The 57,671-nt window shown below is 32.4% G+C and carries 45 protein-coding genes, 3 tRNA genes and 1 pseudogene (2 of these 49 only partly in view); 23 read left to right on the forward strand and 26 right to left on the reverse strand.

What is annotated here, in order from left to right; genetic code table 11:
* On the forward strand, positions 1–343 hold the 3' portion of the coding sequence (locus ACY2IJ_RS07575; protein ID WP_476723759.1) for a DUF4870 domain-containing protein. It extends 11 nt beyond the left edge of the window; 343 of the gene's 354 nt are visible here — the last part of the coding sequence; its start codon lies off the left edge, out of view; its stop codon occupies positions 341–343.
* On the opposite strand, the gene gldA is transcribed toward ACY2IJ_RS07575, so the two are convergent.
* Entirely contained in the window at positions 336–1,229 is an 894-nt protein-coding gene (gene gldA, locus ACY2IJ_RS07580) for a gliding motility-associated ABC transporter ATP-binding subunit GldA (RefSeq protein ID WP_476723760.1), read from the reverse strand. The genes ACY2IJ_RS07575 and gldA overlap by 8 nt on opposite strands.
* A gap of 71 nt (positions 1,230–1,300) precedes the next feature.
* Here gldA and ACY2IJ_RS07585 point away from each other — a divergent pair, with 71 nt between their 5' ends.
* Both ACY2IJ_RS07585 and lipB read left to right on the forward strand, forming a co-directional pair.
* Positions 1,301–2,035 (forward strand): hypothetical protein, encoded by a 735-nt coding sequence (locus ACY2IJ_RS07585; protein ID WP_476723761.1) that lies wholly within the window; start codon positions 1,301–1,303, stop codon positions 2,033–2,035.
* Positions 2,016–2,729 (forward strand): lipoyl(octanoyl) transferase LipB, encoded by a 714-nt coding sequence (gene lipB, locus ACY2IJ_RS07590; protein ID WP_476723762.1) that lies wholly within the window; start codon positions 2,016–2,018, stop codon positions 2,727–2,729. Before ACY2IJ_RS07585 ends, lipB begins: the two co-directional genes overlap by 20 nt.
* On the opposite strand, the gene ACY2IJ_RS07595 is transcribed toward lipB, so the two are convergent.
* Positions 2,719–3,327 (reverse strand): ribonuclease HII, encoded by a 609-nt coding sequence (locus ACY2IJ_RS07595; RefSeq protein WP_476723763.1) that lies wholly within the window; start codon positions 3,325–3,327, stop codon positions 2,719–2,721. The two genes, lipB and ACY2IJ_RS07595, sit on opposite strands and share 11 nt — an antisense overlap.
* 76 nt (positions 3,328–3,403) lie before the next feature.
* On the opposite strand from ACY2IJ_RS07595, the gene ACY2IJ_RS07600 reads away from it, so the two are divergent.
* On the forward strand, positions 3,404–5,365 hold the full coding sequence (locus ACY2IJ_RS07600) for a putative porin (protein ID WP_476723764.1): 1,962 nt from the start codon (positions 3,404–3,406) through the stop codon (positions 5,363–5,365).
* 83 nt (positions 5,366–5,448) lie between these two features.
* Here ACY2IJ_RS07600 and ACY2IJ_RS07605 read toward each other — a convergent pair whose 3' ends face one another.
* The 8 genes from ACY2IJ_RS07605 to ACY2IJ_RS07640 all read right to left on the reverse strand — a co-directional run bounded on the left by ACY2IJ_RS07605 (position 5,449) and on the right by ACY2IJ_RS07640 (position 12,777).
* Complete coding sequence (locus ACY2IJ_RS07605; protein WP_476723765.1) at positions 5,449–6,981, reverse strand: hypothetical protein; 1,533 nt, start codon at positions 6,979–6,981, stop codon at positions 5,449–5,451.
* A 1-nt stretch (position 6,982) separates the two neighbouring features.
* A complete protein-coding gene (gene dtd, locus ACY2IJ_RS07610) occupies positions 6,983–7,435 on the reverse strand; it encodes a D-aminoacyl-tRNA deacylase (protein WP_476723766.1) in 453 nt (150 codons plus the stop codon).
* Positions 7,435–8,373, reverse strand: a complete 939-nt coding sequence (gene rsgA / locus ACY2IJ_RS07615) for a ribosome small subunit-dependent GTPase A (protein WP_476723767.1) — start codon at positions 8,371–8,373, stop codon at positions 7,435–7,437. The genes dtd and rsgA overlap by 1 nt, the downstream gene beginning before the upstream one ends.
* 119 nt (positions 8,374–8,492) lie before the next feature.
* Positions 8,493–9,575: a chorismate mutase gene (locus tag ACY2IJ_RS07620; protein ID WP_476723768.1), complete on the reverse strand. Its 1,083-nt coding sequence runs from the start codon at positions 9,573–9,575 to the stop codon at positions 8,493–8,495.
* A gap of 19 nt (positions 9,576–9,594) precedes the next feature.
* Entirely contained in the window at positions 9,595–10,443 is an 849-nt protein-coding gene (locus ACY2IJ_RS07625; RefSeq protein WP_476723769.1) for a prephenate dehydrogenase, read from the reverse strand.
* A 28-nt stretch (positions 10,444–10,471) separates the two neighbouring features.
* Positions 10,472–11,620 (reverse strand): pyridoxal phosphate-dependent aminotransferase, encoded by a 1,149-nt coding sequence (locus ACY2IJ_RS07630; protein WP_476726545.1) that lies wholly within the window; start codon positions 11,618–11,620, stop codon positions 10,472–10,474.
* 2 nt (positions 11,621–11,622) lie between these two features.
* Positions 11,623–12,438: a prephenate dehydratase gene (locus ACY2IJ_RS07635; protein ID WP_476723770.1), complete on the reverse strand. Its 816-nt coding sequence runs from the start codon at positions 12,436–12,438 to the stop codon at positions 11,623–11,625.
* A gap of 265 nt (positions 12,439–12,703) precedes the next feature.
* Positions 12,704–12,777 (reverse strand) — tRNA-Asn (locus ACY2IJ_RS07640).
* Between the two features lie 218 nt (positions 12,778–12,995).
* On the opposite strand from ACY2IJ_RS07640, the gene ACY2IJ_RS07645 reads away from it, so the two are divergent.
* Positions 12,996–15,266: a DUF7133 domain-containing protein gene (locus ACY2IJ_RS07645; protein WP_476723771.1), complete on the forward strand. Its 2,271-nt coding sequence runs from the start codon at positions 12,996–12,998 to the stop codon at positions 15,264–15,266.
* 480 nt (positions 15,267–15,746) lie between these two features.
* On the opposite strand, the gene ACY2IJ_RS07650 is transcribed toward ACY2IJ_RS07645, so the two are convergent.
* The 4 genes from ACY2IJ_RS07650 to proS form a co-directional block, all read right to left on the reverse strand.
* A tRNA-Glu gene (locus ACY2IJ_RS07650) sits at positions 15,747–15,818 on the reverse strand.
* Positions 15,819–15,829: 11 nt separating this feature from the next.
* Positions 15,830–16,081 carry a 30S ribosomal protein S20 gene (rpsT, locus tag ACY2IJ_RS07655; protein ID WP_476723772.1) on the reverse strand — a complete coding sequence of 84 codons (252 nt, stop codon included), beginning with the start codon at positions 16,079–16,081 and terminating at the stop codon, positions 15,830–15,832.
* Between the two features lie 38 nt (positions 16,082–16,119).
* A tRNA-Glu gene (locus ACY2IJ_RS07660) sits at positions 16,120–16,191 on the reverse strand.
* 106 nt (positions 16,192–16,297) lie between these two features.
* On the reverse strand, positions 16,298–17,776 hold the full coding sequence (proS, locus tag ACY2IJ_RS07665) for a proline--tRNA ligase (RefSeq protein ID WP_476723773.1): 1,479 nt from the start codon (positions 17,774–17,776) through the stop codon (positions 16,298–16,300).
* Positions 17,777–17,948: 172 nt separating this feature from the next.
* Here proS and ACY2IJ_RS07670 point away from each other — a divergent pair, with 172 nt between their 5' ends.
* From ACY2IJ_RS07670 to porT, 5 genes are all read left to right on the forward strand, one after another.
* The gene (locus tag ACY2IJ_RS07670; RefSeq protein WP_476723774.1) at positions 17,949–18,731 is read left to right on the forward strand and encodes a hypothetical protein; all 783 of its coding nucleotides are present in this window, start codon (positions 17,949–17,951) and stop codon (positions 18,729–18,731) included.
* A gap of 12 nt (positions 18,732–18,743) precedes the next feature.
* Complete coding sequence (locus ACY2IJ_RS07675) at positions 18,744–20,150, forward strand: OmpP1/FadL family transporter (protein WP_476723775.1); 1,407 nt, start codon at positions 18,744–18,746, stop codon at positions 20,148–20,150.
* Positions 20,151–20,245: 95 nt separating this feature from the next.
* Positions 20,246–21,139 carry a NifU family protein gene (locus ACY2IJ_RS07680; RefSeq protein WP_476723776.1) on the forward strand — a complete coding sequence of 298 codons (894 nt, stop codon included), beginning with the start codon at positions 20,246–20,248 and terminating at the stop codon, positions 21,137–21,139.
* Between the two features lie 9 nt (positions 21,140–21,148).
* Positions 21,149–21,880 carry a bifunctional demethylmenaquinone methyltransferase/2-methoxy-6-polyprenyl-1,4-benzoquinol methylase UbiE gene (ubiE, locus tag ACY2IJ_RS07685; protein WP_476723777.1) on the forward strand — a complete coding sequence of 244 codons (732 nt, stop codon included), beginning with the start codon at positions 21,149–21,151 and terminating at the stop codon, positions 21,878–21,880.
* Positions 21,880–22,527 (forward strand): type IX secretion/gliding motility protein PorT/SprT, encoded by a 648-nt coding sequence (porT, locus tag ACY2IJ_RS07690; protein WP_476723778.1) that lies wholly within the window; start codon positions 21,880–21,882, stop codon positions 22,525–22,527. Before ubiE ends, porT begins: the two co-directional genes overlap by 1 nt.
* Here porT and ACY2IJ_RS07695 read toward each other — a convergent pair.
* Complete coding sequence (locus tag ACY2IJ_RS07695; RefSeq protein ID WP_476723779.1) at positions 22,508–23,251, reverse strand: TrmH family RNA methyltransferase; 744 nt, start codon at positions 23,249–23,251, stop codon at positions 22,508–22,510. The two genes, porT and ACY2IJ_RS07695, sit on opposite strands and share 20 nt — an antisense overlap.
* Positions 23,252–23,351: 100 nt before the next feature.
* Here ACY2IJ_RS07695 and tamL point away from each other — a divergent pair, with 100 nt between their 5' ends.
* The 3 genes from tamL to accD all read left to right on the forward strand — a co-directional run bounded on the left by tamL (position 23,352) and on the right by accD (position 27,977).
* A complete protein-coding gene (gene tamL, locus ACY2IJ_RS07700) occupies positions 23,352–25,841 on the forward strand; it encodes a translocation and assembly module lipoprotein TamL (RefSeq protein ID WP_476723780.1) in 2,490 nt (829 codons plus the stop codon).
* A gap of 99 nt (positions 25,842–25,940) precedes the next feature.
* Positions 25,941–27,008: a class II fructose-bisphosphate aldolase gene (gene fbaA, locus ACY2IJ_RS07705; protein WP_476723781.1), complete on the forward strand. Its 1,068-nt coding sequence runs from the start codon at positions 25,941–25,943 to the stop codon at positions 27,006–27,008.
* A 102-nt stretch (positions 27,009–27,110) separates the two neighbouring features.
* A complete protein-coding gene (gene accD, locus ACY2IJ_RS07710) occupies positions 27,111–27,977 on the forward strand; it encodes an acetyl-CoA carboxylase, carboxyltransferase subunit beta (protein ID WP_476723782.1) in 867 nt (288 codons plus the stop codon).
* Positions 27,978–28,052: 75 nt separating this feature from the next.
* Here accD and ACY2IJ_RS07715 read toward each other — a convergent pair whose 3' ends face one another.
* The 3 genes from ACY2IJ_RS07715 to ACY2IJ_RS07725 all read right to left on the reverse strand — a co-directional run bounded on the left by ACY2IJ_RS07715 (position 28,053) and on the right by ACY2IJ_RS07725 (position 30,816).
* Entirely contained in the window at positions 28,053–28,889 is an 837-nt protein-coding gene (locus ACY2IJ_RS07715; RefSeq protein ID WP_476726546.1) for an IS3 family transposase, read from the reverse strand.
* Positions 28,886–29,395 (reverse strand): transposase, encoded by a 510-nt coding sequence (locus tag ACY2IJ_RS07720; RefSeq protein ID WP_476723783.1) that lies wholly within the window; start codon positions 29,393–29,395, stop codon positions 28,886–28,888. Before ACY2IJ_RS07720 ends, ACY2IJ_RS07715 begins: the two co-directional genes overlap by 4 nt.
* 131 nt (positions 29,396–29,526) lie before the next feature.
* Positions 29,527–30,816, reverse strand: a complete 1,290-nt coding sequence (locus tag ACY2IJ_RS07725; protein ID WP_476723784.1) for a citrate synthase — start codon at positions 30,814–30,816, stop codon at positions 29,527–29,529.
* A 353-nt stretch (positions 30,817–31,169) separates the two neighbouring features.
* On the opposite strand from ACY2IJ_RS07725, the gene ilvD reads away from it, so the two are divergent.
* The 5 genes from ilvD to ilvA all read left to right on the forward strand — a co-directional run bounded on the left by ilvD (position 31,170) and on the right by ilvA (position 38,080).
* Positions 31,170–32,849, forward strand: coding sequence for a dihydroxy-acid dehydratase (ilvD, locus tag ACY2IJ_RS07730; RefSeq protein ID WP_476723785.1), 1,680 nt, complete (start codon positions 31,170–31,172; stop codon positions 32,847–32,849).
* Positions 32,850–32,929: 80 nt separating this feature from the next.
* Positions 32,930–34,627 carry a biosynthetic-type acetolactate synthase large subunit gene (ilvB, locus tag ACY2IJ_RS07735; RefSeq protein ID WP_476723786.1) on the forward strand — a complete coding sequence of 566 codons (1,698 nt, stop codon included), beginning with the start codon at positions 32,930–32,932 and terminating at the stop codon, positions 34,625–34,627.
* Between the two features lie 14 nt (positions 34,628–34,641).
* Positions 34,642–35,166 carry an acetolactate synthase small subunit gene (gene ilvN / locus ACY2IJ_RS07740; protein ID WP_476723787.1) on the forward strand — a complete coding sequence of 175 codons (525 nt, stop codon included), beginning with the start codon at positions 34,642–34,644 and terminating at the stop codon, positions 35,164–35,166.
* A 117-nt stretch (positions 35,167–35,283) separates the two neighbouring features.
* The gene (ilvC, locus tag ACY2IJ_RS07745; RefSeq protein WP_476723788.1) at positions 35,284–36,759 is read left to right on the forward strand and encodes a ketol-acid reductoisomerase; all 1,476 of its coding nucleotides are present in this window, start codon (positions 35,284–35,286) and stop codon (positions 36,757–36,759) included.
* A 79-nt stretch (positions 36,760–36,838) separates the two neighbouring features.
* On the forward strand, positions 36,839–38,080 hold the full coding sequence (ilvA, locus tag ACY2IJ_RS07750; RefSeq protein ID WP_476723789.1) for a threonine ammonia-lyase IlvA: 1,242 nt from the start codon (positions 36,839–36,841) through the stop codon (positions 38,078–38,080).
* Between the two features lie 60 nt (positions 38,081–38,140).
* Here the strand turns inward: ilvA and ACY2IJ_RS07755 are convergent, their stop codons facing one another.
* The gene (locus ACY2IJ_RS07755) at positions 38,141–40,708 is read right to left on the reverse strand and encodes a T9SS type A sorting domain-containing protein (protein WP_476723790.1); all 2,568 of its coding nucleotides are present in this window, start codon (positions 40,706–40,708) and stop codon (positions 38,141–38,143) included.
* Between the two features lie 405 nt (positions 40,709–41,113).
* On the opposite strand from ACY2IJ_RS07755, the gene ACY2IJ_RS07760 reads away from it, so the two are divergent.
* Positions 41,114–41,308: a hypothetical protein gene (locus ACY2IJ_RS07760; RefSeq protein ID WP_476723791.1), complete on the forward strand. Its 195-nt coding sequence runs from the start codon at positions 41,114–41,116 to the stop codon at positions 41,306–41,308.
* A gap of 179 nt (positions 41,309–41,487) precedes the next feature.
* Here ACY2IJ_RS07760 and ACY2IJ_RS07765 read toward each other — a convergent pair whose 3' ends face one another.
* The 7 genes and pseudogenes from ACY2IJ_RS07765 to ACY2IJ_RS07795 form a co-directional block, all read right to left on the reverse strand.
* Complete coding sequence (locus ACY2IJ_RS07765; RefSeq protein ID WP_476723792.1) at positions 41,488–43,104, reverse strand: sulfatase; 1,617 nt, start codon at positions 43,102–43,104, stop codon at positions 41,488–41,490.
* Positions 43,105–43,299: 195 nt separating this feature from the next.
* A complete protein-coding gene (locus tag ACY2IJ_RS07770) occupies positions 43,300–43,614 on the reverse strand; it encodes a DUF4286 family protein (protein WP_476723793.1) in 315 nt (104 codons plus the stop codon).
* Between the two features lie 62 nt (positions 43,615–43,676).
* On the reverse strand, positions 43,677–44,447 hold the full coding sequence (locus tag ACY2IJ_RS07775) for an enoyl-CoA hydratase/isomerase family protein (protein WP_476723794.1): 771 nt from the start codon (positions 44,445–44,447) through the stop codon (positions 43,677–43,679).
* A 67-nt stretch (positions 44,448–44,514) separates the two neighbouring features.
* Complete coding sequence (locus tag ACY2IJ_RS07780) at positions 44,515–46,050, reverse strand: ThuA domain-containing protein (protein WP_476723795.1); 1,536 nt, start codon at positions 46,048–46,050, stop codon at positions 44,515–44,517.
* A gap of 73 nt (positions 46,051–46,123) precedes the next feature.
* Positions 46,124–47,560 (reverse strand): sensor histidine kinase, encoded by a 1,437-nt coding sequence (locus ACY2IJ_RS07785; protein WP_476723796.1) that lies wholly within the window; start codon positions 47,558–47,560, stop codon positions 46,124–46,126.
* Positions 47,561–47,689: 129 nt separating this feature from the next.
* The gene (gene leuS, locus ACY2IJ_RS07790; protein WP_476723797.1) at positions 47,690–50,581 is read right to left on the reverse strand and encodes a leucine--tRNA ligase; all 2,892 of its coding nucleotides are present in this window, start codon (positions 50,579–50,581) and stop codon (positions 47,690–47,692) included.
* Positions 50,582–50,760: 179 nt separating this feature from the next.
* Positions 50,761–51,282, reverse strand: a pseudogene (locus ACY2IJ_RS07795) (DUF2911 domain-containing protein).
* Positions 51,283–51,420: 138 nt separating this feature from the next.
* Here ACY2IJ_RS07795 and lepA point away from each other — a divergent pair.
* The 4 genes from lepA to glgB form a co-directional block, all read left to right on the forward strand.
* Positions 51,421–53,217 (forward strand): translation elongation factor 4, encoded by a 1,797-nt coding sequence (gene lepA / locus ACY2IJ_RS07800; protein WP_476723798.1) that lies wholly within the window; start codon positions 51,421–51,423, stop codon positions 53,215–53,217.
* A 169-nt stretch (positions 53,218–53,386) separates the two neighbouring features.
* Positions 53,387–54,805: a glycogen synthase gene (locus ACY2IJ_RS07805; RefSeq protein WP_476723799.1), complete on the forward strand. Its 1,419-nt coding sequence runs from the start codon at positions 53,387–53,389 to the stop codon at positions 54,803–54,805.
* A 5-nt stretch (positions 54,806–54,810) separates the two neighbouring features.
* Positions 54,811–56,082, forward strand: a complete 1,272-nt coding sequence (locus tag ACY2IJ_RS07810) for a glucose-1-phosphate adenylyltransferase (RefSeq protein WP_476723800.1) — start codon at positions 54,811–54,813, stop codon at positions 56,080–56,082.
* A gap of 73 nt (positions 56,083–56,155) precedes the next feature.
* A protein-coding gene (gene glgB / locus ACY2IJ_RS07815; RefSeq protein ID WP_476723801.1) for a 1,4-alpha-glucan branching protein GlgB crosses the window boundary here: on the forward strand, positions 56,156–57,671 show its 5' portion. It continues 395 nt past the right edge of the window; 1,516 of the gene's 1,911 nt are visible here — the first part of the coding sequence; the start codon lies at positions 56,156–56,158; its stop codon lies off the right edge, out of view.

A 57,671-nucleotide genomic window follows, 5' to 3' on the forward strand; every position in this document is an offset into this window, starting at 1 on the left:
CACTAAAACAGAAAGAGCTTTGGCTATGGTTTTACACTTATCGGGGTTTCTAAACGGTGTACTTCCCTTAGTAGTTCCTTTAATTATTTGGCTTTTAAAAAAAGAAGAAAGTTTTTTTATTAAAGAACACGGTAGAGCAGCTATCAACTTTCAATTATCTGTAATTATACTAGGAATTGGAGTAGCACTGTTTATTTTTCTTACAATTGGAATTGGAGCTTTTTTAGTTGCTCCATTAGCTCTTATTTTTGGTTTGCTTTATATATATTTTATTGTAATGGCTACCATAACCGCTAGCAAAGGGCAATTGTATAAATACCCTATTAGTTGGGAAATTATTTAGTAAACTCTGTAAACAAAGATTCTAACGTTTTGTTTTTGGTATTCATTTGTAATATTTTTAACCCTTGCTCTTGTGCAAAATCAAAAATAACAGAACGCATGTCTTTTTCAGTATTAAAAACAAACTCCCATTCGTTGTCATGGTAGTTATTGTAAGATTTTAAACTCGGAATTCTTTTTACAAACTGTTCTTCTATTTTAAAATCAAACTCTACTTGAATAATTTGTTCTTGTCCAGATTTTAATTCCAATAAGTTGGCATCTACCTTTAAATCCCCTTTGTTTATAATAATTACCCTATCGCAAACAGCCTCTACTTCTTGCATTATATGAGTAGAAAACAAAACAGTTTTGTCTTTTCCTAACTCTTTTATCAATGCTCTTATTTCTATAATTTGATTCGGATCTAATCCTGTGGTAGGTTCGTCTAAAATTAATACCGATGGATTGTGAATAATAGCCGCTGCAATTCCAACTCTTTGCTGATACCCTTTAGACAATTGATTTATTTTTTTGGAAGCTTCGGGAGTTAAACCTGTTTGATGGATAACCCCATCAATTTTAGAAGTAGAAACATTATGAATATTAGCTATAAAACTTAAATATTCTTTTACATACATTTCTTTATATAAAGGGTTGTGTTCTGGTAAATAACCAATGTTTTTATTCGTTGATTTTTTATTAGGCACAACCAATTTACCACAAACATAAAGCGCTCCTTTAGTAGGAGTTACATACCCTGTTAACATTTTTATTAAAGTAGATTTACCTGCTCCATTAGGTCCTAAAAAACCAACAATCTCTCCTTTTTTAAGTTCAAAACTCAAAGAATTTACTGCTACTTGATTTTGATATTTTTTAGAAACTTTAACTACTTTAATAGACATCTATAGGTATTTTAAAACAAAAATAAACATTCTTTCACTACTTTTAGCAAAAAGAAAAATTGCTTATAAACATGAAAAAAATTATCCTACTTATTACCCTTTGTACTTTGTGTATTGGTTGCGAAATTAAAGAAGAATTGCATATTTCTAAAAGAGGAAAAGGCCAACTTGATTTTAGTGTAGATTTGAGTCGTATGCTTTCTTTTGTAAACAGTATGCCTAAAAACAAAGCAACCCCTACAAAAACAGCTAAAAAAATAGATACCATTTTTCACTTTAACGAATTATTTGAAAAAATGAAAGATTCTATATCTAAACTAAGCAAAGAAGATCAACAATTGATAGAAACCATGAAAGAATACAGCATGAAAATGACTGTTGATTTTGACAATAGCAAAGGAGCATTTGCACTCTCTACCAATTTTAATGATGTAAATGAAATTAATAATTTGCCCAAAGTTTTAAACAAAGCTAGTTCTTTTAATAAAAAAACTGAAAAGATGGTAAGTCCAGAAAAATATGGATTTAGATATGAACTAAACCGAAAAAAATTTAAGAGATTTGTAACCGAAAAAAAATTATCTGAAGCAGAAGAACTAAAATACCAGAACCAACTAAAATCTAGTAAAATGATTTTAGCAGGTTCTAATTACACCATTTTATATCATTTTGATAAAAAAATTAAGACTGTTAGCAATGCAGATGCTGTTCTTAGTAATGATAAAAAAACATTAGAAATTACATATCCTATGGATACGTTAATTTTAAACCCTTACTTATTAGATTTTGAAGTTACCTTTAAATAAAAAAGTTATATACCAAAACATTGGTAAAAAAGGCTACAAAGAAACCTGGGATTATCAAGATCAATTGTTTCAGGAAATTATTCAAACAAAAATGGATAATAGGAAAAACGAAACAACCGTTGAAACTAAAAACCATTTCTTATTTGTAGAACATCCGCATGTATACACTTTAGGTAAAAGTGGTGATATTTCTAACTTGTTGTTAAACGAAGCTCAACTACAAGCTAAAGGAGCTACGTTTTATAAAAGCAACAGAGGTGGAGATATTACCTATCATGGCCCTGGTCAAATTGTAGGCTATCCTATTATTGATTTAGATAATTTTTTTACAGACATTCATAAATACTTACGCTTTTTAGAAGAGGCCATTATTCTTACTTTGGCAGAATATGGTTTACCATCGGAACGAAGCAAAGGAGAAACCGGAGTTTGGCTAGGAGTAGGAACTCCATTTGCTAGAAAAATATGTGCTCTAGGTGTTCGTAGTAGTCGCTGGGTTACCATGCATGGATTTGCCTTAAATGTAAATGTAGACTTAGGATATTTTGACAATATTATTCCTTGCGGAATAAAAGGTAAAGCTGTTACCTCTATGGAAGCAGAATTGGGTAAAAAAATAGATATAAACCAAGTACAACAAAAAATATTAAAACACCTTTCTACTCTTTTTGAATGGGAGTTAGTTACTTTGTAAACAATTCTAACTGTTCATCTGGCAATAATTTAAAAGTCTGCCTATGGTATAGGCAACTTCCTGTTTTTCTAATAGCCTGTCTATGTTCTTTGGTAGGATATCCTTTGTTTTTTTTCCAATTGTATTGAGGAAATTCATCGTGAATTTTTTCCATATAAAAATCCCTATATGTTTTTGCTAAAACAGATGCTGCTGCAATAGACAAGTATTTTCCATCCCCTTTTACAATGGTTTCACTAGGAATGTTTTTATAGGGTCTAAATTTATTTCCATCAACAATAATAAATTCGGGCTCTACACTTAATGCATCAATAGAGCGATGCATGGCTGTAATAGATGCTTGTAAAATATTAATTTCATCTATTTCTTGCTGATCTACAAAGGCAACTCCAAAAGCAATAGCTTCTTTTTCTATAATAGGCAACAACAATTTTCGTTGCTTTTCCGATAATTTTTTAGAATCATTTAACAAAGAATGTTCAAAATTACTAGGTAAAATAACAGCTGCTGCTACTACAGGTCCAGACAAACAACCTCTACCAGCTTCATCTGTACCAGCTTCTAACTTATTTCCCGAAAAATTAATGGCTAATGGCATATTATTCGTAGTGTAGCCCAATATTAATCAAACTAATTCGTTTAAAAAAATTACCTTTGCTTTGCAATTACTGAATATGAAAAAAAGTTTATTCCTTTGGATGATTTTTAGTGTCTTTAGCAGCCTATTTTCTCAGGAAAAAGTAGCCGTTGTAGAACGTAATATTGTCACTAATAAAAAACAGGACAAAGAAAACATCCCATTAGATAGTGTAAAAAACATGTATGGTGGTAGGTATGTAGATTACAAAATTATAACTCAAAGTTATGATACAATTCAGATTGATACCACCTTAAACATTAACAAATATTTTAGGCACAACTACACACAAAAGGATGATTTTGAATGGGTAGGATTTGCCAATCAGGGTCAAACTTATAACAAATTAGGTTATGATTTAATTGACAATCAAATCACACCAAAATTAGGAGTTACAGCCAAGCTTTTTAATTATTATGAAATAGAAGATATGGAATATTACCACGTTCCTACTCCATCTACTATTTTATACTATAGATCGGGGTTTGACGGCCAAGTTCTAAACAGCACCTTTACTACTAACTTTGGGAAGTTTCAAAATTTTTCTATTGGTTACAAAGGCTTAAGATCTATTGGAGATTACCAAGAATCTAGAGCTAGTCATGTAAACTTTAGAGTTGCTTATACCTATTACAATCCTAAAAAAAGATATCAATTTAGATTGCACATTATTACACAAAAAATAGACAACCAAGAAAACGGCGGGTTGACAGATAGTTCTATTACAGAATTTAAAAACGACAATCCTGATTTTAGCTCTAGAGGAAGAGTAGATGTTAATTTATATGATTCTGAAAGTTTTTTTAAAACCTCTCGTTATTATTATGAACATGAGTTAAGAATTTTAAACGCTAAAGATTCAACACAACAAAATTTAACCAATTTAAAACTAGGGCATTTTATTAGTTTAGAGAATAGAAAGTATGAATTTAAGTCTACAGATGTAGATCATTTTGAAAAAAAGCCCTCTATATTTGGAACTTTAGCTGATGACACAACCAATGACAAAACAGAATTTAACACCACCAAAAATCAGGTATACTTAAAGTTTAATTCGCCATGGGTGTTTGGAAACTTTAAAGTCTTTGGAACACTTTACAATACAGCTCACCTATATGATGCCATTAAAACAGTAAACACAAAAACTATTTCCAAAGAAAACAATGTAGACTATACTAGTTTTGGGGCTACTTGGAACAGTAAATATAAAGGAGTGTTTTTAAACGCTTATGGAGAACAGGTGATTAATGGAGGAAACCTAGGTAGTAATTTTCATGCTAACGCTGGTTTTAAACTAAAAAACAACACATTGGCTCAGGCAGGTTTACAATTAAAAACAGCTGCTCCTAATAGCAACACCATGTTGTTCCAATCTAATTTTAGTAATTTGAACTGGGACAATGTAACTAATTTTAAAAATGAAATTTTTAGAATTTTATACGGTAACATTAAAACCAAGTGGGTCAATGCCGATGTATACTTACATCAAATAAAAAACTATACCTACTTTAATACAAATAGCGTAGCATCACAATACAATCAAACTATTGATTATTTAAAAGTAAAACTAAGTAACGAATTTCAAGTAGGTAAATTCCACTTAAACAACACACTAATGTACCAGAAAGTAACACAAGGACAAGAAGTCTTTAGAGTTCCAGATTTTGTAACAAGAAATGTATTGTATTACCAAGATTATTTTTTTAAAGGAAAACCTTTATTAGCACAAATAGGAGTCTCTTTTAACTACTTTACCAAATTTTATGCAAACGAATTAAACCCCGTTTTAAATGAGTTTTACATACAAAACACAACTAAAATAGGTGGGTTCCCAACATTTGGTGCATTCGTAAACGGACAAGTAAGACGAACTAGAATTTATTTTAAAGTAGAAAATATATCTGCCAGTATTACTGGTAGAAACTACTTTGCTAGCCCCAGCCAACCCACCAATGATTTAACCATGAGACTAGGCTTGGTTTGGAATTTTTGGAATTAATAAGCTCTACAAAGTAAAGTCTGAGTTCACAGATAATGAAAGACATTTATTAAGAATTAGGATGAATAAATTTTCACACAACACTAATTCTTAACCAATTGACCTATATTTAACTTTACACCTATGTCAAAAAAAATAGGTGTAAAGTTTCCTTTTAGTGGTACAACTTGACCTGCATTTACCATCAAATCAAATAATTTATTTATTTTGTGAGTAGCTCCTGCTCCATATTGAAACAAGACTCCCTCTCCCATATCTAAAGCTCCTCCTCCTGCAGCTCCAGACATTAATTTTATATTTAAAGAATGTAATGGTGTAAGTGTTTTCCTAAGCTTTATTCCCAACCAACCTTCTCCATAAGCTCCATAACTTCCTTGATATGCCCATATGGTAGCAGCTAACAAGCTTATTGTTTTATTGATTTCTTTTTCAGCTTCAAAACCAATCAAATTAAAAAACTTATCATAGGTTATACCTGTTATTCCTTTAGCTCTTGGGGGTATGTACGTTCTGTTAAACACACTAAACGTTAGAGGGTCTAAAAACACATTTTTAACCACCACATTACCATGACTAGGTCCGTTATACAAAGAAAAACGCTTGCTTAATTGCAAATCAAAATGTTGTGTATTGAGCGTACCCCACGGACCAAATGTTTTTCCTCCTAACAATTTAAGTTCGTAATCTTTAAACAATACAATCCCTAACCCCGCTTCTAATTGGCAAGAAGCACCACCTCCTACATCAACACCACCTCCTCCACTAGGACCTGCTAATGCCCTTGCTTCTAAAAACAACTTGTTTTTTAGAATAGGAACATCTGTACCTATCCCTAAAAAATAAGACATATACCCATCTACTCCTCCGCTTATAGCTCCATTCATTTCTAATATTACAAAAGAATTGTTACTTATAAAACGTTCAAAAGACATTCCTATCAAACCTATTTTATCTCCTGGTCTCCATTCTACTAAACGGTCTTCAATTTCTACTGGAATTCCTGTAAAAGAGCTATACAAAGTAGAAACCAGACTAATTCTCATCTTTTTTTCGTTAAAAAAAGAAACATCTTTTGCTGTTTTTACTTTCTCTGAAATTGATTGTGTAAAATATGAATCTGCACGAATTGTGAGTCCAAAGTTTACATTGGTACTGCTTATTTCTCCTGTTAAAAAATTAAGATGTGCAATACCTGTAAATACAGAAACTGCTTCAGACAGCTTTCTTTCAATTTCTAAATGCGGTCTAATTATTAATCCTCCTCCATCGGCAGCACCACCACCACCTCCTCCTCCAACAAAAAAACCAGTGTCTATAGCCCACGATTTAGAGATGGATTTATTGTAACCTGATGCAACACCGAAAGAAAAAACTCCTGATCGATCTCCTGATAAAGCTGAATAGGAATTGACTCCAAAATAAATATTTGGTTGTTGTGGTATTAACCCAAAAACATCATAACCAATACCTATAACCCCAATATGAGGTTCTTTTTCCATTAAAATATTATCACCAGAAAAACGATATCTTGAAGTATATTTTTCTATAGAAAACTTTTCTTGGGCATCTGCAAAAACAAATCTAAAAAGCAACAAAATCAAGAGTACTTTTTTCATACTATTCTCTGTTTTTTGAGTCAATAATTATGGTTATAGGTCCATCATTAACCAAAGCCACTTCCATATAAGCACCAAATTCACCTGATTGTATTTCTTTTTGTATTAACTCTTCTAATTTTGCTTTAAAACTATTGTAAAGAGGAATGGCAACTTCTGGTTTTGCTGCTTTTATAAAACTAGGTCTGTTTCCTCTTTTGGTTAAGGCATGTAAGGTAAATTGGCTTACAACAATAATGTCTCCCTCTATTTCTTGCAACGATAAATTCATCAAACCTTCATCGTCTCCAAAAATTCTTAATTTGATTATTTTCTGACAAAGCCAATCAATATCTTCTTGAGTATCTTCAGGAACAATTCCCACCAAAATTAACATCCCTTTGTTTATTTCAGCAACATTTTGTTCTGCTATAGAAACAGATGCTTGACTTACTCTTTGTATTACAACTTTCATTATTTAAATATATCTTGTCTATAGTGCTCTTCATCTTCATTTAACAGCTGAAGATAACTTTCATATCTTGTTTCTGAAATTTCTCCGTTTTCTAAAGCTTCTTTTACAGCACATTTGGGTTCGTCTACATGTATGCAATTATTAAACTTACATTCTGATTTTAAAGCAAATAATTCTGGAAAATAATCTGTTACTTGGTATTTATCAAAATCAACAACTCCAAATCCTCTAATTCCAGGAGTATCTATAATATACCCACCAAAAGACAAGGGATGCATTTCTGCAAACGTAGTTGTGTGCTGTCCTTGTTGGTGTTGTTCAGAAATTTCTTTTGTTTTTAAGTTTAAACTAGGCTCTAAAGCATTAACCAAAGTAGATTTACCCACACCAGAATGTCCTGCAAACAAACTAACTTTGTTTTGCATGGTTTGTTTTACTTTGTCTAGATTATATTTTTCTTTGGCAGACACATCTATACATTCATATCCAATGCTAGTATATATGTATTGAAAAGCCTGTCTATAGTCATCCATTTCGTCATCATGCGTATCTACTTTATTGAACAATAGAATTGTTTGAATGCTGTAGGCCTCCGCAGTGGCTAAAAATCGATCTATAAATGTAGTGGTGGTTTCTGGATTATGAAGGGTAACTACCAAAAAAGCTATATCTATATTAGAAGCTATAACATGGGTTTGTTTAGATAGATTTACTGACTTACGAACAATAAAATTCTTTCTTTCTTTAATTTCCTTTATAACTCCAGTATCTTTATTTGGTTCTAGTTCAAAAACCACTTCATCTCCTACCGCAATAGGGTTGGTACTTTTAATTCCTTTCATTCGGAATTTACCGGGAATTCTACATTGATAAATTTCTTTATCTTCTGTTCTTACCGAATACCAACTTCCTGTAGACTTTATAACAATTCCATTCATAGGGTAAAAATAGTTGATAACAAATACTTATGCTATAACAATACTAAAAAAGTTAATTCATAAAAAAAAGAGAACAAGTTAACCTGTTCTCTTTTTTCTTATAATTGTTGCATTTCTAATTACTTAGAAGTTACAATTGCTTCTTGTTTGTTAATAGATTCTTGGTGAATTGCTTTAAAAACAGCTTCTACAAAATCTTCACTTAAACCAGCTTTTTCTCCTGTTGCAATTACTGTTTTTAAGATTTCTCCCCAACGAGCATCTTGCAATATAGAAATGTTTTTAGATTTTTTTACTTGTCCAATTTGCTCAGCAACTTTCATACGCTCAGCCAAAGTATCAATAATATGATTGTCTATCACATCTATTTCTGCTCTTAATTGTTGTAATTGATCTAAAGCTTCTCCTTCTGCCTTTGGTTTACGAACTTTTAAATCGTTCATAATTTCCACCAAACGAGCTGGAGTAATTTGTTGTGCTGCATCAGACCAAGCATCATCTGGAGTAATGTGAGTTTCAATCATTAATCCCTCAAAGTTTAAATCTAAAGCAATTTGAGAAATTTCTTGAATCCCTGTTCTGTTTCCACAAATATGAGAAGGATCGTTGATGATTGGTAAATCTGGATACTGACGTTTTAACTCAATTGGTAATTGCCATTGAGGAACGTTTCTGTAACGAGTTTTTTTGTAAGAAGAGAATCCTCTGTGAATAACTCCTAAGTTTTTAATATTTGCTTTGTACAAACGCTCAACTCCACCTAACCATAAAGCTAAATCTGGGTTGATTGGGTTTTTAATCAAAACAATTTTATCTGTACCTTCTAAAGCATCAGCAACTTCTTGAACAGCAAATGGGTTTACTGTTGTACGAGCTCCTAACCATAAGATATCAACATCAGCCTCTAAAGCTAATTTTACGTGTGCTACATTAGCAACTTCTACCGCTGTTAATAATCCAGTTTGTTCTTTTACTTTTTTTAACCAAGGTAAAGCTACCGCTCCAACACCTTCAAAACCTCCTGGTCTAGTTCTTGGTTTCCATACACCTGCTCTAAATACAGTTGCATCTGTATTCTTTAATTCATGAGCAATTTTTAACACTTGCTCTTCAGTTTCTGCACTACATGGTCCAGCAATTACTAAAGGATGATCTAATTTCATATCATCCAACCACGTTCTAAATTCTTTGTTATTTTCCATCTTAGTGATTATATACTTTTTATTTTTGAATTCCTTTTAATACTTCCTTAATATGGTTTGTCTCTTTCATTGTTTGCTGCAAACCTGAGCTATTTTCTTGAATGATTAAATTCTTAAATGTTATTAAATTATCAATATATTCATTTAAAGAACTTAATATATTCTCTTTATTTTCTATAAAAATTGGAGTCCACATATTGGGAGAACTTTTTGCCAATCGTACGGTAGATTCAAAACCTGACCCTGCCATGTCAAAAATATTCTTCTCATTTTTTTCTTTCTCCAATACCGTTTTTCCCAACATAAAAGAACTAATATGTGATAGGTGAGAAACATAAGCAATGTGCTTATCGTGCTCTACACTGTTCATAAAAATTGTTCTCATTTGCAAAGCTTCAAAAATGGTTAAAACTTTTGCAATAGCATCGGGACTACTTAACTCCTTGTCACAGATAATATTCACCTTATGATCAAACAAATTATAGATTGCTGCCTCTGGTCCAGAATATTCTGTACCCGCTATGGGATGAACGGCCACAAAATTACTCCTTTTTTCGTGATTTTCAACTGTTTTGCACAGTTTCTCTTTTGTAGAGCCCATATCAAACACGATTGCATCGTTTTTAATAAAATTTAACACTTGGTTTGCTAAATTGGGCAAGTAATTAACAGGAACTGCCAAAACAACTACGTCACTTTTATGCACTTCTTCTAGAGTAATTAACTTATCTACAATTCCCAACTCTAATGCTTTCTGAGCATTTTCAAGATTTGCATCTACACCATGAACAGTATACCCTAATCGTTTCTTTAACTCTAATGCTAAAGAACCTCCTATCAAACCTAAACCAATAACTGTTACTAACATACTCTTTACTACTCTATCTATACTTTATCTATACTTGAACTCTACTTAAAACTTTCTCTAAATTGTCTTCTGAAACACATAGCGATAATCTTATGTATCCTTCTCCGTTACTACCAAAAACGGTTCCTGGTGTAATAAAAACATCTTTTTCGTACAGCATTTTATCTGTCATTTGTTCTGATGTAATTCCAGAGGGTAATTTAGCCCAAACAAACATTCCTACATGTGTGGTATCATATACACAATTTAGACTGTCTAATATTTTGTACACAATGGCTCTTCTTCTTGTATAATGTTCGTTAATACTTTGGAACCATTCTTTTGATAAATGAAGCGCTTCTATAGCTCCTTTTTGAATTCCGTAAAACATTCCAGAATCCATATTGCTTTTTACTTTTAATATTTGTGTTAGGTATTCTTGTGCTCCCACAAACATTCCTACTCGCCAACCTGCCATGTTAAAACTCTTGCTTAACGAGTTTAATTCCAAAGCCACTTCTTTTGCTCCCTCGTAGTTTAAAATACTCTCAGGATTATTATTTAAAACAAAACTATACGGATTATCGTTTACCAAAAGGATGTTGTTTCTTTTTGCAAAAGCAATTAAATCTGTATACATATTATTTTTAGCAATGGCTCCTGTTGGCATATGCGGATAATTTACCCACATGATTTTTACTTTTGATAAGTCTTGACTTTCTAAAGCGTTAAAATTAGGCAGCCAGTTGTTTTCTTCTAACAAGTCATAAAAAACAGGAGTAGCACCTACCAGCTTTGTTACCGATGTGTAGGTTGGGTATCCTGGATTTGGAATTAAAACTTCATCTCCTGGATTTAAGAAAGCCATAGACACATGCATAATTCCCTCTTTAGACCCCATTAAAGGCAAAATTTCTGTATTAGGATTTAGCTCTACCTTAAAATTAGATTGATAAAAAGAAGCCATTGCGTTTCTTAATTCTGGAACCCCTTGGTATCCTTGATACGCATGAGCCATTGGCTCTTCCATTGCTTTTGTTAAAGCTACTTTTACTTCTTCATCTGGATCTAAATCTGGACTTCCTATTCCCAAACTTATAATTGGTTTCCCCGATGCTTTAAGGCTTGCTACCTCTCTTAATTTTTTTGAGAAATAGTATTCTTTAACCTCGTCTAACCTATTTGCTACTGAAACAATCATTACTTGTTGTCTTTATATTCTCCTAATATTTTTAAACTAGATACTTTTGTTCTAATATCTACCATTGCGTTTTTGTATTCTTGATAATCATCAAAAACTAAATCTGCAAAAAAAGCATACTCCCAAGGTCTTTCTATAATGGGTAAAGACTGTATTTTTGACAAGTTTACTTTATGGTTTGCCAACAATACCAACACCTCTCCTAAAGTTCCGCTTTCGTGTTTTAACACAAATTTTAACGATGCTTTTGTAGCTTTTGTATTATTTAAACGCTCTTTACTTTGAACAATTACAAACCTTGTAAAATTCTTTTTTATGGTTTGTATTTCTCTGGCAATTAAATCTAAACTATAAATCTCGGCTGCTTTTTCACTTGCAATTGCTCCTACTTTTTTTAACTGCTGTTCTTGTATTCTTTTTGCTACATCTGCCGTATCTACATCCTCTATTAATTTAATGTGTGGATAGTTTTTAAAAAAACTTCTACACTGTAACAATGCCATTGGGTGTGAGTGCACTTTTTTAATATCTGCTATTTTTTGTCCTCTCAACCCCATTAAATTATGGTTAATTTCTAAGTAATATTCGCCTACAATAGCCAAATCTGCCTCATCTATTAAGGTGTAATTTGGTAAAATTGCACCTGCTATAGAGTTTTCAATAGCCATTACTGCAAAATCTACCTCACCTGTTAACACTCTATCTGGCATTTCTGCAAATGTCATACATTCTACCAATTCTATAGTTTCTCCAAAATAATTTTCGGCTACAATATGATGGTATGATCCTTTAATTCCCTGAATGGCTATTTTCATAATTTCTTAGGCAAAAAAAAAGCCTCGATATATCGAGACTTTCTGAAATGCTATTTTATATAATATTAACACACGAAAAGTCTCTCTTCTTTTGTAAAAAAGAAAAAATAATAAAATCCGTTTGTGTTAAATAAATTCATAATTCTTATTAATACAGCAAATGTATAAATTATATCTATAATTGCAAGAATATTTTTACTTTTTTAAAATCTTAATTTTTAAATCTAAAAAAAAAGACTTTACAATTAAATTGTAAAGTCTTTTGCTCCCCCTCTAGGACTCGAACCTAGGACCCTCTGATTAACAGTCAGATGCTCTAACCAACTGAGCTAAGGAGGAAGTTGCATATAGCTACAAAACCTCGTTTTGCGGTTGCAAATATAATTATATTTTTAACTAATGCAACATTAAAAAAAATATTTTTTTCATTTATTTGTATTGTTTTTGCATTGATAAAAACATCTCTATTTTATAACATTAGTAAAACTCTAATCGTCAACATTTTAAAAACACTTTAAAACAAATGACAGCGCAGGGTTCAAAAAAATAATTTTTCTATGTTTTATTTATTTCACAAGCATAAAACTGTTTCAGTACTAACTTGCTGTTTGTTTTTTGTAATCATTAGTTGTCAAACTAAAAATTATGAAGAACCTTTTGTTAATTTAGACAACTACTATATTCAAGATGGGTTTTCATTAAAAGCCATCGCATCAGAACCACTAATAGAAGCTCCTGTTGCTATTGATTTTGACAACAAAGGAAGAATGTGGGTTGTAGAAATGACTAGCTACATGACCAATCTCGATGGAAAAGGTGAGAATACTCCTAATGGAAGAATTACAATTCTTGAAGACTACGACAAAGATGGCATTATTGATCATCGTAAAGTTTTTTTAGATAGTTTAATTTTACCAAGAGCCATTGCTCATGTTTATGGAGGTTTATTATACGCAGAACCTCCCAACTTATGGTTTGTAGAAATTAAAGATGACAAACCTATAAATAAGGTTTTAGTTGATGCAAATTATGCCAAAGGAGGAAATGTAGAGCACAAATCTAATGGTTTAATGATGAACATAGACAACTGGATTTACAACACAAAATCATCATTTCGTTACCATAGAAAAAATGGAACTTGGATAAAAGAAAAAACTTATTTTAGAGGACAATGGGGAATTAGCAAAGACAATTTTGGAAGAATTTATCACAACAACAATTCCGTACTACTAAAAGGAGATTTGGTATTACCCAATACAAGTTCTAAAAACTCATTTTACTCTCCTGAAAACTCTATTGGCAAAACACTAACCGCTAACCAAAGAGTATATCCATTACACCCAACCTCTATTAACAGAGGCTATATAAAAGGTAGATTAGACAAAGACAGTATTTTAATAAATACTACAGCTGCTTGTGGACCTTTAATTTATAGAGGAAGTCAATTTAGCAAAGAATATCAAGAAAATGCTTTTATATGTGTTCCTGAAGGAAATTTAATTAAAAGAACTATTCTATCTATAAATCCTACAAATATTACAGCAAAACAAGCCATTGCTAAAAAAGAGTTTATTTCATCTACTGATGAAGGCTTTAGACCAGTAAACATATTTAATGGCCCCGATGGATCTATTTATATTGTTGATATGCACAGAGGAATATTACAAGATATTGCTTATTTAACCCCTTATTTAAGGAACCACTACGCACAAAAAAAATTAGACACAGTTATAGGAATGGGTAGAATTTTAAAAATAGAACAAAAAAACCGAGTACAATCTACCTCAAAGATCAACAACCTTAACTCTTTAAAAACATCAGAACTTGTAGAACTGCTAGAACATGCTAATGGTTGGCACAGAGATAGAGCACAACAATTATTGATTCACAGAAAAGATTACAATGCTGTTCCTCTGCTTAAAACACTTTTTAATACTACACAGAACTCAATTACACAACTTCATGTTCTACACACATTAAATGGTTTAGATGCATTAACTTTTAAATATTTAAATACTATTTTAAACCAAAACCTCAACAGCAATGTAACAAGTCATGCTTTAGTACTTATAGAATCATTTGCCAACAACATATATGTTAATAAAATAGCAAACACAATTCAAAACCTAAAAAGCAAAAACAATTTAGAAATAGATGTTTACCTAACTAATTCACTTGGTGAATGGGCACAATTAAATTCTAATATTTTTTTCCCTTTCTTAATAGATTTATCTAACAAACACTTTAACAACATTATTTATCAGGAAGCTATTATGAGTAGCTTAAGAGGGTTAGAAAATGATTTTTTAGTTTTTATAGAAAAGAACATTCGTTATAATTTAAAATCAACTATTCTAAAAAAACTACTTGACGAAACAATTCAAAACAAACAACTGGCTTTGTTAAAACAGAAAGAAAAAACAAAAAAAGGAACCAACAAAGCCATTAAAGCAGGCCAACAAATATTCAAAAACACATGCTCTGCATGTCATGGCAATAAAGGTCAAGGAATTGCTGGCCTTGCTCCTCCTCTAATAAATTCTGAATACATATCGCAATCACTAGAAAGGCTTGCATTAGTATTGCTTCACGGATTGTCTGGGCCTATACATGTAAACGGAAAGCAATACAATTTAAGCGGAACAATGCCAGGCTTAGGCGACAATCCTGATGTTACAAATCAAAATATTCAAAACATTATATATTATCTACAAAATACTTTTACTAACAAAGAGAAAAGCATTAGTGTAAACAAAATAAACAATCTTAGAAACCTTAAACCAATCAATGGAGTTTATAGTGAAAAAGAACTTCTAAAATACAAATAACACACGTTTACATATATATATTTCTAAAGAAGCCCTAGGACAATTTATATAAATTTTTAGGGCTTTATTGTTACATGAACAGAGCTTTCTTATTTTTTGATTGCAGAAAAACAAACTCTTAAACCTACTCTGTATTTTTTGCTTATTTGGAAAAGCAAAGCAACACATCAATCTAAAAAGGAGTAAATCTTAATTCAACGTTCTTATTAAAGATTCAAAGAATCATGCCTAATTGTTGTTTGTAAAGCACAAACATTAGTATACTTAACAAATCGAAGTTGTCGATTAAGAATTCAGGAAGTATATGTTTTAAAAGATCTAAAGTAAGTTCCAATACGAATAAATTTAAATCTCAAAACTAAAACTATCCTAATTCACACACAACTTTTAGGTATGATCCGGAATGATCCTACAAAATTAATATACTTTTAATTTTATGAAACGCGAAAAAAGCCTTACTGATTATCAGTAAGGCTTCTGTAGTCCGTAGGGGAATCGAACCCCTGTTACCAGGATGAAAACCTGGCGTCCTAACCCCTAGACGAACGGACCGTTATTTTTTCTTATAAAGAAGCTACGTGCTTAGTCAATTTTGACTGTATGTTAGCTGCTTTATTCTTGTGAATAATATTATTCTTAGCTAACTTCTGTAACATAGAAACTACTTTAGACAATTGTCCTTCTGCTTCTGTTTTATCTGTCATGTTACGTAAAGCTTTCACAGCGTTTCTTGTTGTTTTGTGCTGGTATTTATTTCTTACCTGCTTAGCGCTGTTACTTCTTATTCTTTTTAATGCTGACTTATGATTTGCCATCTTATGTATCTATTATATCTTAATTTTATAAAAAATTGTAGTCCGTAGGGGAATCGAACCCCTGTTACCAGGATGAAAACCTGGCGTCCTAACCCCTAGACGAACGGACCTTTTTGCTTTGCTTTAACCTATATAGGTTTTTGCTTTAGCGGTTGCAAATATACACACGTTTTGTAATTCTGCAAACTTTTTTCAAAACTTTTTTAAGTTTTTTTTCTAATATGCTTTTGCAAACAAAACACGCTTGCTTGATGGCTTACCTGTAAACACACAAACACCTGCTTCTTCTTTAAAATCTAAAGGAATACAACGTATGGTTGCCTTTGTTAACTCTTTAATCTTATCCTCTGTTTCTTCTGTCCCATCCCAGTGAGCAGCCACAAAACCTCCTTTATTTTCAATTACATTCTTGAACTCATCAAAAGTATCTACTACAGTAGTGTGTTCTTTTCTATAATCTAGGGCTTTTGTCAATAAATTCTCTTGAATTTCAACCAACAAATTCTCTATCACTTCAACAGCCTCTTGTTGCTGGTAACTTTTTTTCTCTAAAGTATCTCTTCTTGCAATCTCTAAAGTTCCGTTTTCTATATCTCTAGCACCTATAGCAACTCGTACAGGAATTCCTTTTAACTCATATTCTGCAAACTTCCAACCTGGCTTGTGTGTATCTCTGTCATCAAACTTAACAGATATTCCTTTGGCCTTTAATTCCGATGAAATTAAATTTACTTTTTCACGAATTGCTTCTAATTGCTCTTCTGTTTTATATATAGGTACAATAGCTACTTGAATTGGTGCCAATTTTGGAGGTAACACCAAACCATGATCATCTGAATGAGTCATAATTAAACCACCAATTAAACGAGTAGACACTCCCCATGAGGTAGACCAAACATGTTCCTGTTTTCCTTCTTTAGACGTATATTTCACATCAAAAGCTTTGGCAAAATTTTGTCCTAAGAAATGAGAGGTACCTGCTTGTAATGCTTTTCCATCTTGCATTAGTGCTTCAATTGTAAATGTATCATCTGCACCTGCAAATCTTTCACTTTCAGATTTGACTCCTTTTATTACTGGCATTGCCATAAAATTTTCTGCAAAATCTGCATAAACTTGTTGCATTTGTAACGTTTCTTCTAATGCTTCTTGTTTAGTTGCATGAGCTGTGTGCCCTTCTTGCCATAAAAACTCTGCAGTTCTTAAAAACAACCTTGTTCTCATTTCCCAACGGACTACGTTTGCCCATTGATTTACTTTTATAGGCAAATCTCTATAAGATTGTACCCATCCTCTGTAAGTATTCCATATAATAGCCTCACTAGTAGGGCGAACCACTAATTCTTCTTCCAATTTTGCATTTGGGTCTACTATTAATTTACCTGGATTTTCTGGATCTGTTTTTAATCTGTAATGAGTAACCACAGCACATTCTTTAGCAAATCCTTCTGCATTTTTTTCTTCTGCTTCAAACAAACTTTTAGGAACAAATAATGGAAAATAAGCATTTTCATGCCCTGTTTCTTTAAACATTCTATCTAATTCATTCTGCATTTTTTCCCAAATAGCATAACCATAGGGTTTGATAACCATACACCCTCTAACGGCAGAGTTTTCGGCCAAATCAGCCTTTACTACCAACTCATTATACCACTTTGAGTAATCTGTACTCCTGCTAGTTAATTTTGATCCCATATATTTTTCTTTGGCACAAAAATTGTAAATTTAATATTATCCTAAAGCTCTTAAAGCTTAGTTGGCAAAACTACTATTTTTTGCATTGTTCAACAATAAAATAATAAGTATTATGAAGACTCCTAACTTTCTACATATCCGCACCTGTTTGTATTTATTTATCGGAGTATTTATGTTCTTATTTTCTTCTTGTACCTTTTATCAAAATTATGCATATACAGATGGTATTTACGAAACTCCTAAACACGTTCCTAATACTGTTTTTAGTGATGAAATGAATCGTGTTAACGGCCTTTCTTCTATTGTTTTAGAAAATGACGAATCTACCATTCAATCTAAAAATCCCAACAAGAAGAATTATTATACAGAATCTAACCCTCAGAATGTAAATGTATATGTAAACTCTTATGACCCTTATTGGGGTTATAATGGGTGGAATGATCCTTTTTGGCCGCACAGAAACAGATGGAATACATGGGGTTGGAATTCTTGGGGCTGGAACAATTATTACGGATACAACGATTGGCATTGGGGATTTGGCTACAATTCTTACTGGAATCATCCATTTTATGGTTATGCAAATCCTTATTATTATAGACCTCATTATAACAATCGTTATCAACAGCCACAAAAGAAAAGAAGTAATAGCAATCAATACAGATCATCTAACAACAGCAGATACTACAACAATTCACAAAACTCATCTAGAAACAGCAGATATTACAACAACAATAGCAGTAATCAACCTACAAAAAGTTATAGAAGATCTTCTTCAAGCAGTCGTTCATCTACACAAGGCTCTTACAACAACGCTTCTAGTAACAATACTAAAAGCAGTAATTCTTCTAGTACTCGTTACTACAACAATTCAAGTTCATCATCTAATTCTTCTAGCGCTAATCAAAGAAGTTCATCATCTTACAGATCTAACAGCAACAGCTACAGAAGAAGATAAAACATATCAAACATGAAACACATTGCATCATTTTTAATATTGAGCCTTGTAACTTTTGTAAGTTCTAAAGCTCAGACCTTAAACTACACCGATTTGGGTATTTTATTTTCTGAAGAAAAAACTATGGGAACCGCTAGATTTACCGGATTGAACGGTTCTATGGGAGCTGTTGGAGGAGATATTAGTGCGGTTCAAAAAAACCCAGCTGGTGCAGCCATTTTCAACCACAATGAATTTAACATAACCGGAGGAAAACACAATTACAACAATACAAACAACTATTATGGCCAACAAACAACAAACGAGGCTACTCGTTTTACTTTAGACCAAGTGGGAGGAGTTTTTGTTTTTAACGATCTTTACTCTTATAGCGATTGGAAAAAAATTGCTTTAACAGTAAACTACCAACGTACCAATGATTTTTACACTAGAGATTTGTTTGAGGGGAATAGTGGCTATGCTACATTTTATAGACACCCTAAAGCTCCTGGCTACGATGATGACGAAGATTTAGATACGTCTGAACATTTTGAAAACGCACAAAGCCAAACCTTTTTCAATTCTATAGACGGAAAAACATCTAAGCTTAGTTTTAGTTTTGCAGGACAATATAACGATGACCTATATTTAGGTTTTGGATTAAATTTTCACAGTTTAAGTTTTTTTCAAACAGCAGAACTTAACGAATTAAATCAAGATAACTCTGGTTATGTTTTAGATGGGCTATCTATTCAAAACAACTCTCAGACAGCAGATGGTTTTTCTATCAATGCAGGTATTATAGTAAAACCTATTCACGAACTTAGACTTGGTTTTTCTGTAGAATCTCCTACTTGGTATTATAATGTATTAGAAGAGTATGATATTACTGAATTAATTGCCAACATTCCTAATAAAGGAATAGATGCTGCAAAACCTTTTGTTGACAATTCTTATTTAGAGTACAACTTAAGAACCCCTACCAAACTAACCGCAAGTGCTGCCGTTGTTTTAGGAAAAATAGGGTTTATAAATATTGATTACACCTACAAAGGCTACAAATCTTTAACTTTAGAGGGATTGCCTGAATTTAGAGATGACAATCAATATTTTACAAACGCTTTGCAAAACACCAACAATATTAGTATTGGAACTGAAATTCGTTTAGGGAATTTAAATTTAAGAGGAGGAGCTGGTTACGAACAAAGTCCTTACAAAAAGAATTTAGACCGTGATTACATTGACATTCTAAAATTAGGTAATAAATACTCAGGCTCTTTGGGAATCGGATATCGTTTTGGAAACTCTAAACTAGATTTAAGTTACAGAAAAACAATTCAAGACAATGAATATGATATTTACGATGGAGATCTTGTAAACGCAGCAAGTATAGACAACAACAATAGTAATTATGTTATGACTTATACTTATATTTTTTAAATCTATAATTTAGAGTAATTATCTCTAAGAGCAACTCATAAATTTAGAAGGTAATTTAATTTAAATACCCTACTTTTGTACAAATTTTTTGAGAAATGAGTACACATACAATAAGCATAGAAGGAACTAACAATCCTTCCATTATTAAGTTTGTTAGCAACAATCAAATTACCCAAGGAGGTAGCTATCAATTTAACAACATTGATGAAGCTAAGGAATCGCCTATTTCTCAAGAGTTATTCAAGCTTCCTTTTGTTGCCAAGGTTTTTATTAGTGCAAATTTTATTGCTATAGAAAAATATGATATTGTAGAATGGAGCGATATTCAAAACGATATTAGAGAATTAATTGAGATTTATCTAAACGAAGGAAACACAATAGTTACAGACAAAGCAGAAACCAAAAAAGTTGCGATTGAGGTGTACGCAGAAAGCACCCCAAACCCAATGGTTATGAAATTTGGATGTAACAAAATGTTAACCCCAGATGACAATGAATATAAATCTGTAGAAGAGACAAAAAACTCTCCATTAGCACAAGTTTTATTCGAATTCCCTTTTGTTCAAGAAGTTTACATTTCCGAAAACTATGTTTCCATTACCAAAAACAACATGGTAGAATGGGGAGAAGTTAACACACAATTAAGAAGCTTTTTAAAAGAGTACATTCAATCTGGAAAAACTATTATTGATACCTCTATAGAAAAACCAAAAGTAGAAGTTCAAGCAACTCCTATAGAAAATTTAGAGGGGACTTCTTTAGACATTGCCAATATTTTGGAAGAGCATGTAAAACCTGCTGTAGCTAACGATGGAGGAAACATTGTTTTTCAAAACTACGATGAAAACACCAAAGATGTATATGTTATTTTACAAGGTGCTTGTAGCGGATGTCCATCATCAACAATTACGCTAAAAAACGGAATTGAAACCATGTTAAAAGAAATGTTACCTAACAAAATAAACAGTGTTATTGCTGTAAACGGTTAATCGCTACATATGTCTAAAATCATTAAACCTTACAAAAACTCAAACGCTACTAAAAAAGACCAAGTAGCCAACATGTTTGATAATATTTCTAAAAACTATGACGGTTTAAATAGAGTCATTACTTTTGGAATTGATGTAAAATGGAGAGAAAAAGTTGTAGAACTTGTAAAAGCATCTTCACCTCAAAAAATTTTAGACATAGCCACTGGTACTGGAGATTTAGCTATTATGCAAAGTAAAGCCATTCCTTCTGCACAAATTATTGGTTTGGATATATCTGCAGGAATGTTAGAGGTAGGAAAAGAAAAAATTAAAACTCTAGGTATAGAAAACTCTGTTGAATTGGTTTTAGGTGATTCTGAAAACATTCCCTACGAAGACAATTTTTTTGATGCTATTACCGTTTCTTATGGAGTAAGAAATTTCGAAGATCTAAATAAAGGTTTAAAAGAAATATACAGAGTATTAAAACCCGGAGGAATTTTTGTTGTTTTAGAAACATCTGTACCTACCAAATTCCCTTTTAAACAGGGATATCAATTTCATAGTAAAGTTATTTTACCTTTGGTAGGAAAATTATTTTCTAAAGACAAAACCGCATATTCTTATCTTTCAGAATCTGCCAATTCTTTTCCTCACGGAGAAGCTTTTAATACTATTTTAAAACATAATGGATTTAACAATGTAACCGATATACCGGTTACATTTGGAGTATCAACCATATACAAAGCCACAAAATAATGAAACGTTTTATTGTCTTTTTTCTTTTACTAAATTGTGCATTTGCTAATGCGCAAAAAGAGAAAATTAAACAATTAGAACATTTTGACAAAACTCCAATTAGATACGGATATTACCTTGGCTTGCACTACAAAGGTTATGCTTTAGAAGGAAACAATGCATCTGTAACTCCTGGAGTTGGTTTTCAATTAGGAGTTTTAGCAGATTTGTACATTAACAAATATGTGAGTGTTATTGCAGAACCAGGTGTACTTAGCAGTACCAATAAACTTACACTGGCCAACGAAAGTATTCAAATGCCTACCACTCATTTCCACTTACCCATTTCGTTAAAATTTACAACTCAAAGAATTAACAACATTAGTGCTTATTTTTCTACAGGGGTTTCTTACAATTATAATTTTACTGCAGAAAAAAACATAGGAGATGGAGGTGCTAAACCAAACGATTTTACACTAACCAAACACACTTTTATGGGAGAAGTGGTGTTAGGAACAAATTTTTACTTTCCTTACTTTAAATTTTCTCCTTCTATTAGAGGAATTTATGGTTTTAATAATGAATACAAAGGATTAGGAGTTACAGCCAAAAACAGTTTAAGCAGTTTAAAATCTAGAGCTATTTTACTTACTTTAACATTCCAGTAGCTCTCCTAAACTCATTCAAAATAATTGCAGCTGCTGTGGCTACATTTAAACTTTCTGTTTCTTGAATATCACCATACCTTGGAATGGTAATTTTTTGACGAATTAAAGACTTAATTTCTGAACTTACACCATTAGCTTCATTCCCCATAATTACAATTCCGTTACTAGGCAGTTTGGCTGTATACACACTTTCCCCTTCCATATCTGTAACATAAAAGGGTTGTTCTGTCGTTTTTACATAATCAACCAAATTCACATATTTTATAACAACACGAGTTAAAGACCCCATGGTAGATTGCACTACTTTGGTGTTGTAACAATCTACAGTTGTTTTACTACATATTAGTTCTTTTACTCCAAACCAATCACATAAACGAATAATAGTACCTAAATTTCCCGGGTCATTTATACCATCTAACACAACCTTTAATCCAGAATTATTCACAGGTAATTCTTCAGGAATTTTAAAAAGAGCAACCACTTTGTTAGGAGATTTTAAAACACTTATTTTTTTCAACTCCAATTCTGTTATTAAATCAGGACAATATTTACTATAATGCTCCAAAACATCTGATGTACAAAACAACTTATCCAACTCAAATTTAGAGGTTAAAAACTCCTCTACAACCTTTATTCCTTCAACCACAAAAAGTCCTTCTTTTGTTCTATACTTTTTTTGCTGTAAACTCGTTATTAATTTGATTTGATTTTTTGAAATTGCCATGTCATTACTCAGTTTAAACATCAAATTTACTACTAAAAATCAATAAGCATTACTCAGTAATCTATTTAATGCTTATTTTTGATAAAAAATTCCTTATTTTTTGAAATCACATTTTTTTAATTCTATTCTTTTTTTATTGCTCAGTATTTTATTTACTGCTTGTAATTCTACTAAATATGTTAAAAAAAACGAATACCTATTAGAAAACAATATCATTAAAATTGATGGTAAAAAAACTTCTGATTTAGAAATTACCTCTTATCTGATTCAGAGACCCAACAACACCGTTTTAGGAATTCCTTTAGGACTGCATTTATACAATATTGGAAATGTAAATTACGACTCCATTCATCAACAAAAAATGCAAAATTTTGTAAAAAGAAATAATTTTTGGGATCAATTTTTATCAAAAAAACAAACACTAAAACTGTTAAACAAAAGAAAAAGCGTTAACAATTGGTTTTTAACCAAAGGAGAAGCTCCTGTTATAGTTAATCTTGCAAAAACACTTCAAACAGAACAAAATTTAAGAACTCACTTTTTTAACAATGGTTATTTTAACGCTACTGTTAAAACAACGCTTATAAACGATATTGAGAAAGCTAATGTTATTTACAACATTACCAAAAACAAACCTTTTTACATTGGAGACATTCATTACCACATTAGTTCTCCTGAAATAGAACAAAGTTTACAAAAGCATTTAAACAAACTCCCTTTAGAAACAGGACAACAATACAAGTTAGAAAACTTTAAAAATGCTGTTTCTAAAATCACATCTACTTTAAGAAACAATGGTTATTATCATTTTAACGAAGGACTTATTAGTTTTAGACAAATAGACACTTTAGCACAAAACAACATTACTCCAGTAGATATTTATATTGAAAACAGAAAAATCAAAAAAGGAGATCAAATTATTGAATTGCCAAGTAAAATTCAGACCATTCACAAAATAAATGTCTATACCGACTATAGTTATCAAACAAGAAACAGACCTTACAACATAAAAAAACCTTACAACGCTATAGATTTTTATGCGCATCAAAAACTAAAACATAAAACCAAAACTCTAGCCAATTCTATATTTATAGAACCTAATCAAATTTACAATGATGAAAGTGTTGAATTAACCCGAAATCACTTAAGGTCTTTAAACAACTTTAAATCCATTAAAATATCTCACAAAGAACTAGCCAATAACAAACTAACAACAACCATAGTTTTAACACCTCAAAAAAAATACGGGGTAGGAATTAACACCGAAATTATTCATTCTAACATTAAGCAACTGGGGTTATCCGGTGGATTTAGTTTTATTAACAGAAACTTATTTAGAGGGGCAGAAATATTCCAACTTTCTTTACAAGGAAGTATTTTTGATACTGCTACAAAAGTTAGCGGAGAAGACTCTACTAGTTTTAATGCTTATGAAGTGGGAGTTGATGCTTCTTTAGAATTTCCTAGGTTTATTTTTCCTCTGTTAAGTAATATTATTCCACGTACCATGACCCCAAAAACAAAAATTACAATTGGTACTAGTTTTCAGAAAAACATAGGTTTAGACAAACAAAAAGTAAGTGGGGTTGTTAATTATTCTTGGAAATCATCAAGTAAAAACACTCATAACATAGAACTCTTAAACCTACAGTTTATTAACAACTTAAACCCTGAATCTTACTTTAATATATATAGTTCAGAATATCAGAAAATAACCGATATTAAACCCCTTATAAATCCAGACTACAACTTAACTACTAGCAATGCTTCTAGCTTTATTAATAACATTCCTAATAGTTTTGCCAATAGCAATCCTGTAGAATACACTACATTAAAAAACATTGCAAAAAGAGAAGAAATTATTACCAGTAACAATATTATTCCTGCAACTTCTTATTCTTTTGAACACAATAGCAGAAGAGGTTTATCGGACACGAACTACAATTTCTTTAAAACCAAAATAAGTTCCGCTGGTAATTTGAACAGCTTTTTCTTAAAAGAAGAAGAAAATCAAAAAGTTTTTCAAAAAATTCCCATCTCAGAATTTGTAAAAATAGATGTTGATTATAGAAAATTCTGGAGTAAATCCCCCAACAACTCCCTTGCTTTTAGAGCATTTATTGGTATTGCTATTCCTACAGGTAAAAACAAAGACATTCCGTTTATTACCAGTTATTTTGCAGGAGGCTCTAACGATATTAGAGCTTGGAAAACATACGAATTAGGACCTGGTAGCTCTAATTCTGGATTAGAATTTAACATTGGAAATCTTAAGTTACTTTCTAGTTTAGAATATCGTTTTAAAGTTATTAACAGCATACACGCTGCTATTTTTGCAGATGCCGGAAACATTTGGAACCTTCCTAGCTCATCTGCAGCCTCTAACGACGAAATATTTCACGGCTTTAAATCCTTAGAAAATATTGCATTAGGTACTGGCTTTGGAATTCGATATGATTTTAACTTTTTAGTTCTAAGGTTAGATTTGGCATTTAAAACATTTGAGCCATATTTAGCCCAAAACAAATGGCTATCTAGTTACAGATTAAATGAGTCTGTACTTAACATTGGTATCAACTACCCATTCTAGTACGATATCGTTTTCGTATAAAGAAGTACACATCAGACCCTTATTTCCTATAAAAATAACTATTTTTGTTGTGATTAATTCAATTAAACTAATTATATAATGAGTTACAATATTAAACCAGGAGTTGCTACAGGAGATGCAGTTCAAGAGATTTTCAAATTAGCGAAAGAAAAACAATTTGCATTACCTGCTGTTAACGTAACAGGTAATAATACAATTAACACAGTTTTAGAAACCGCTAAAGAATTAAACTCACCAGTAATTATCCAATTCTCTAACGGAGGAGCCGTATTTAATGCAGGAAAAGGATTAGATAACACTGACCAAAAAGCAGCCATTGCTGGAGCTGTTGCTGGAGCAAAACACGTACATGAATTAGCAGTTGCTTATGGAGTACCTGTAATTTTACATACAGACCACGCTGCAAAAAAATTATTACCTTGGATTGATGGTTTATTAGATGCTTCTGAAAAACATTTTGAAGAAACAGGTGCACCTTTATTCTCTTCTCATATGATTGATTTATCTGAAGAGCCATTAGAAGAAAACATTGCTATTTGTAAAGAGTACTTAGCTCGTATGGACAAAATGGGAATGACATTAGAAATTGAATTAGGTATCACTGGAGGTGAAGAAGATGGTGTAGACAATTCTGATGTAGATGAATCTAAATTATACACGCAACCAGAAGAAGTAAACTACTCTTACGAAGAACTATCTCAAGTTTCTTCAAGATTTACAGTTGCTGCTGCATTTGGTAACGTTCACGGTGTATACAAGCCAGGAAACGTAAAATTAACTCCAAAAATCTTAGATAACTCTCAAAAATTCATCGAGAAAAAACACGGATTAGGACACAATCCTATTGATTTTGTTTTCCACGGTGGTTCTGGTTCTTCTGTAGAAGAAATTAGAGAAGCTATTTCTTATGGAGCTATTAAAATGAACATTGATACTGATTTACAATATGCATTCATGGAAGGAATCAGAGATTATTTTGCTTCTAACGCAGATTATTTACAGTCTCAAATAGGAAACCCAACAGGAGCAGATGCACCTAACAAGAAATACTACGACCCAAGAGTTTGGTTACGTAAAGGTGAAGAGACTTTAAAAACTCGTTTAAAACAAGCTTTTACAGACTTAAACAACGTAAACACTTTATAATCAACAAGATTATAACTTTAACACAAGTAACAATAGAGAAACTGTTTTTATACAGTTTCTCTATTTTTTTTAGTAAATTGCCCTACTTTAAAACGAATAATTATGACAGCTTGGTTTAAAAGAAGTGATAAAGGAATTCAAACCCCTACAGAAGCAAAAAAAGATGTACCTAAAGGTTTGTGGTACAAAACTCCTAGTGGAAAAATTATTGACACAGATGAATTAAAAGTTAATTTATATGTAAGCCCAGAAGATGGATACCACGTAAGAATTGGGAGTAACGAATATTTTGAAATACTTTTTGATGACAATAAATACACAGAATTAAACGAAAACTTAAGCTCTGTAGATTCATTAGAATTTGAAGACACCAAACCTTACCCAGTAAGAATAAAAGAAGCTCAAGAAAAAACAAAACTAAAAGATGCCGTTAGAACTGCCGTAGGTAATTCATACGGAAAACCTTTGGTTATAGCCGCTATGGATTTTGCTTTTATTGGAGGTTCTATGGGATCTGTAGTTGGTGAAAAAATTGCAAGAGCCATTGATTATGCTAGAGAAAATAAAGTTCCTTTCTTAATGATCTCTAAATCTGGAGGTGCTCGTATGCAAGAAGCTCCTTTATCATTAATGCAATTGGTAAAAACATCTGCAAAATTAACTCAGTTAGCAGAAGCTAAAATTCCTTACATATCCTTATGTACAGACCCTACTACAGGTGGAACAACAGCTTCTTACGCAATGCTAGGAGATATTAACATAGCAGAACCTAATGCCTTAGTTGCTTTTGCAGGTCCAAGAGTTGTAAGAGACACTACAGGACAAGACTTACCAGAAGGTTTCCAACGTTCTGAATTTTTATTAGAACATGGTTTCTTAGATGCTATTTACGAACGTAAAAACCTAAAAAAACAAATCAACTTATACCTTGATTTAATTTTAAACAACCAAATTAGAACAGAAGCTTAAACACTTTTACAACCTAATAAATAACAAAAAAGGATTATTATTGGACAGCCCCCAAAAAGTTGGACGGTTAAAAAATTAATTATTGATATGAGCTCGATATTTTATCGGGCTCATTCCATTTAAAGCTAATGATATTCTATCATTATTATAATAGCAAATATATTCATTAATTTCCTTTTCTAATTGCTCAATCGAGTTCCATTGTTTTAGATAAAACAGCTCAGATTTTAAAGTTCCAAAGAAATTTTCAATAATAGCATTATCTAAACAATTCCCTTTTCTAGACATACTTTGAATCATCTTGTTCTTTTTTAAGATATTCTGATATTTTTCCATTTGATATTGCCATCCTTGATCCGAATGTAATAACACATTTGCTGCTTTATACTTTTTAAAAGCTTTCCCCAGCATTTGAGTTATTTGTCTAAAATTAGGACTCCTAGAAATTTGATAACTAATGATTTCTCTACTACATAAATCAATAATTGGAGACAAATAAAGTTTTTGACCTTTAACTTTAAACTCTGTAATATCTGTAGCCCATTTTTGATTGGTTTTAGAAGCCTTAAAATTCCGTTTAAGTATATTGGGAGCTATTTTACCTTGACTTCCTCTGTAAGAACGATACTTTTTAACTCTAATCAAAGATTTTAACCCTATGGACTTCATTAGTCTTAATACTGTTTTATGATTGATGATAATCCCTCTGTTGTTTAGTACTAAAGTGATTCTTCTATAACCATATCTACCTTTGTGTTGATGGTAGATTTGAGTAATAAACCTTTTTATAAATTCATATTTATCAGGCTCTTTACTTTTTTGTAAATGATAATAAAAACTACTTCTAGCCATCTTTGCATGATGTAACAATACCGACAAATCATGCTTATGCCTTAACTCATTTATGACTATTGCTTTTTCTCTCTGGCTTGAGCTAAGGCTTGTAACTTTTTTAGCAAATCAAGTTCTGCTTTTAAAGATTGATTCTCTTTTAAAAGTTTTTCTTCTCTAGTTAATGGTATAGATTTATTTTTTCTAGACTTGGGTTTCATTCCGATAGGTCTTCCTTTAGGTTGATTTTTAAGACCTTTCAAACCTAAGGATTTATATCTTCTTTGCCAATTAATAATACTAGCACCACTTCCAATATCAAATAGAATACATGCTTGCTCTAAAGAAAGATGTTCTTTTTCTATTCGTTGTAAAATATCAAGTTTAAATGATGATGTATATTGTTTATTTATCTTTGGTAACAAACCTTGAACTCCTTTGTGTTCATATTGCCTACACCAAAGAGAAAGAAGAGAACTATCAAAACCTAGCTCTTTACTCAAACTAGTTATAGAGCGTTCTCCTTTAAGAACTAACTTCACACATTCTTGTTTAAAGCCTAATGTGTATTTTACTTTTCTAGACATAAAAATACCCCCAAATTGTGTCTAACATTTTGGGGGCACTCTATATTTTACAATAATCCTTTTTTTTGAAACATAAAAAAACCTTTACTATAATAGTAAAGGTTTTTGTTTTATGTATAATAAAAATAGAATTACTTTCTATCCTTAATTTCTGTATAAGGTCTTAAAGGCTCACCAACATACAACTGACGTGGACGACCAATAGGCTCTTTATTCTCTCTCATTTCTTTCCATTGAGCAATCCAACCTGGTAAACGTCCCATAGCAAACAACACTGTAAACATTTCTACAGGTATCCCTAAAGCACGGTATATAATTCCTGAATAAAAATCTACGTTAGGATATAAATTTCTAGATTTAAAATACTCATCATTTAAAGCCGCCTCAGACAACCCTCTTGCAACATCTAACACCGGATCCTCAATTCCTAAATCAGCCAACACTTCTTCTGCAGCCACTTTAATAATTTTTGCTCTAGGATCAAAGTTTTTATATACTCTATGACCAAATCCCATCAAACGGAAAGGATCTGATTTATCTTTTGCTTTGGTAATGTATTTCTCAAAATCTCCACCGTCATTTTTAATAGCTTCCAACATTTCAATCACCGCTTGGTTAGCTCCACCATGTAAAGGCCCCCATAAAGCAGAAATTCCTGCCGAAATTGATGCAAATAATCCTGCATGAGAAGAACCTACAATTCTAACTGTAGATGTAGAGCAGTTTTGTTCATGATCTGCATGTAAAATTAACAACTTATCTAAAGCATTGATAATTGTTTTGTTACATTTATATTCTTGATTAGGTCTTTTGAACATCATTTTTGCAAAACTCTCTTCATACCCTAAATCAATATCCCCATAATCTAAAGGCTCTCCTTTCATTTTACGCATACACCACGAAACTAAAACAGGAAATTTCCCCATAAGCATCGTAATTGCACGGTACATATCTTCTTTAGATGTAATTTCTACAGATTTTGGATTAAAAGCTGTTAATGCACTTGTTAAAGAAGATAAAACCCCCATTGGATGAGCGTTCTTTGGAAAAGCATCTAAAATTTTATGAATATCTTCATCTACTAAAGATTCATTTTTAATGTCTTGTTCAAATTTATCTAACTCAACTTGAGTAGGTAATTCTCCAAAAATCAACAAATAAGAAACTTCCAAAAAAGAAGCTTTTTCAGCTAAATCTTCAATTGCATAGCCTCTATAGCGTAAAATACCTTTCTCTCCGTCTAAGAAAGTTATAGCACTCTTACAAGAACCTGTGTTCTTAAAACCTGGATCAATTGTAGTTACACCACCAGTCAATCCTCTTAACTGTTTGATATCAATTGCCAATTCGTTTTCCGAACCTTTTTCAATCGGAAACTCATACTTTTTTCCTTCTATTTCTAATATTGCTGTGTTTGACATATATAAATGTTATTTCCTTTTTTTTTGAATTTCACAAATCTACAAATAATTAAGTATTAATAAAAGAAATAGATACTTAATTAAACTACGTATTAATACTTAGTTTAACAACAAACTTCATTTCTGTTAGAATCCACAACATTTCACTTCTTGTTAAATCTATTGTTTAACATCAAAAAAACAAGATTAACATCATCAAACAATAAACACAAATAACTAAAAAACAACTAGTTAATAAAAAAACAAACCATTGAACAACGTAACTTTTTTAGGTTCTTTTTTTAAACCCAAATTACTATTCTAATTTTGTGTATTATATTAAGCAAAACTAAGACAATAAAGACCTTTTTAAGATGGCATTAAATAAACACAGTAAAAGACTAACACAGGATCCTTCTCAACCAGCATCACAAGCAATGTTATATGCTGTTGGATTAACAGATGAAGACATGAAAAAGCCTCAAATTGGTATTGCAAGTACCGGTTATGATGGTAATCCATGTAATATGCACTTAAACAACTTAGCGCAAGAAATAAAAAAATACACGAATCTTAACGAACAAGTAGGTTTAACCTTTAATACTATTGGTGTTTCAGATGGAATTTCTATGGGAACATCTGGAATGAACTACTCTTTAGCTTCTAGAGATATTATTGCAGATTCTATGGAAACTGTAGTAAACGCGCAAAGTTACGATGGTTTAATAGGTGTTGTTGGATGTGATAAAAACATGCCTGGTGCTGTAATTGCAATGTTGCGCTTAAATCGTCCATCTATTATGGTATATGGTGGGTCTATTGCCTCAGGAAAATACAAAGGACGTAAGTTAAATATTGTGTCTGCTTTTGAAGCCCTAGGTCAAAAAGTAGCAGGTGAAATAGATGAAACAGAATATAGAGAAATCATCAAAGCTTCTATTCCAGGAGCTGGTGCTTGTGGAGGTATGTATACCGCAAACACCATGGCTTCTTCTATTGAATGTATGGGATTAGCTTTACCTTACAACTCTTCTATACCAGCAGAAAACCCAAACAAGTTATCAGAAGCTGAGCGCACTGCAAAAGCTATGAAAAACTTATTGGAATTAGATTTAAAACCTAAAGATATTGTTACTAAAAAATCTATAGAAAATGCAATAACTGTAGTAAATGCGTTAGGTGGTTCTACCAATGCAGTATTACATTACTTAGCTATTGCCTATGCTGCTGATGTTGAATTTACTATGGAAGATTTCCAAAGAGTTTCTGATAAAACTCCTTTAATTGGGGATTTAAAACCTTCTGGAAAATATTTAATGGAAGATGTACATAGCATTGGAGGAACTCCTGCTATTTTAAAATACTTGTTAGATAATGGATTTTTACACGGAGATTGTATGACTGTTACTGGTAAAACCTTAGCAGAAAACCTAGCCGATGTTGAACCTATGGAATTTGAAGAACAAGATTTATTATACCCAAAAGATAAAGCTTTAAAGTCTTCTGGAAATATTCAAATTTTATACGGAAACTTAGCCGAACAAGGTGCTGTTGCAAAAATATCAGGAAACGAAGGATTAAAGTTTGAAGGAAAAGCAGTTGTTTATAACAGTGAACAAGATGCAAATGACGGAATTTCTAAAGGTGAAGTGGAAAGAGGTGATGTTGTTGTTATTCGTTATGTAGGACCTAAAGGAGGACCTGGAATGCCAGAAATGTTAAAACCTACTTCTTTAATTATGGGAGCTGGTTTAGGAAAATCAGTTGCATTAATTACTGACGGTCGTTTCTCTGGAGGAACTCACGGTTTTGTAGTAGGTCACGTAACTCCAGAAGCACAAGTTGGTGGGTTAATTGGATTGGTAGAAACAGGAGACACCATTTCTATTAGTGCAGAAGACAACTCTATTACACTACAAGTTTCTGAAGAAGAAATTGCAAAACGTAAAAAACTTTGGAAAGAACCTGCTTTAAAACACAATAAAGGAATCTTATTCAAATATGCCAAATCGGTAGCATCAGCATCAGAAGGATGTGTAACTGACAAATATTAAATTTTAGTACAAAGTACTAAGTACAGAGTAATTAGTTTACACTTTGTTCTTACTACTTTGTATTTTATACGATACGAAGTATGAAAAAAACAGAAAGAATCATAGGAGCTGAAGCCGTTGTAAAAAGTTTACTTGCAGAAGGTGTAGACATTGCATACGGTTACCCCGGTGGTGCTATTATGCCCATTTATGACGAACTATATAAATATCAAGACCAATTACACCATGTGTTAACTAGACACGAACAAGGTGCTGCACATGCTGCACAAGGTTATGCTAGAACATCAGGTAAAGTTGGTGTAGCTTTAGCTACTTCGGGACCTGGTGCAACAAACTTAATTACAGGAATTGCTGATGCTCAAATAGACTCAACTCCAATGGTATGTATTACCGGGCAAGTTGCATCACATTTATTAGGTACAGATGCTTTTCAAGAAACAGATGTTATTAGCATTTCATCACCTATTACCAAATGGAACTGTCAGGTAACAAAAGCAGAAGATATTCCTGCGGCTATAGCCAAAGCATTTTACATTGCTAAATCAGGAAGACCTGGACCTGTATTAATTGACATTACTAAAGATGCTCAATTATCGGAATTAGATTTTAGCTACGAAAAATGCAATCATGTAAGAAGCTACAAACCTGTACCAGAAACAGACATCCAAAAGGTACAAGAAGCAGCTACTTTAATTAATGCTGCACAAAAACCTATGATTGTTTTTGGACAAGGTGTAATATTAGGTGAAGCAGAAAAAGAATTTAAAGCTTTTGTAGAAAAAACTGGAATTCCAGCTGCATGGACTGTTTTAGGTTTATCTGCCTTAGAAACAAATCACCCATTAAATGTTGGTATGGTTGGTATGCACGGACATTATGGACCTAACAAATTAACCAATGAATGCGACCTATTAATAGCTATAGGTATGCGTTTTGATGATCGTGTTACAGGAGACTTAAGCAAATATGCAAAACAAGCCAAAGTAATTCACTTTGATATTGATCCTGCAGAAATAGACAAAAATGTAAAAACAGATGTAGCTGTTTTAGGTGATTCTAAAGACACATTGGCTAAAATTTTAGAATTTGTAGATCCAAAAGAACACACATCTTGGTTACAAGAATTTAGAGATTACGACAAAGTAGAATTTGAAAAAGTAATCAATGGTCAGTTAAACCCAACCAAAGAAGGTTTAACCATGGGAGAGGTTTTACAAGGAATTAACAAAGCAACTAATAATGATGCCGTTATTGTTTCTGATGTAGGACAACACCAAATGATGGCTGTTAGATATGCTAACTTTACACACACCAGAAGCAACGTAACCTCTGGAGGATTAGGAACTATGGGGTTTGCCTTACCAGCTTCTATAGGAGCTAAAATGGGTGCACCCAACAGACATGTAGTTGCTATTATTGGTGATGGTGGTTATCAAATGACTTGTCAAGAATTAGGAACTATTTTACAAACAGGTACCGCTGTAAAAATTGTAGTCTTAAACAACGAATTTTTAGGAATGGTACGTCAGTGGCAACAATTATTTTTTGATAAAAGATATGCATCTACAGAAATGATCAACCCTGATTTTGTAAAATTAGCAGAAGCTTATAGCATTCCTGCCAAAAGAGTTAACAAACGAGATGACTTACAAGGAGCTATTGATGAAATGATTGCTTGCGAGACTTCATACTTCTTAGAAGTTATGGTAGAAAAAGAAGACAATGTATTCCCAATGGTACCTACAGGAGCTAGTGTATCTGATGTAAGATTAAGCTAAAAGAAAAACAAGACATGGAAGAAAAATTATATACCATATCCGTTTATTCAGAAAACAATTTAGGATTGTTAAACCGAATTTCAACCATCTTTGTAAAAAGACACATTAATATAGAAAGTTTAACTGTTTCTGCATCAGAAATTAAGAACGTATCTAGGTTTATTGTGGTGGTTAAAATGACGGAAACTGCTGTAAAAAAAATAATTGGTCAACTAGAAAAACAGGTAGAAGTTATTAAAGCCTACTACCACACAGATGATGAAATTATTTTTACAGAAAATGCAATGTTCAAATTTAAATCTGATTTGTTATTTGAAAACCCTCAAATACAAAACATTATTAAGGAGCACAGCATGAATATTATTACCGTAAATAGAACTTTTTTTGTTGTAGAAAAAACAGGAAGAAGACCAGAAATAGATGCTATTTACAAAGCTTTTGAACCTTTTGGAATTGCACAATTTGTAAGATCTGGTAGAATTTCCATTTCAAAAGAAGCTATGAATATTCGTAAAATTTTAGGAGAGATAGTTCAATAGAATTCCCTAAATTTGGCAACGCAATAAAATAAATTTTGAGCTTGAATGATTTTTTATCCATCAAGCTCATTTTTAGCAAAATAACAAGTAAACAATTAGAATAAAAATAAAAGCAAAATGGCAAATTATTTTAACACACTTTCTTTAAGAGAGCAATTAGAGCAATTAGGACAGTGTGAATTTATGGACAGAAGCGAATTCAGCAATGGAGTTGAAGCTTTAAAAGGTAAGAAAATTGTAATCATCGGATGTGGAGCTCAAGGATTGAACCAAGGGTTAAACATGCGTGACTCTGGATTAGATGTTTCTTACACATTAAGAGCAGCTGCTATTGAAGAAAAAAGACAATCTTTTTTAAACGCTACTGAAAATAACTTTGCTGTAGGAACTTACGAAGAAATGATTCCTACTGCTGATTTATTAATCAACTTAACTCCAGACAAACAACACACGGCTGTTGTAACTGCAGTTATGCCATTAATGAAAAAAGGATCTTGTTTATCTTACTCTCACGGTTTCAACATCGTAGAAGAAGGAATGCAAATCCGTAAAGATATTACAGTAATCATGGTAGCTCCAAAATCTCCAGGATCTGAAGTACGTGAAGAATTTAAAAGAGGGTTTGGAGTACCTACTTTAATTGCTGTACACCCAGAAAACGATCCAGAAGGAAAAGGATGGGATTACGCTAAAGCATATGCTGTTGGTACAGGAGGACACACTGCAGGAGTTTTAAAATCTTCTTTTGTTGCAGAAGTTAAATCTGACTTAATGGGAGAACAAACAATCTTATGTGGATTGTTACAAACTGGATCTATCTTATGTTTTGACAAAATGGTAGCTGAAGGAATAGATGCAGGATATGCTTCTAAATTAATCCAATATGGATGGGAAACAATTACCGAAGCATTAAAGTACGGTGGTGTTACCAACATGATGGACAGATTATCTAATCCAGCTAAAATTGAAGCTTTTAAAGTTTCTGAAGAATTAAAGGACATTATGAGACCTTTATTCCAAAAGCACATGGATGATATTATTTCTGGTCACTTCTCTAAAACAATGATGGAAGACTGGGCTAACGATGATGTTAACTTATTAACTTGGAGAGCTGCAACTGGTGAAACAAACTTTGAAAAAACTCCAGCAAGTGACGTTGAAATTTCTGAGCAAGAATACTTTGACAACGGTACTTTAATGGTAGCGATGGTAAAAGCAGGTGTTGAATTGGCTTTTGAAGCTATGGTAGACTCTGGAATTATTGACGAATCTGCTTACTATGAATCTTTACATGAGACTCCGTTAATTGCAAATACAATTGCACGTAAGAAATTATTTGAAATGAACCGTGTCATTTCTGATACTGCTGAATACGGATGTTACTTATTTGATCACGCATGTAAACCTTTAATTGCTGATTATGTTAAAAATGCACCTATCAATTTAATTGGTAAGCCATTTGGAGCAGCTAGCAACAGTGTAGACAATGCTGAGTTAATTGCTGTAAACAAAGCAATACGTGAACACGATGTAGAAATTATTGGTGAAGAATTACGTGGAGCAATGACTGCAATGAAAAAAATTGTTTCTTAAAACGAATTTGAATACTTTCTAAAAGCCGTTGCCAATGCAACGGCTTTTTTTATTTTTATACACAATACAAATCTATCTTATGGTAACCTTAGAATCTATCTTAAAAGCACAAATAAACATTAGAGGAACTGTACAAACAACTCCGCTTAATTTTATAGACAACTATTCTAAAGAATTTGATGCGAACATTTATTTCAAAAGAGAAGACTTGCAACAGGTTAGATCTTATAAAATTAGAGGTGCCTATAATAGAATTAAAAACTTATCTAAAGAAGAATTAAACAATGGTGTGGTATGTGCTAGTGCAGGAAATCATGCCCAAGGAGTCGCTTTTGCTTGTAACAATTTAAAAGTAAATGCAACTATATTTATGCCTACCACCACTCCCAAACAAAAAATATCACAAGTAAAAATGTTTGGAGGAGAATACACAACTATACAATTAATTGGAGATACTTTTGATGAAAGTTCTAAGGCTGCAGAGCAATATCAACAAGAAAACAACGCAATATATGTACATCCGTTTAACGACTGGGATGTAATGTCTGGTCAAGGTACTATTGGTTTAGAAATTCTAGACAACATAAACACTCCTATTGATTATTTATTTTTACCCGTTGGTGGTGGTGGTTTAGCTTCTGGAATTATAACTGTTTTTAAAAACCTAAGCCCAAAAACTAAAATTATTGCACTAGAACCTAAAGGAGCCCCATCTTTAAAAACATCTTTAGAAAAAGGAATAAATACAAAAATTGAAAACATAGATAAATTTGTAGATGGTGCTGCTGTTCAAAAAATGGGTGACAATACATTTCCTATTTGCAAAAATTATTTAACCGAGGTAACCTTAATTGATGAAGGTCACATTTGTAAAACAATACTAAAACTTTACAATGAAAATGCAATTGTAGCAGAACCTGCGGGAGCGTTGGCTGTTTCTGCCTTGGATCATTACAAAGAAGCTATTAAAGGTAAAACGGTTGTTTGCATTTTAAGTGGTGGAAATAATGACATTACTAGAATGGAAGAAATGAAAGAAAGAGCTATGTTATACGATGGACTTAAGCATTATTTTATTGTTCGTTTTCCACAACGTGCTGGAGCTTTAAAAGAATTTGTTGGAAATGTACTTTCTGACACTGATGACATTGTTCATTTTGAATATACGAAAAAGAATAGCCGTAGCACAGCTTCTGCTGTAGTAGGTATTGAACTAAGCAAGCCTGAAGATTTTTCTCCACTGCTTGAGCGTATGAAAGCCAAAGGTTTTTTTGGAGAATATTTAAACGAAAAACCTGAATTATTTCAACATATCATTTAATCATAAAAAAGCCCTTGTTTATATCTATAACAAGGGCTTTTTTATTGAATTAAAATTTATTTATGCTTTTATGTATTTTATGTACTGAATTTTGTTCCCCATTTTTAACTTTAACAAATACATTCCCTTTGCTAATTTTGTATGTTGATTGTATTCAAATGTTTTAACATTCTTAAATTCACTTTGACTTATTAAGCCTCCATCCATATTGTACATCTCAACAGTTAATTGAGTTTGAAACTCATTCAACTCAACAGTAATTGGTCCGTGAGAAGGGTTTGGATATATTGTGGCTATTTTATCCTTTTTTAATTCTTCTTTGCTCGCTAAATCACTTCCTTTTTCATCTAATAATTCAATCAAATAAACATCGTAGGGTTTTAAAACTAATTGAGAAGGTAACTTTAATCCGTTTAATAAATCCTTAGCAACAGTTCCGTTCTTAGCTTGTTTTAGTTGCACATTTAAAGTAGCCTCCGCTTTTCCTAAGTTTACAATAGACAATACATAATTTCCTTGTTCATTTTTTACACATCTCCAAGTACATCCTTTGTATCCCTCAGCATTCGTTTCTGTAACTGTTACCTTTGGTAAATGATTTTTTGTCTCTAAAATTTGTAAAGCTTCTATTTTAGCTTGCGCTACTGTATTGGCTAAAATTAACTTCCCATTGGTTTGTTTTAATCCCTCTAAAGGCAATCCATATTCATTCTTTTTTAAGCTTATTGCATCCGTAATTACGGTTCCTCCATTATCTATGTAATCCTGTAAGGTATTTAATTCCCCTAGCGTTACTTGTTCTGTTTTGTGAACAACAATCACATCCCATAAACTTGAGTCTTGTTTTGAGATAATGTTTTTAGTAGCAAAACCTAAAGGAATTCCTTCAAAATTCAACCCCTCGTACATTTCGAACACTCCTTCCATATAGCTTCCTTTATTAGCTGCTGCAGCTTTAGAATAAAAAACTCTTATAGGTTTACGCTCTCTTTGCATTTTCATAATTAACTCACTATGCGTATTTAAATCCATCATCGTTGCGTGCAAAGCATTTGTTACACGAGGCTGCTGGTTGTTAGAACCCGCATAAGCACCTGTGATTCCAGATTTAAGAGAACCATCTTCTTTTCTAGGCCAATACCAAGTTTGAGAAGCATTTAACCCTAAGGTATGCGCAGCCCAATAGACAGCTCTAGGATATTTTGGATCCATATATAAGTCTCTTGCATTGTTGGTACTTAACAAGTGACTTTCTGAATTAAAAATTAATTGGTTGGGCTGTACCGATTTTAAAAAGTCATAACCCATATATAATTCTTTCCAGCCAAAGGCATATTTTTCATCTTTAACAATCTCCCCTTTTATCATGTAGTTGTAATTTGCAGCTACATCATTTCCATTGATCTCACTCAACTCTGTTAAAGCCTCTAAATCTATTCCTGTAGCCGGATCATTTTCTGTAAAGAACGAAGGCATTATTTTTAACTGAGCTTTGGCAGTAGAATCATATTTTCTTAATTCTGATTTCATCCAGGTAAACCAATCTGTCACTCTATCTTCATTAAACGTTACCCAATCGTACCATTTTGGAGTTCCCATTAAAGAAATATCAATTGGAATTTCTATGGCTACTTCCTCAAAATCAGAAAAATTGGAATGCCATAAAGCATTTAACTGAGCTATGTTCTGGTGTTTGTTTTGTAACCAACCTTTAAACTTATCTAAGGTATAAGTACTTACACCACTTGTATACCATACTTTTTTTGTACCATCTTTATAGGTTATCCATCTAGGCTCATTACACAACATATAACCTAAATCTGTATAATGCTTCCCTTTCATTTTAGTTACCGTTCCTTTTAACAAATGCGACATCATCACTTTTGCCCCAGGATGGTCAATGTCATAATCTAAAAAAGGAGCTCCTTGAAACTTGGTAAAATCCGCTCCATAACTATCTATAGCCCATTGAGGTACATTCTTATTATTGATGAATACAAAACCAGGAGTTCCACTCGCTTTGGTATTTAAATTATTTATTACATTTTGATTTATTTTTCCAGAAGCATTAGTCACATAGTATGGAGAGATATAAAAACCGTTTAACTCTCCATAAAATTCGGTTAACTCAGGCGTGTCAGGTTTCCAAGTATAATCGGCCAAGAAAACAGGCTTGTTATTATCCATTGTAATTTCATCCTGCCCCACAGTCACTTTTGACCAATCTACTTTGGGAATAGGAGTTCTAAAAACCTCTTCTTTTTTGATTTTTTTGATGTATGCTATAGACTCATCTAACATTTTTAAAATGTCATTTCTCTCAAAATCTGGTAATTCTTGAGCCATTTGAGTCGCTACATTTTTGTACAACCAATATTTTTCGAAGTGACTTTTATTTTCTTCGATGTTATTTTCGTCCCAATTTGCAAATTTTAAGAAAACTTCTGCAGTACGAGCTGCCAACTTTTCTTTTAAAGCATCTTTCCCTAAAGACTCAACCTCAGCGATGAATCCATTTAAACTATCTATTTTAATTCTAGCTTTTTGCTCTAATGTTTGCGAAAAACTAGTATAGCTTAACATCAATACAAAGACCAATAAGTATTTACCTAACTGCTTATTTATCATCTATTCAATTTTACGATTTCTTACATGTAGTTGTGTAAGTTAATAACAAGTAAAATATTTATTAAACACTATATATACATATACAAGTATTTTCCAGCCTTTAAAAAATGATATTTAGAGGTGCTATTTCACAAAAAAACAAAATATCCAAAAACCTAAAGAAACACTAGGCATACCGTCTATTTAGTGAGTAAAGACACTATCTACATGTCTAACCAAACCTCGACAAACGCCAGTTAAACGATACTAAAAAACAATTCATCGACAAAAAAACACATTTCATCTTTGATAATTACTTTTATTTTGTATCTTTACAATATCAAAAGAAAAAAGTTCTATGAAAATTTTAAAAATTGCTATGAAAGTTTTTAAAGAACAAATGTTAATTATTAAATCTAAAATGCTATGAAAAATTTATTAAAAGGGTTTTTAGCTGCCGTTGTTGTGTCGGTTAGTCTAACCTCTTGTACAGAGGATGTCCTACTAGAGTTTGATGACATGACCGCAGAAGAAGTTACAAAAAAGTATGAAGAGAATATGAAAGCTACATACGAAGCAGATGCTGCAAAACAAACGAATACAGAAAACACAAAAGAATAACTTGTCTTATGAAAATTGAAAAATAACAAAGGTTACATTCTACTTATAGTATGTAACCTTTTTTTATTGCCTTTAATTCAACACTTTGGTATACGAAAAAACTAACTCTTTTACTAAATATTAGTTAAACCTTCCAAAATACAGTGTTTTATTAAAATACTATTCTCAAACACCACAGCTTACTTACCTTGCCATCCAGCAGCTTGTAGTTGCTTTACTAACTGTTTTACCTTTACAGGGTTATCTTGAGCTATATTTATTGATTCATTAGGATCGTTTTGATGATCGTACAATTCTACAAACAAAGGATCTTCTTGGGGTTTTCTTCTATCTTTCCATACAACCAATCTATATCTATCCGTACGCATTGCATACCCCATTACAAAGTCTTCAAATGTTTTTCTATTCCATTTATCTCCCATTTGATTAGCTATTCTTGTTTCTATTTTTTGAATTAATGGTTGAAAGAATGTTTTTCTAAAAGGAGGTGTAAAAGGAATAGCTGCCCACTCTCTTAATGCTGGTGATGGAAATAAACTGTAAGCAACTTCATTCCATTTTTTATTTGGCTTTTTTAACAACGGAACTAAAGATGTTCCTTCCAAATGATTTGGTTTATCTAAATCTGCCAAATCACATAATGTAGGAAAAACATCTACCAACTCTACCAAGGCATCCGAAGTTTGTCCCTTTACTTTGCTAGAAACATGTGGTGCAGAAATAATAAAAGGAACTCTTGTAGAAACTTCGTAATTATTAGCTTTTCCCCAATATCCCATTTCACCTAGATTAAAACCATGATCAGACCAAAAAACAATGATTGTATTGTCATATGCTCCAGAAGCTTTTAATGCTTCAATCATTCTTCCTAATTGCGCATCTATATAACTAACACACGCATAATATCCGTGACGTAAATGACGTTGTAACTTAGGAGAAAAATTTTCTGTTTTATTTATATTGGAACGTACTCTTACTTCTAATGATTCAGACAATCCCATAGATGCTCCATCTTTTGGTGGATTTATTTGCGTAGCAATAGGTATATTATTCTCATCATACATATCCCAATATTTTTTGGGTGCTAACCAACTTAAATGAGGTTTTTTAAACCCTAAACCTAAAAACCAAGGCTTGTCTTTTTGAACTAATTGTTCTAAAGTAGCTATTGCAGAGTTTGTATTATGACCGTCTTCATAAGTATCATCAGGAACGTCTGCACATTCTGTTATAGGACCTTTTGATAAAAAGGTTTCTTTAATAAGCTTAGCTCCGTACTTTTTTTCTAGTTCTTTTTTATTTTTTAACCAAGCTAATTGATTTTCTTTTAAAGCGTATCCTCCTTTTACTTCGGGAGTATTTACACCTTTCTCAACCTTTACAGCTTTTTTACTCCAAGACATTTCTTCATCGGAATATATACCGTGAAATATTTTACCTACGTAAACTGTTTCGTACCCGTTTTCTCTAAAATGTTGTGGAATAGTTTTAATACTAGGTACGTTAGCTCTAAAGTCTTGAAATAAATCGATAACATTTATTGTTTCTGGTCTAGAACCTGTCATGATACTAGCTCTAGATGGCCCACAAATAGCTTGTTGACAATAAGCCCTATTAAATAAAATACCTTCTTTTGCTAACTTATCAATGTTAGGTGATTTTACTACTTTAGATCCATAACAACCCAATTCTGTTTTTAAATCATCTACTGCAATAAATAATACATTTGGTTTTTTATTCTGAGCATTAATGGTCATAGAAACACAGGTCAGAATCAAATAAATTACTTTTTTCATGTTTTACTTTTTTATGATAATTCAACTTAAATTTAAATGATAATTTAAAGTATATGCCGAACTAACAAATTAAAAAGAAATTACCTATAAATACTTGACCTAGATGTACTAAAACAAACTCTATTTTTTCGTTTTTTTAAGTTTTAACTTAAAAAAAATTATTTTGAATAATTTTAAGACTTGTTATATTGGACTTTAATAAAAATCTCCAATAACCTCCAACTCAGTTTGAAAAGAAACGTATTGACCTTTGAATTTTTTATCTATACGTGTATTCATATCTGCAGCATATGCCACATAATATCCTTTAAAAGTTTCTTTATCGCTTACTGCGTATTGTATAGAAAAAGTTTTACCTCCCATTTCCTCTTGCACCATTACTCTAGTTAGTTTTGCTCCAGTAAAACATCCTGTACCTATCATAGCTGGAATATGATTGTTTTTCATATAATCTAACCACTCTTGTTCAATTTCCAATGCGATATTGGTTGTTACATTGTATATATACATATTTTTATTTTTGTGCAAAAATAAGGGTTTGAATGAATCTGCTTACAATTCGTAAGCAACAATTAAAAATTAGGTTTTCTTTTTTCTAAAAATGCTTGAGTCCCTTCTTTAAACTCATCCGTACCAAAACATTGTCCAAAAAGCTCTACTTCATTTTGCAATCCTATGTTTCCAAAAACGGCATTAATAGCTTTTATGCTTTTCTTAATGGCTCCTGGTGAATTTTCAATTGTTTTATGGGCTATTTCTACGGCTTTTGGAATTAATTCTTCTAAAGCAACTACATAGTTTACCAATCCTAAATCCAAAGCTTCACTAGCAGTAATCATTTGTCCTGTTAAAATCATTTCAAAAGCCTTTCCTTTTCCAACTAACTGTGTTAATCTTTGAGTTCCTCCATAGCCAGGAATTAATCCTAAACTAACCTCTGGTTGTCCAAGCTTTGCATGATTAGCAGCAATTCGCATATGACATGCCATTGCCAACTCCAGCCCTCCTCCTAAAGCATAACCATTTACTGCTGCAATTACGGGTTTCGAGAAATTCGCTATTTTGTTAAACAATAAATCGTGTCCAGATTGCGCTAATTCTTGTCCTTCTTTTTTAGAAAACGAAGCAAATTCTTTAATATCTGCACCTGCAACAAAAGCTTTTTCTCCTGCTCCTGTAATAATTACAACTCTCACATTTGGATCGTATTTTACATCGTACAAACAATCATGAATTTCCTTAATTATTTTTCTATTTAAAGCATTTAGTGTTTTAGGAGCGTTAATGGTGATAAATGCTATTTTATCTTTAATACTAATACTCACTTCTTTACTATCTGACATAACGGTTATATTTATATTTATTAAGATAAAAAAAAGCAACCTAAATTTAGGTTGCTTTTCTACATTTCTATTTATTTAAATATTTATTGTACTTTTTGGGAATTCCATTGATACTTTTTATCAAGATATCTTTGTAATAAATTTCTGCTCCTTCTGACTGAAACTGTATTCTTCCTCTTGTTAATGGACTTGTTCCCATTCCTTTTACGTGATGTCTAGAATTGAACAAAGCCATGACTACTTTTCCGTTTACAATATGCAAACTAGTTCCATTATAGGTTATTAACTCAATAGTGTTCCACTTCCCGTGCTTTTTTTCATTGTCAAAAGAACGTTTGGCACTTCCTGCTTTTAATTTACCTCCTATACCATATACTTTTTTAGGTTTTCCGTTTTCTTGAACTGTTACGGTAGGAACATCGCTAGTAGCACCTCCTAGGGCATAATAATCTCCCATATCTGTTTCTTGAATTTGCAATTCTTGACAACGCATCCAAACATCCCAAAACTGTCTAAAAGGTCCTGTACAATGATAAAGTAAACCATTATCTCTCTTAGAGTTTATTCTAGGAGCCCATTTTTGTTCTCCCCATTTTACTTTTAATTTTAAATGGTAATTTTCATATTCTTGTTTAGAGGTTAAAGCTCCGTATATTTCTCCTGTTATATGAACTGTGTGTTTGTCCTTTTTTCCTTTAACAAAATTAAACACCTTTTTAGGATCGTTATTTAGCCCCAATGGTTCCCCTTTCATTCCATTACTATTAGGATCTACATTAGGCAATCCTTTTACAGAATTGTGAGGAACTCCCATAAAAACATCCCATTTTTTATAAGGATCTCCTTCTAGTAAATTTGTCCACTTACTTGTTAATGTATTTACATCTGTTATTTTTGCTGCCCACTTAATTCCTTCTTCTATTTGTTTTACAATACGCTCATCTGCATATGCAGCTTCTGTATGCCCTAAACCTGTATAAAAAACTCTACCTCCATCATAATGATGGTACCAAGTAATAGGATGCTCAATTCCCATTTGTTTTCCTGAATAAGTACTTTCATCCAAAGTTGCCAACACATTTACATGCTTAGCTACAGGATTTTTAAAATTGTACCATTCATCAAAAAACTCTTCTTTATTATTTAAATGTGCTACCGCTTTATGACCGTGTTCTTTGTGGATGTGTAAGGTTGCTTTTTGTTGTTTAGGATGACTTTTAAAGGTTGCTCCTAACATATCTACATACCAATCCCAGTCTTTTTCTGTATCTGTTGCCGAGTGTGTTCCTACAAAACCTTTTCCTTTGGCAAAAAAAGCTTTCATGGCATTTTGCTGAGATTCATTTAAAATATCTCCTGTTGTATTTAAGAAAAATAACACGTCAAATTTTGACAAATCTTTGTCGTTAAACAGATTAGAGTCTTCTGAAAACTCAACTTCCCAATTATTTTTATCTGCTAACTTTTGAACAGCCTGTTGACCTGCTTTGATAGACTTGTGCCTAAAACCTGCCGTTTTGCTAAAAACCAAGATTGATGTTTTTTGAGCATACACAACGTTTATTAACATAAACGCTACTAATAAACTTATTTTTTTAAACATTATTTATGAATTTACATATGATTAACGAATATATGTAAATTTCACTACTTAGTTTTAATAATAAACTTATTAATTATTTAGGCAATACAATTTTAAACATCGTTCCTTGATTTAATATAGATTCAAATGTAACTGTTCCTCCATAAGCTTCTACTATATTTTTAACCATAGGTAAGCCCAATCCCATTCCACTGCTTTTGGTTGTAAACTTTGGCTCAAAAATCAACTCTTTGTCTGCTTCTGGAATTCCTTTTCCATTATCTTTTACAAACAACATAACTTGAGTTGTTTTTTCGTCTAATATGACTTCTATTTTTGGCTCTTCTAAATGCTCTGTTGCTTGAATTGCATTTTTCACCAAATTATTCAACACTCTTGTTATTTGATTTTTATCTAAGTTCAAATGAATCTCTTCTTTATTAGCATAAAACTCAATATGATTTTCATAAAAAATATCGATAGATGATTTGACAACGGTAACCAAATCTATATTTTCTATATTTTTTTGAGGCATTCTAGCAAAATCAGAAAAAGAAGTTGCAATAGAAGACATTACATCTATTTGTTGTGTTAACATTTGAGCATAATCTTTAACTTTTTCTCTAATCCCTTCTTCATTAGGATCAAAAGTTCTTTCAAAACTCTGAACAGTTAACTTCATTGGAGTTAGCGGATTTTTAATTTCATGTGCTACTTGTTTGGCCATTTCTCTCCATGCTTGTTCTCTTTCGCTTTTAGCCAATTTTTCTGCACTTTTCTCCAACTCATCAATCATGTTATTGTAAGCTTCTACAATAGAGGCAATTTCTGATGTTGTTCCCTCTGCATCTATCTTTTTATTATTCTTTAATAATTTTGTTTCTTGAATTTTATCAGAAATAGACTGTAAGGATCTAGTAATGTAGCTAGATAAAAAATATGCAAAAGCTATGGCAAGTAACATCATAACTCCATACACTAAAAACAACCTGTTTAAGAAAAAACTTAACTGCTGTTCTTCTTGCGTATTGTCTTGAATGTATTCTACTTTTAAAATTCCTACTTTATTTAAATTCCTATCGTGAATATATGAATATGCTATTTGAGATATTTTACCACTTTCTAGAGGAACCGATTCTTCATATTTATCTTTCTTTTTGATGGTACTTAAAACACTGGGTGGTATTTTTTCTTTAAACAATCTAAACCAAGGTTCAAAAGAATTAATTTGCAACTGACCATTTAAATCATAAATGCTCATTTTCATTTTATGAACAGTTGCTATTTCATATATGCGTTCTCTAAATATAAACCCTAAAAATTGCTGTGCTGCTGGGTATATGGTATTCTCTAATTCGTAGTTTATGTTTTTTTGAGCAGCTCTTTCTTTTCTATCAAAACGAGAATAATAATACTCTTTGGTTTGCTCTTTGTATTGCCTTACGGTAACTACTGCTATTAAAACAGAGGCCAAACCGACTAACAATAACATGGCTAAAAATATTCTTGTTCTTAAAGAAACTTTATTCATTATATACATCTAAAAAAATGATTGTTCTTTGTTAAACAATCAAAAGCTAAGCCAAGTTAATTAAATAGCTTCTATAAACAAAAAAAGACGATACCTGAGTATCGTCTTTACTTATAAATTGGCTGGTGCTTATCCTACTATATTGATAATTTTTCCAGGTACTACAATTACTTTCTTAGGAGTTCTTCCTTGTAATTGAGCTTGTGTTTTTTCGTGAGCCATTACTGTTTTTTCTATATCTTCTTTAGACATATCAAGCGGTAACTCTAATTTAAACCTCATTTTTCCGTTAAAAGAAACAGGATATTCTTTAGCACTTTCTACCAAATGACTTTCATCAAACTCTGGAAAAGCAGCAAAAGCTATGGATGATGTGTTTCTTAACTTTTCCCACAACTCCTCAGTAATATGTGGTGCATATGGAGAAATTAATACCAACAACGGTTCTAAAATTTCTTTTTTAGTACATTTTAAAGCAGACAATTCGTTTACAGCAATCATAAAGGTACTTACCGATGTATTGAAAGAGAAATTCTCTATGTCTTCTTGTACTTTTTTAATGGTTTTATGTAAAACTTTTAATTCATCCTTAGTTGGTTCTCCTTCTACTCCTTTAAAATCGTTGGCATTGGCATACAATCTCCATAACTTTTTTAAGAAAGAATGTGATCCAGAAATTCCTGCAGTATTCCAAGGTTTAGATTGCTCTAAAGGTCCTAAGAACATTTCGAACAAACGCAAACTATCAGCTCCATATTGCTCACAAATAGCATCCGGATTTACAACATTGAATTTAGATTTGGACATTTTTTCTACTTCACGTCCTACAATGTATTTACCATCTTCTAGCATAAATTCAGCATTGGCATACTCTTCTCTCCAATTCTTAAATGCCTCAACATCCAATTCATTTTGAGCGTTTACAAAAGATACATCTGCATGAATAGGCTGCACTTTTTGCTCTCCAATCAACCCTTTAGAAACATAAGTTTGAGTTCCTTCTAATCTATACACAAAAGCAGAAGTTCCGGTAATCATTCCTTGGTTGATTAACTTCTTCGCAAATTCATCTACAGGAACATAGTTTAAATCGTACAAGAATTTTTGCCAAAAACGCGCATACAATAAATGTCCTGTTGCGTGTTCCGATCCTCCCAAATACAAATCTACCTCTTTCCAATATTCTAACGCTTCTTTACTAGCAAACTCGTTTGGATTGTTCGCATCCATATAACGGTTAAAGTACCAAGAAGAACCTGCCCAACCCGGCATCGTATTCAATTCTAAAGGAAATACAGTTTTATGATCAATCAACTCATTACTCACTACTTTATTCTCAGTACTACTCCATGCCCAAACCTCAGCATTTCCTAATGGTGGTTGCCCATCTTCAGTTGGCAAGTATTTTTCTACTTCTGGTAACAAAATTGGCAAGTGTTCCTTGGCAATCATTTGTGGCATTCCATCAACATAATACACAGGGAAAGGTTCTCCCCAGTAACGCTGACGACTAAAAACAGCATCTCTTAATCTATAGTTTATTTTTCCTTGTCCAAATCCTGCTTTTTCCATTTCGTATATGGCAAGCTTGGTAGCTTTCTTTACATTTAAACCCGATAAGAAATCTGAATTGGCAATTTTAGCAGTTTTATCTTCACAGGCTTTTTCAGAAATATCTACTCCTTCAAAAATATTTTTGATTTCAATATCAAAATGCTTGGCAAAATCGTAATCACGTTGATCACCACATGGAACTGCCATTACAGCTCCTGTTCCGTAACTAGCCAACACATAATCTCCAATCCAAATCTGGATTTTTTCTCCTGTAAAAGGATGTATGGCATAAGCACCTGTAAAAACTCCTGAAATGGTTTTTACATCGGCCATTCTATCACGCTCCGAACGTTTTGCTGTAGCTTCTATATAAGCTTCTACAGCTTCTCTTTGTTCCTCTGTTACAATTTTTGACACCAACTCGTGCTCTGGAGCCAACGTCATAAAGGTAACTCCAAAAATAGTATCAGGGCGGGTTGTAAACACTTCTATTTCAAAATTTTGCTTCTCGACTCCGCTCGAAGCCCCTTCTAAGTTTTGGTTATCGACTCCATCTCGACTACGCTCGATGTCCTTACTCGAAGCCCCATCTACTTTAAACTTAACCGATGCTCCTTGAGAACGACCAATCCAATTGGTTTGAGCATCTTTTAAAGGTTGTGGCCAGTCAATGGTATTCAAACCATCTAACAAACGTTGTGCATAAGCCGATATACGCATGGACCACTGCATCATTTTTTTACGAACCACTGGATGACCTCCACGTTCTGACAATCCGTTAATAATTTCATCATTTGCCAAAACGGTTCCTAGTGCAGGACACCAGTTTACCTCTGTTTCAGATAAATAAGTCAATCTATATTTAGAAAGTATTTGCTCTTGTTCTTTTTCAGAAAAAGCACTCCATTCTGCTGCTGTAAACGCTGTTACCTCTTCATCACAAACAGCATTCACGTTTTTAGTTCCATTGGCTTGAAACAAAGCCACCAATGTTTCTATTTTTTCTGCTTTATCGGTTTCTTTATTGTACCAAGCATTAAACAACTCGGTAAAAATCCATTGCGTGTGCTTGTAATATTCTGGAGTTGATGTTCTAATTTCTCGATACCAATCAAAAGAAAAACCAATTTTATCTAACTGTTTTCTATACGTATTGATATTGGTTTCTGTAGTAATTGCAGGATGTTGCCCTGTTTGAATAGCATATTGCTCAGCAGGCAATCCAAAAGAATCATATCCTTGTGGATGCAATACATTAAAACCCTTATGACGTTTGTAACGTGCAAAAATATCTGAAGCAATATACCCTAACGGATGTCCAACATGCAAACCTGCTCCTGACGGATATGGAAACATATCCAACACATAAAACTTAGGTTTTTCAGAAGTGTTTTCTGCTTTAAAAGTTTGATTATCGGCCCACTTTTTTTGCCATTTGGCTTCTATCTCGTTAAAATTATATTCCATGATATTTTCTAAGAATTTGAGTGGCAAATTTAAGGGTTTTGTTTGACTGTGAATAGAAAAAAACAGAAAAGGCTTTATTTAATCTATGACTTGTCGGGTTTGTTAAAAATAAGAACATAAAAAAACAGCAAATCAATTGATTTGCTGTTTTTTTATATTGTCTTGAATATTTTAATTTATTACTCACTCATGGGTACGGTAACTAACGTAGTTCCCCAAGCCATGTATAAATTCATTTCTTTATCAAATGCCATGGTAAAAGCCTCAATACTTTCTTCATTACTAGACACTTTTGCTTGCACTCTTGCAATATCGTTTTTTGAGTTTTATGAATAAGCTCCCCACACATTTACATCACTATTTAAAATAACAGTCCATTCTTTTTCTCCTGGAATTGCAAATAAAGAATATGTTCCTGCTTTTACTTTTTTATTGCCAAAAACAACATCATTATAAAAAGTTACTTCTGTAGCTTCATTAGCTCCTACTCTCCAAACTTTTCCATTTTGAGCCAAAGCCTCAACAGTTCTCCCTTTTAACTGAGGTCTGCTGTAAATAATTTTCACAACTTTGTCTGATGTTTTGTAACTAAGTGGATAAGATATTGCATCCATAGGACTTACATCTAAACCTTTAAAATTTTGAGCATTTATGGTAAATCCGCACAAAACTAGAACCAACAATACAATTACTTTTTTCATATAAACTATTTTAATAATTTGATTTTAGTAGCTAATATACAACAGTCCTTACTTTAAACAACTAATTTATTTTTGCGATTATTATCCCAATAGAATACTCTATATTTGTGCGTTAAACAAGTTAGTATTTTACAATAAATGAAGAACATAAGAAACTTTTGCATTATTGCACATATTGATCACGGTAAAAGCACCTTAGCAGACCGATTGTTAAGTTTTACAGGAGCCGTAACCCAAAGGGAAGAACAAGCTCAGTTATTAGACAATATGGATTTGGAAAGAGAACGTGGTATTACTATAAAATCTCACGCCATTCAAATGTCTTATAAGCACGAAGGTGAAGATTATATTTTAAATTTAATTGACACCCCTGGTCACGTAGATTTTTCTTATGAAGTTTCTCGTTCTATTGCTGCATGCGAAGGAGCCTTGCTAATTGTAGATGCTGCCCAAAGTATACAAGCCCAAACTATTTCTAACCTTTATTTAGCTTTAGAGAATGATTTAGAAATTATTCCTGTACTAAACAAAGTAGATTTGCCAAGTGCCAATCCAGAAGAAGTTACAGATGATATTGTAGATTTATTAGGTTGCGATCCAGAAGATGTCATCCACGCAAGTGGAAAAACAGGTTTTGGTGTTGATAATATTTTAAAAGCTATTATAGAAAAAGTTCCTGCTCCACAAGGAGAACCAGAAGCACCTCTAAAAGCCTTAATTTTTGACTCTGTTTACAATTCTTACAGAGGAGTAGAAACCTATTTTAGAATTATTGACGGAACCATTAAAAAAGGTCAAAAAATTAAATTTATGGCCACTGGTAAAGATTATTTTGCCGATGAAGTTGGTACTTTAAATTTACGTCAAACTCCAAAACAAGAAATTAAAACAGGAGATGTAGGTTATTTAATTACAGGAATTAAAACGGCATCTGAAGTAAAAGTTGGAGATACCATTACAAGTCTTGTAAACCCTACCGAAAGTAAAATAGAAGGTTTTGAAGATGTAAAACCTATGGTATATGCAGGTATTTACCCTGTAGACACTGAGGATTACGAGGAACTAAGAGCCTCTATGGAAAAACTACAATTAAACGATGCTTCTTTGGTTTTTCAACCAGAAAGTTCTGCTGCTCTAGGTTTTGGTTTCCGATGTGGATTTTTAGGAATGCTACACATGGAAATTATTCAGGAACGTTTAGAACGTGAATTTGACATGACAGTTATTACGACTGTTCCAAACGTATCTTACCATGCATTTACCAAAAAAAATCCAGAAGATGTTATTTTGGTAAACAACCCTACAGATTTACCAGATCCATCAAGTATGGACAGAGTGGAAGAACCTTATATTAAAGCTTCTATCATAACAAAATCTGACTTTGTTGGTCAAGTAATGAGTTTATGTATAGAAAAACGAGGTGAAATAGTAAATCAAACTTACTTAACCCCAGAACGTGTAGAATTAATTTTTGACATGCCACTTGCAGAAATTGTTTTTGATTTTTACGACAGACTAAAAACCGTTTCTAAAGGATATGCCTCTTTTGATTATTATCCAATAGGTTTAAGACCATCTAAATTGGTAAAAGTAGATATTTTATTAAACGGAAGTTCTGTAGATGCGCTTTCTGCTTTAATACACGCAGACAATGCTTACCATATTGGTAAAAAAATGTGTGAAAAACTAAAAGAATTAATTCCACGACAACAATTTGATATTCCAATACAAGCAGCTATTGGTGCTAAAATTATCTCTAGAGAAACCACAAAAGCGCTACGAAAAGATGTAACAGCAAAGTGTTACGGAGGTGATATTTCACGTAAACGTAAACTTTTAGAAAAACAAAAGAAAGGAAAAAAGCGTATGAGACAAGTAGGAAATGTTGAAATTCCACAAGAAGCTTTTATGGCTGTTTTAAAACTAAACGACTAATAACCAACGACCTTAATAATTAAGGTCGTTTTTTTTATCTACATTTTATATCAAAACGCAGTTAAATAACCGTTAGCTACCAGTTTGTTTTTTTGTTAAATTCTCCCATTATAATCAAATGTTAACAGTTTTTTTTATTAAGTTTAAAGGGTGAATCAAAACAATCAATATGAAAGTAATACACGTAAGTGCCGAATGTTATCCAGCAGCAAAAGTAGGTGGACTTGCAGACGTAGTAGGATCTCTTCCTAAATATCAAACCAATTTAGGATATGATGCTGCAGTTGTTATGCCTTTTTACGACAACAAATACGCTAAAGGAGCCAAGTACAAAACCGATTTTAGATGTAAAGTTAGTTTAGCTAAAAACAAGTACAAAGCTAAAGTTTACAGAGTAGAAAACAGCTTTGAAGAGCTAGGATACCATTTATACCAAGTACAAATAGAAGGTTTGTTAGACCGTGAAAATGTATATGGATATGAAGACGACACAGAACGCTTTATCGCCTTTCAAAAAGTTGTCTTAGATTGGGTTTTACAATTTATCACTCCTCCAAAAATTATTCATTGTCACGACCACCATACAGGATTAATTCCTTTTATGCTAACACAGTGTACTAAATACCAATCTATGCGAGGTGTTCCAACTGTTTTCACTATTCACAACGCACAATATCAAGGAGAATTCTCTTTCGAAAAATTAGACTATTTACCAGAATACGACTTAGAACAATCTGGAATTTTAGAGTGGGATTATGCTATTAACCCTATGGCAGCCGCAATTAAAGCCTGCTGGAGATACACCACTGTTTCCCCTAACTACATGAATGAATTACCTCATTCTGCAACAGGTTTAGATTGGTTATTCGATACCGAAAGAGCAAAATCTGTAGGAATTCTAAACGGTATTGATACCGATGTATGGAATCCTTCTACAGACAAAATGATTCCTAAAAACTTTAATGTAAAAACTGTTGAAGCTGGTAAAAAAGCCAACAAACAAATAATTTGCGAAAAATTTAATTTAGATCCAGAAAAACCATTAGTAGCATTTATAGGTAGGTTGGTATACCAAAAAGGAGCAGATATTATGGCTGGTATTTTTGACAGAGCCCTAGATGCCAATGATATTAACGGACTTGTATTAGGTTCTGGTGATCCTCATGCCGAATACTTATTAAACGAACTAAAAGACAAATACCAAGGTAGATACAATACTTTTATAGGTTACGATGAAGAGTTATCTCACTTAATTTATGCAGGGGCAGACTTTTTAATTATGCCTTCTCGTTTTGAACCTTGTGGACTTAACCAACTATATGCTTTAAGATACGGAACCATTCCTGTAGTTAGAACCACAGGAGGATTAAAAGACACCGTTAAAGATATAGGTGAAAAAGGAGGTTTTGGAATTAGACACGAACACGTATCTGTAGATGATGTGGCTTTGGCCATAACAAGAGCTAACAAACTATACAACGATACAGCAGAATTTAAGCGTATTAGAAAAGAAATTATGAAAATTAACAACTCTTGGGAAAACTCTGCAAATGAATACATCGATTTATATAACCTTATAGCACAATAAAAATTATGAAGAAAAAAGTATTAGGAATCATTTTAGGAGGAGGACAAGGATCTAGATTAAAACCCCTAACATCTACAAGATCTAAACCTGCAGTACCCATAGCCGGTAAATATAGATTAGTAGATATACCGATTTCTAACTGTTTGCATTCTGAAATCAACAGAATTTTTGTTTTAACACAATTCAACTCAGCTTCATTAAACAAACACATTAAAAACACCTATACTTTCGGGAATTTCTCAGGAGCGTTTGTAGACATATTAGCTGCAGAACAAACTCCAGAAAACGATGGTTGGTTTCAAGGTACTGCAGATGCTGTAAGACAATCTATGCAACACTTTTTAGCATACGAATGGGATTATGCCTTAATTCTTTCGGGTGACCAATTGTACCAAATGGATTTTAATGAAATGGTTAAAAACCACGAGAAAAGCAATGCAGAAATATCTATTGCAACGCTACCTGTAAACGCAAATGATGCTACCGGTTTTGGGATTTTAAAAACAGATGAAAACTCAAACATCGTTTCTTTTGTAGAAAAACCATCTCATGAAGAATTAAAAGACTGGAAATCCGATGTGACTGATGAAATGAAGTCTCAAGGAAGAGACTATTTAGCCTCTATGGGAATCTATATCTTTAACCGTTCTTTACTTAAAGAGTTAATGTCTAACAAGGAAACAATGGATTTTGGAGGAGAAATTATTCCTGCAGCCATTAAAACCAACAAAGTAGTTAGTTTTCAATACGAAGGATACTGGACAGATATTGGAACCATTGGTTCCTTTTTTGAAGCCAATCTTGGTTTAACAGATGACATTCCTCAATTCGATTTATTTGACAACGACAACAACGTATTAACTCGTCCTCGTTTTTTACCTCCTACTAAAATTTCTGGAACTACTCTAGAAAAAACATTAATTGCAGAGGGTGGAATCATAAATGCTAGTAGAATTCAAAGAACCATTATTGGTATTCGTGCTAGAATTGGAGTAGGTACCACCATTTCTAACTGCTATGTAATGGGGAACGACAGGTACGAAGGTGCTGCAGAAATTGAACAAAAAAGAAGCACAAATACACCTTTAAGAGGAATTGGTGAACGCTGTTACATTAACAACTGTATTATTGACAAAAACTCTTCTATAGGAAATGATGTAAAAATTAACGGAGGAGATCACTTAAAAGATACCGAAACAGATTTATACACGGTAAGAAACGGTATTGTTGTAATTAAAAACGGTGTAGTTGTTCCTAGCGGAACCAGCATTGTTTAATTACAAAACCACACAACTTTATACACCCAAGTAAAAATTACTTGGGTGTTTTTAAACACATAATACAAAACACATGAATCATGTAAAACCTTACAGTCTATTTACAGACTTTGACATATACTTATTTAAATCAGGAAAACACTATAGATTGTACGAAAAATTTGGAGCACATCCTGCAACTGTAGACGGTGTAGACGGAATGTATTTTTCGGTTTGGGCACCCACAGCTAACAGAGTTTCAGTTGTAGGAGACTTTAATTACTGGAACGATAGTGAGCATGTTTTAAATGTAAGATGGGATAGTTCTGGTATATGGGAAGGTTTTATTCCAAATGTAAAGTCAGGAGAAGTATACAAATACAAAATACACTCTAACAACAACGGAATAGTTACAGAAAAATGTGATCCTTACGGATACCACACAGAACATCCGCCAAAAACAGCCTCTGTAACTTATGATATTGAAGGTTACAAATGGCAAGATCAAGATTGGATGAAGTACCGAAAAGATAAAAATGGACTAGACAAACCTTACTCTGTTTACGAAGTTCATTTTGAATCTTGGATGAAAAACGTAGAAGACAATAGATCTTTAAGTTATTGGGAAGCCTCTAATGCATTGGTTAAATACGTAAAAGAAATGAATTTTACACATGTAGAATTTATGCCTATTATGGAATATCCTTTTGATCAATCTTGGGGGTACCAATTAACAGGCTACTTTGCTCCTAGTTGCAGATTTGGACATCCAAAAGAATTTATGAATTTAATTGATGAATTTCATAAAAACGACATTGGTGTTATTTTAGACTGGGTACCATCTCATTTCCCATCAGACGATCATGGTTTAGGCTTTTTTGATGGTTCTCATTTATATGAACATCCAGACAAAAGAAAAGGATACCATAAAGATTGGAAAAGTTTAATTTTTAATTACGGAAGAAATGAAGTTCGTTCGTTCTTAATTTCTAACGCTTGTTTTTGGTTAGATAAATATCATATTGATGGACTAAGAGTTGATGCGGTTGCCTCTATGTTATATCTAGATTACTCTAGAGAAGAAGGAGAATGGGAGCCTAATGAATTTGGAGGAAACGAAAACCTAGAAGCCATTTCTTTCTTAAAAGATTTTAACACAGAAGTCTATCAAAGTTTTCCTGGAGTACAAACCATTGCCGAAGAATCTACAGCATTTTCTGGAGTTACTAGAGATGTAGAACACGGAGGTTTAGGTTTTGGTATGAAATGGATGATGGGATGGATGCACGACACATTAGGTTACTTTAAAAAAGATCCTATCCATAGAAAATATCATCATAATGAAATTACCTTTAGTATGGCTTATGCTTTTACAGAAAGGTACATGTTACCCTTATCGCACGATGAAGTTGTTTATGGAAAAGGTTCCATCATCAACAGAATGCCAGGTGACAAATGGCAAAAATTAGCCAACTTACGTTTGTTATTCGGATACATGTATTCTCACCCAGGAGGAAACTTATTGTTTATGGGAGCCGAATTTGGTCAAGAAAATGAATGGAGCTACGCAAAAAGCTTAGATTGGCATTTACTAGAAGACAAAGGACACA

The organism is Wenyingzhuangia gracilariae (assembly GCF_056387575.1).

Bases quoted from the DNA above. Each gene is read 5' to 3' on its own strand.
- accD (WP_476723782.1), top strand. From the start codon at position 27,111: ATGACAGCTTGGTTTAAAAGAAGTGATAAAGGAATTCAAACCCCTACA.
- ACY2IJ_RS07695 (WP_476723779.1), bottom strand. From the start codon at position 23,251: ATGGCAATTTCAAAAAATCAAATCAAATTAATAACGAGTTTACAGCAA.
- ACY2IJ_RS07645 (WP_476723771.1), top strand. From the start codon at position 12,996: ATGTTTTATTTATTTCACAAGCATAAAACTGTTTCAGTACTAACTTGC.
- ACY2IJ_RS07805 (WP_476723799.1), top strand. From the start codon at position 53,387: ATGAAAGTAATACACGTAAGTGCCGAATGTTATCCAGCAGCAAAAGTA.
- ACY2IJ_RS07680 (WP_476723776.1), top strand. From the start codon at position 20,246: ATGAGTACACATACAATAAGCATAGAAGGAACTAACAATCCTTCCATT.
- ACY2IJ_RS07585 (WP_476723761.1), top strand. From the start codon at position 1,301: ATGAAAAAAATTATCCTACTTATTACCCTTTGTACTTTGTGTATTGGT.
- lepA (WP_476723798.1), top strand. From the start codon at position 51,421: ATGAAGAACATAAGAAACTTTTGCATTATTGCACATATTGATCACGGT.
- ilvD (WP_476723785.1), top strand. From the start codon at position 31,170: ATGGCATTAAATAAACACAGTAAAAGACTAACACAGGATCCTTCTCAA.
- ACY2IJ_RS07785 (WP_476723796.1), bottom strand. From the start codon at position 47,560: ATGAATAAAGTTTCTTTAAGAACAAGAATATTTTTAGCCATGTTATTG.
- ilvA (WP_476723789.1), top strand. From the start codon at position 36,839: ATGGTAACCTTAGAATCTATCTTAAAAGCACAAATAAACATTAGAGGA.
- ilvB (WP_476723786.1), top strand. From the start codon at position 32,930: ATGAAAAAAACAGAAAGAATCATAGGAGCTGAAGCCGTTGTAAAAAGT.
- ubiE (WP_476723777.1), top strand. From the start codon at position 21,149: ATGTCTAAAATCATTAAACCTTACAAAAACTCAAACGCTACTAAAAAA.
- ACY2IJ_RS07755 (WP_476723790.1), bottom strand. From the start codon at position 40,708: ATGATAAATAAGCAGTTAGGTAAATACTTATTGGTCTTTGTATTGATG.
- ACY2IJ_RS07725 (WP_476723784.1), bottom strand. From the start codon at position 30,816: ATGTCAAACACAGCAATATTAGAAATAGAAGGAAAAAAGTATGAGTTT.
- fbaA (WP_476723781.1), top strand. From the start codon at position 25,941: ATGAGTTACAATATTAAACCAGGAGTTGCTACAGGAGATGCAGTTCAA.
- ACY2IJ_RS07760 (WP_476723791.1), top strand. From the start codon at position 41,114: ATGAAAAATTTATTAAAAGGGTTTTTAGCTGCCGTTGTTGTGTCGGTT.
- ACY2IJ_RS07810 (WP_476723800.1), top strand. From the start codon at position 54,811: ATGAAGAAAAAAGTATTAGGAATCATTTTAGGAGGAGGACAAGGATCT.
- ACY2IJ_RS07770 (WP_476723793.1), bottom strand. From the start codon at position 43,614: ATGTATATATACAATGTAACAACCAATATCGCATTGGAAATTGAACAA.
- ACY2IJ_RS07620 (WP_476723768.1), bottom strand. From the start codon at position 9,575: ATGGAAAATAACAAAGAATTTAGAACGTGGTTGGATGATATGAAATTA.
- ACY2IJ_RS07765 (WP_476723792.1), bottom strand. From the start codon at position 43,104: ATGAAAAAAGTAATTTATTTGATTCTGACCTGTGTTTCTATGACCATT.
- leuS (WP_476723797.1), bottom strand. From the start codon at position 50,581: ATGGAATATAATTTTAACGAGATAGAAGCCAAATGGCAAAAAAAGTGG.
- ACY2IJ_RS07675 (WP_476723775.1), top strand. From the start codon at position 18,744: ATGAAACACATTGCATCATTTTTAATATTGAGCCTTGTAACTTTTGTA.
- ilvC (WP_476723788.1), top strand. From the start codon at position 35,284: ATGGCAAATTATTTTAACACACTTTCTTTAAGAGAGCAATTAGAGCAA.
- ACY2IJ_RS07595 (WP_476723763.1), bottom strand. From the start codon at position 3,327: ATGCCATTAGCCATTAATTTTTCGGGAAATAAGTTAGAAGCTGGTACA.
- ACY2IJ_RS07635 (WP_476723770.1), bottom strand. From the start codon at position 12,438: ATGAAAATAGCCATTCAGGGAATTAAAGGATCATACCATCATATTGTA.
- ACY2IJ_RS07605 (WP_476723765.1), bottom strand. From the start codon at position 6,981: ATGAAAAAAGTACTCTTGATTTTGTTGCTTTTTAGATTTGTTTTTGCA.
- proS (WP_476723773.1), bottom strand. From the start codon at position 17,776: ATGGGATCAAAATTAACTAGCAGGAGTACAGATTACTCAAAGTGGTAT.
- rpsT (WP_476723772.1), bottom strand. From the start codon at position 16,081: ATGGCAAATCATAAGTCAGCATTAAAAAGAATAAGAAGTAACAGCGCT.
- ACY2IJ_RS07670 (WP_476723774.1), top strand. From the start codon at position 17,949: ATGTTCTTATTTTCTTCTTGTACCTTTTATCAAAATTATGCATATACA.
- ACY2IJ_RS07625 (WP_476723769.1), bottom strand. From the start codon at position 10,443: ATGTTAGTAACAGTTATTGGTTTAGGTTTGATAGGAGGTTCTTTAGCA.
- ilvN (WP_476723787.1), top strand. From the start codon at position 34,642: ATGGAAGAAAAATTATATACCATATCCGTTTATTCAGAAAACAATTTA.
- rsgA (WP_476723767.1), bottom strand. From the start codon at position 8,373: ATGAATGGAATTGTTATAAAGTCTACAGGAAGTTGGTATTCGGTAAGA.
- ACY2IJ_RS07780 (WP_476723795.1), bottom strand. From the start codon at position 46,050: ATGTTTAAAAAAATAAGTTTATTAGTAGCGTTTATGTTAATAAACGTT.
- dtd (WP_476723766.1), bottom strand. From the start codon at position 7,435: ATGAAAGTTGTAATACAAAGAGTAAGTCAAGCATCTGTTTCTATAGCA.
- porT (WP_476723778.1), top strand. From the start codon at position 21,880: ATGAAACGTTTTATTGTCTTTTTTCTTTTACTAAATTGTGCATTTGCT.
- ACY2IJ_RS07720 (WP_476723783.1), bottom strand. From the start codon at position 29,395: ATGTCTAGAAAAGTAAAATACACATTAGGCTTTAAACAAGAATGTGTG.
- gldA (WP_476723760.1), bottom strand. From the start codon at position 1,229: ATGTCTATTAAAGTAGTTAAAGTTTCTAAAAAATATCAAAATCAAGTA.
- ACY2IJ_RS07600 (WP_476723764.1), top strand. From the start codon at position 3,404: ATGAAAAAAAGTTTATTCCTTTGGATGATTTTTAGTGTCTTTAGCAGC.
- ACY2IJ_RS07775 (WP_476723794.1), bottom strand. From the start codon at position 44,447: ATGTCAGATAGTAAAGAAGTGAGTATTAGTATTAAAGATAAAATAGCA.